The organism is Vreelandella sp. F11 (assembly GCF_042466685.1).
GTDB lineage: Bacteria > Pseudomonadota > Gammaproteobacteria > Pseudomonadales > Halomonadaceae > Vreelandella.
Genome location: NZ_CP170448.1, coordinates 114,073 through 171,250 on the forward strand (window position 1 = coordinate 114,073; position 57,178 = coordinate 171,250).

The 57,178-nt window shown below is 55.4% G+C and carries 52 protein-coding genes (1 of these 52 cut by a window edge); 35 read left to right on the forward strand and 17 right to left on the reverse strand.

Features of this window, described 5'->3' with window-relative positions:
- The 3 genes in view from ACFIOZ_RS00530 to fliF are tightly spaced (each overlapping or abutting the next) and all read right to left on the reverse strand, a layout consistent with a single transcriptional unit that may run on beyond the window.
- A protein-coding gene (locus ACFIOZ_RS00530) for a flagellar assembly protein FliH (RefSeq protein WP_386081526.1) crosses the window boundary here: on the reverse strand, nucleotides 1-270 show its beginning. The gene continues 501 nt to the left of window position 1, outside the view; only the first 270 of its 771 coding nucleotides appear in the window; the start codon lies at nucleotides 268-270; the stop codon falls past the left edge of the window.
- Entirely contained in the window at nucleotides 263-1,270 is a 1,008-nt protein-coding gene (fliG, locus tag ACFIOZ_RS00535; protein ID WP_386081528.1) for a flagellar motor switch protein FliG, read from the reverse strand. The genes ACFIOZ_RS00530 and fliG overlap by 8 nt, the downstream gene beginning before the upstream one ends.
- Complete coding sequence (gene fliF, locus ACFIOZ_RS00540) at nucleotides 1,263-3,035, reverse strand: flagellar basal-body MS-ring/collar protein FliF (RefSeq protein ID WP_386081529.1); 1,773 nt, start codon at nucleotides 3,033-3,035, stop codon at nucleotides 1,263-1,265. Before fliF ends, fliG begins: the two co-directional genes overlap by 8 nt.
- Before the next feature lie 255 nt (nucleotides 3,036-3,290).
- Here fliF and fliE point away from each other — a divergent pair, with 255 nt between their 5' ends.
- Nucleotides 3,291-3,623 carry a flagellar hook-basal body complex protein FliE gene (gene fliE, locus ACFIOZ_RS00545; RefSeq protein WP_386081531.1) on the forward strand — a complete coding sequence of 111 codons (333 nt, stop codon included), beginning with the start codon at nucleotides 3,291-3,293 and terminating at the stop codon, nucleotides 3,621-3,623.
- Nucleotides 3,624-3,634: 11 nt separating this feature from the next.
- Here the strand turns inward: fliE and ACFIOZ_RS00550 are convergent, their stop codons facing one another.
- On the reverse strand, nucleotides 3,635-4,000 hold the full coding sequence (locus ACFIOZ_RS00550) for a flagellar protein FlaG (protein ID WP_386081532.1): 366 nt from the start codon (nucleotides 3,998-4,000) through the stop codon (nucleotides 3,635-3,637).
- Nucleotides 4,001-4,331: 331 nt separating this feature from the next.
- On the opposite strand from ACFIOZ_RS00550, the gene ACFIOZ_RS00555 reads away from it, so the two are divergent.
- The 27 genes from ACFIOZ_RS00555 (at nucleotide 4,332) to ACFIOZ_RS00685 (ending at nucleotide 33,924) form a co-directional block, all read left to right on the forward strand.
- Nucleotides 4,332-6,020 (forward strand): HD domain-containing phosphohydrolase, encoded by a 1,689-nt coding sequence (locus tag ACFIOZ_RS00555; RefSeq protein WP_386081533.1) that lies wholly within the window; start codon nucleotides 4,332-4,334, stop codon nucleotides 6,018-6,020.
- Nucleotides 6,021-6,222: 202 nt separating this feature from the next.
- Nucleotides 6,223-6,639 carry a flagellar export chaperone FliS gene (gene fliS, locus ACFIOZ_RS00560; RefSeq protein ID WP_308336885.1) on the forward strand — a complete coding sequence of 139 codons (417 nt, stop codon included), beginning with the start codon at nucleotides 6,223-6,225 and terminating at the stop codon, nucleotides 6,637-6,639.
- A 7-nt stretch (nucleotides 6,640-6,646) separates the two neighbouring features.
- Complete coding sequence (gene fliT / locus ACFIOZ_RS00565) at nucleotides 6,647-7,060, forward strand: flagellar protein FliT (protein WP_386081535.1); 414 nt, start codon at nucleotides 6,647-6,649, stop codon at nucleotides 7,058-7,060.
- Nucleotides 7,057-8,412, forward strand: a complete 1,356-nt coding sequence (locus ACFIOZ_RS00570; RefSeq protein WP_386081538.1) for a flagellar hook-length control protein FliK — start codon at nucleotides 7,057-7,059, stop codon at nucleotides 8,410-8,412. The genes fliT and ACFIOZ_RS00570 overlap by 4 nt, the downstream gene beginning before the upstream one ends.
- Complete coding sequence (locus ACFIOZ_RS00575; RefSeq protein ID WP_386081540.1) at nucleotides 8,396-8,689, forward strand: EscU/YscU/HrcU family type III secretion system export apparatus switch protein; 294 nt, start codon at nucleotides 8,396-8,398, stop codon at nucleotides 8,687-8,689. The genes ACFIOZ_RS00570 and ACFIOZ_RS00575 overlap by 17 nt, the downstream gene beginning before the upstream one ends.
- A gap of 106 nt (nucleotides 8,690-8,795) precedes the next feature.
- Nucleotides 8,796-9,128, forward strand: a complete 333-nt coding sequence (gene flhD / locus ACFIOZ_RS00580) for a flagellar transcriptional regulator FlhD (protein WP_386081542.1) — start codon at nucleotides 8,796-8,798, stop codon at nucleotides 9,126-9,128.
- Nucleotides 9,125-9,667, forward strand: coding sequence for a flagellar transcriptional regulator FlhC (gene flhC / locus ACFIOZ_RS00585; RefSeq protein ID WP_386081544.1), 543 nt, complete (start codon nucleotides 9,125-9,127; stop codon nucleotides 9,665-9,667). Before flhD ends, flhC begins: the two co-directional genes overlap by 4 nt.
- Before the next feature lie 254 nt (nucleotides 9,668-9,921).
- Nucleotides 9,922-10,791: a flagellar motor stator protein MotA gene (motA, locus tag ACFIOZ_RS00590; RefSeq protein ID WP_088702013.1), complete on the forward strand. Its 870-nt coding sequence runs from the start codon at nucleotides 9,922-9,924 to the stop codon at nucleotides 10,789-10,791.
- Nucleotides 10,788-11,735: a flagellar motor protein MotB gene (motB, locus tag ACFIOZ_RS00595; protein WP_088702014.1), complete on the forward strand. Its 948-nt coding sequence runs from the start codon at nucleotides 10,788-10,790 to the stop codon at nucleotides 11,733-11,735. The genes motA and motB overlap by 4 nt, the downstream gene beginning before the upstream one ends.
- Nucleotides 11,736-11,788: 53 nt before the next feature.
- Nucleotides 11,789-13,885, forward strand: coding sequence for a chemotaxis protein CheA (gene cheA / locus ACFIOZ_RS00600; RefSeq protein ID WP_386081546.1), 2,097 nt, complete (start codon nucleotides 11,789-11,791; stop codon nucleotides 13,883-13,885).
- A complete protein-coding gene (gene cheW / locus ACFIOZ_RS00605; protein WP_088702016.1) occupies nucleotides 13,882-14,379 on the forward strand; it encodes a chemotaxis protein CheW in 498 nt (165 codons plus the stop codon). The genes cheA and cheW overlap by 4 nt, the downstream gene beginning before the upstream one ends.
- Before the next feature lie 121 nt (nucleotides 14,380-14,500).
- Complete coding sequence (locus tag ACFIOZ_RS00610; protein WP_088702224.1) at nucleotides 14,501-15,784, forward strand: methyl-accepting chemotaxis protein; 1,284 nt, start codon at nucleotides 14,501-14,503, stop codon at nucleotides 15,782-15,784.
- A 59-nt stretch (nucleotides 15,785-15,843) separates the two neighbouring features.
- Nucleotides 15,844-17,994, forward strand: coding sequence for a methyl-accepting chemotaxis protein (locus ACFIOZ_RS00615; protein ID WP_386081548.1), 2,151 nt, complete (start codon nucleotides 15,844-15,846; stop codon nucleotides 17,992-17,994).
- The gene (locus ACFIOZ_RS00620; RefSeq protein WP_386081549.1) at nucleotides 17,991-18,863 is read left to right on the forward strand and encodes a CheR family methyltransferase; all 873 of its coding nucleotides are present in this window, start codon (nucleotides 17,991-17,993) and stop codon (nucleotides 18,861-18,863) included. Before ACFIOZ_RS00615 ends, ACFIOZ_RS00620 begins: the two co-directional genes overlap by 4 nt.
- A 91-nt stretch (nucleotides 18,864-18,954) precedes the next feature.
- Nucleotides 18,955-20,016, forward strand: a complete 1,062-nt coding sequence (locus tag ACFIOZ_RS00625; RefSeq protein WP_088702019.1) for a protein-glutamate methylesterase/protein-glutamine glutaminase — start codon at nucleotides 18,955-18,957, stop codon at nucleotides 20,014-20,016.
- 68 nt (nucleotides 20,017-20,084) lie between these two features.
- Nucleotides 20,085-21,779, forward strand: a complete 1,695-nt coding sequence (locus tag ACFIOZ_RS00630) for a methyl-accepting chemotaxis protein (protein ID WP_386081552.1) — start codon at nucleotides 20,085-20,087, stop codon at nucleotides 21,777-21,779.
- Nucleotides 21,780-21,878: 99 nt separating this feature from the next.
- Complete coding sequence (cheY, locus tag ACFIOZ_RS00635) at nucleotides 21,879-22,268, forward strand: chemotaxis response regulator CheY (RefSeq protein WP_088702021.1); 390 nt, start codon at nucleotides 21,879-21,881, stop codon at nucleotides 22,266-22,268.
- Between the two features lie 41 nt (nucleotides 22,269-22,309).
- On the forward strand, nucleotides 22,310-23,005 hold the full coding sequence (gene cheZ / locus ACFIOZ_RS00640; protein ID WP_386081554.1) for a protein phosphatase CheZ: 696 nt from the start codon (nucleotides 22,310-22,312) through the stop codon (nucleotides 23,003-23,005).
- A gap of 104 nt (nucleotides 23,006-23,109) precedes the next feature.
- Complete coding sequence (gene flhB, locus ACFIOZ_RS00645; RefSeq protein WP_386081555.1) at nucleotides 23,110-24,276, forward strand: flagellar biosynthesis protein FlhB; 1,167 nt, start codon at nucleotides 23,110-23,112, stop codon at nucleotides 24,274-24,276.
- A complete protein-coding gene (gene flhA, locus ACFIOZ_RS00650; RefSeq protein WP_386081557.1) occupies nucleotides 24,273-26,360 on the forward strand; it encodes a flagellar biosynthesis protein FlhA in 2,088 nt (695 codons plus the stop codon). Before flhB ends, flhA begins: the two co-directional genes overlap by 4 nt.
- Before the next feature lie 59 nt (nucleotides 26,361-26,419).
- A complete protein-coding gene (gene flhF, locus ACFIOZ_RS00655) occupies nucleotides 26,420-28,603 on the forward strand; it encodes a flagellar biosynthesis protein FlhF (protein WP_386081559.1) in 2,184 nt (727 codons plus the stop codon).
- Nucleotides 28,600-29,166 carry a hypothetical protein gene (locus ACFIOZ_RS00660; protein ID WP_386081560.1) on the forward strand — a complete coding sequence of 189 codons (567 nt, stop codon included), beginning with the start codon at nucleotides 28,600-28,602 and terminating at the stop codon, nucleotides 29,164-29,166. Before flhF ends, ACFIOZ_RS00660 begins: the two co-directional genes overlap by 4 nt.
- A 25-nt stretch (nucleotides 29,167-29,191) precedes the next feature.
- Nucleotides 29,192-29,620 (forward strand): flagellar protein FlhE, encoded by a 429-nt coding sequence (locus tag ACFIOZ_RS00665; protein WP_386081563.1) that lies wholly within the window; start codon nucleotides 29,192-29,194, stop codon nucleotides 29,618-29,620.
- A 26-nt stretch (nucleotides 29,621-29,646) separates the two neighbouring features.
- Complete coding sequence (locus ACFIOZ_RS00670) at nucleotides 29,647-30,348, forward strand: RNA polymerase sigma factor FliA (protein ID WP_386081565.1); 702 nt, start codon at nucleotides 29,647-29,649, stop codon at nucleotides 30,346-30,348.
- A gap of 43 nt (nucleotides 30,349-30,391) precedes the next feature.
- A complete protein-coding gene (locus ACFIOZ_RS00675; protein WP_386081567.1) occupies nucleotides 30,392-31,213 on the forward strand; it encodes a motility protein A in 822 nt (273 codons plus the stop codon).
- A gap of 6 nt (nucleotides 31,214-31,219) precedes the next feature.
- On the forward strand, nucleotides 31,220-31,894 hold the full coding sequence (locus ACFIOZ_RS00680) for an OmpA/MotB family protein (RefSeq protein ID WP_386081569.1): 675 nt from the start codon (nucleotides 31,220-31,222) through the stop codon (nucleotides 31,892-31,894).
- A 23-nt stretch (nucleotides 31,895-31,917) separates the two neighbouring features.
- Nucleotides 31,918-33,924, forward strand: coding sequence for a diguanylate cyclase (locus ACFIOZ_RS00685; RefSeq protein WP_386081571.1), 2,007 nt, complete (start codon nucleotides 31,918-31,920; stop codon nucleotides 33,922-33,924).
- Between the two features lie 10 nt (nucleotides 33,925-33,934).
- On the opposite strand, the gene ACFIOZ_RS00690 is transcribed toward ACFIOZ_RS00685, so the two are convergent.
- Nucleotides 33,935-34,525 carry a hypothetical protein gene (locus ACFIOZ_RS00690; RefSeq protein WP_386081572.1) on the reverse strand — a complete coding sequence of 197 codons (591 nt, stop codon included), beginning with the start codon at nucleotides 34,523-34,525 and terminating at the stop codon, nucleotides 33,935-33,937.
- A gap of 217 nt (nucleotides 34,526-34,742) precedes the next feature.
- On the opposite strand from ACFIOZ_RS00690, the gene ACFIOZ_RS00695 reads away from it, so the two are divergent.
- Both ACFIOZ_RS00695 and ACFIOZ_RS00700 read left to right on the forward strand, forming a co-directional pair.
- Entirely contained in the window at nucleotides 34,743-36,854 is a 2,112-nt protein-coding gene (locus ACFIOZ_RS00695) for an adenosylcobalamin-dependent ribonucleoside-diphosphate reductase (protein ID WP_386081574.1), read from the forward strand.
- Nucleotides 36,855-36,915: 61 nt separating this feature from the next.
- Nucleotides 36,916-37,701: a ribonucleoside-diphosphate reductase gene (locus tag ACFIOZ_RS00700; RefSeq protein WP_386081576.1), complete on the forward strand. Its 786-nt coding sequence runs from the start codon at nucleotides 36,916-36,918 to the stop codon at nucleotides 37,699-37,701.
- A 33-nt stretch (nucleotides 37,702-37,734) separates the two neighbouring features.
- On the opposite strand, the gene ACFIOZ_RS00705 is transcribed toward ACFIOZ_RS00700, so the two are convergent.
- Together ACFIOZ_RS00705 and uvrA are read right to left on the reverse strand one after the other, a co-directional pair.
- On the reverse strand, nucleotides 37,735-38,493 hold the full coding sequence (locus tag ACFIOZ_RS00705) for a Crp/Fnr family transcriptional regulator (protein WP_386081578.1): 759 nt from the start codon (nucleotides 38,491-38,493) through the stop codon (nucleotides 37,735-37,737).
- Between the two features lie 132 nt (nucleotides 38,494-38,625).
- Nucleotides 38,626-41,472, reverse strand: coding sequence for an excinuclease ABC subunit UvrA (gene uvrA / locus ACFIOZ_RS00710; RefSeq protein ID WP_386081581.1), 2,847 nt, complete (start codon nucleotides 41,470-41,472; stop codon nucleotides 38,626-38,628).
- 193 nt (nucleotides 41,473-41,665) lie between these two features.
- Here uvrA and ACFIOZ_RS00715 point away from each other — a divergent pair, with 193 nt between their 5' ends.
- From ACFIOZ_RS00715 to ACFIOZ_RS00730, 4 genes are all read left to right on the forward strand, one after another.
- Nucleotides 41,666-43,045, forward strand: coding sequence for an MFS transporter (locus ACFIOZ_RS00715; protein WP_386081583.1), 1,380 nt, complete (start codon nucleotides 41,666-41,668; stop codon nucleotides 43,043-43,045).
- Between the two features lie 74 nt (nucleotides 43,046-43,119).
- The gene (gene ssb / locus ACFIOZ_RS00720) at nucleotides 43,120-43,764 is read left to right on the forward strand and encodes a single-stranded DNA-binding protein (RefSeq protein ID WP_386081586.1); all 645 of its coding nucleotides are present in this window, start codon (nucleotides 43,120-43,122) and stop codon (nucleotides 43,762-43,764) included.
- Between the two features lie 52 nt (nucleotides 43,765-43,816).
- A complete protein-coding gene (locus ACFIOZ_RS00725; RefSeq protein WP_386081588.1) occupies nucleotides 43,817-44,707 on the forward strand; it encodes a sugar nucleotide-binding protein in 891 nt (296 codons plus the stop codon).
- Complete coding sequence (locus ACFIOZ_RS00730) at nucleotides 44,704-45,438, forward strand: lysophospholipid acyltransferase family protein (protein WP_386081590.1); 735 nt, start codon at nucleotides 44,704-44,706, stop codon at nucleotides 45,436-45,438. Before ACFIOZ_RS00725 ends, ACFIOZ_RS00730 begins: the two co-directional genes overlap by 4 nt.
- 67 nt (nucleotides 45,439-45,505) lie before the next feature.
- On the opposite strand, the gene fabB is transcribed toward ACFIOZ_RS00730, so the two are convergent.
- Nucleotides 45,506-46,723, reverse strand: a complete 1,218-nt coding sequence (gene fabB, locus ACFIOZ_RS00735; protein WP_386081591.1) for a beta-ketoacyl-ACP synthase I — start codon at nucleotides 46,721-46,723, stop codon at nucleotides 45,506-45,508.
- Nucleotides 46,724-46,736: 13 nt separating this feature from the next.
- Complete coding sequence (gene fabA / locus ACFIOZ_RS00740) at nucleotides 46,737-47,252, reverse strand: 3-hydroxyacyl-[acyl-carrier-protein] dehydratase FabA (RefSeq protein WP_226250564.1); 516 nt, start codon at nucleotides 47,250-47,252, stop codon at nucleotides 46,737-46,739.
- Between the two features lie 281 nt (nucleotides 47,253-47,533).
- On the opposite strand from fabA, the gene ACFIOZ_RS00745 reads away from it, so the two are divergent.
- A complete protein-coding gene (locus ACFIOZ_RS00745) occupies nucleotides 47,534-49,375 on the forward strand; it encodes a putative bifunctional diguanylate cyclase/phosphodiesterase (protein ID WP_386081593.1) in 1,842 nt (613 codons plus the stop codon).
- A gap of 7 nt (nucleotides 49,376-49,382) precedes the next feature.
- On the opposite strand, the gene ACFIOZ_RS00750 is transcribed toward ACFIOZ_RS00745, so the two are convergent.
- The 8 genes from ACFIOZ_RS00750 to ACFIOZ_RS00785 all read right to left on the reverse strand — a co-directional run bounded on the left by ACFIOZ_RS00750 (nucleotide 49,383) and on the right by ACFIOZ_RS00785 (nucleotide 56,987).
- A complete protein-coding gene (locus ACFIOZ_RS00750) occupies nucleotides 49,383-49,877 on the reverse strand; it encodes a DUF2878 domain-containing protein (RefSeq protein ID WP_386081595.1) in 495 nt (164 codons plus the stop codon).
- Entirely contained in the window at nucleotides 49,878-51,146 is a 1,269-nt protein-coding gene (locus tag ACFIOZ_RS00755) for a class I SAM-dependent methyltransferase (RefSeq protein WP_386081596.1), read from the reverse strand.
- Nucleotides 51,143-51,940: a DUF1365 domain-containing protein gene (locus ACFIOZ_RS00760; protein WP_386081597.1), complete on the reverse strand. Its 798-nt coding sequence runs from the start codon at nucleotides 51,938-51,940 to the stop codon at nucleotides 51,143-51,145. The genes ACFIOZ_RS00755 and ACFIOZ_RS00760 overlap by 4 nt, the downstream gene beginning before the upstream one ends.
- On the reverse strand, nucleotides 51,940-53,307 hold the full coding sequence (locus ACFIOZ_RS00765; RefSeq protein WP_386081598.1) for an NAD(P)/FAD-dependent oxidoreductase: 1,368 nt from the start codon (nucleotides 53,305-53,307) through the stop codon (nucleotides 51,940-51,942). Before ACFIOZ_RS00765 ends, ACFIOZ_RS00760 begins: the two co-directional genes overlap by 1 nt.
- Nucleotides 53,304-54,089, reverse strand: coding sequence for an SDR family NAD(P)-dependent oxidoreductase (locus tag ACFIOZ_RS00770; protein ID WP_386081599.1), 786 nt, complete (start codon nucleotides 54,087-54,089; stop codon nucleotides 53,304-53,306). The genes ACFIOZ_RS00765 and ACFIOZ_RS00770 overlap by 4 nt, the downstream gene beginning before the upstream one ends.
- A 16-nt stretch (nucleotides 54,090-54,105) precedes the next feature.
- Complete coding sequence (locus ACFIOZ_RS00775) at nucleotides 54,106-54,537, reverse strand: nuclear transport factor 2 family protein (RefSeq protein WP_386081600.1); 432 nt, start codon at nucleotides 54,535-54,537, stop codon at nucleotides 54,106-54,108.
- 33 nt (nucleotides 54,538-54,570) lie between these two features.
- On the reverse strand, nucleotides 54,571-55,983 hold the full coding sequence (gene phrB, locus ACFIOZ_RS00780) for a deoxyribodipyrimidine photo-lyase (RefSeq protein WP_386081601.1): 1,413 nt from the start codon (nucleotides 55,981-55,983) through the stop codon (nucleotides 54,571-54,573).
- A gap of 83 nt (nucleotides 55,984-56,066) precedes the next feature.
- Nucleotides 56,067-56,987, reverse strand: a complete 921-nt coding sequence (locus ACFIOZ_RS00785) for a MerR family transcriptional regulator (RefSeq protein WP_386081603.1) — start codon at nucleotides 56,985-56,987, stop codon at nucleotides 56,067-56,069.
- Nucleotides 56,988-57,178 lie beyond the last annotated feature (191 nt).

The window sequence follows — 57,178 nt, forward strand, 5'->3', positions numbered from 1 at the left end:
TTCAAGCCCCTCCTTGTGGCCTTGTTCAAAGCCAGCGTCATACCCCTCTTTTTCGGCTTGCTGGCGAATACGCTCGTGAAGCGCCTGGCGTTCACTCTCTTCGCGCTGGCGTGCCTGCTCGGCAGCTTTCTGTGCCGCCTGTACTTTACGCTGGTGAGCTGTTGGAACCTCGCCAGGGGCATGGCTACTCTTTGTGGTCGCCAGCTCATCCATTTGCCAGCGGCGCCAGTCCCCATGGCGATCAAATTTAGGCGAGTGAGTATTAGACATACTCGTCGTCTCCGCCAGCCAGAACGATTTCCCCTGAATCGGCTAAACGCCGCACGACCTGCAAGATCGTTTTCTGCTCTGTTTCAACTTGAGAGACGCGAATGGGGCCGCGGGCTTCCATATCTTCGCGAACTAAATCGGCGGCGCGCTGTGACATGTTGCGCAGGAATTTGTCGACCAAGGCGTCCTGAGCCCCTTTGAGTGCCACGACCAGCGAGTTGGTATCGACCTCCTGCAGCACCATTTGAATAGCACGGTTGTCGAGATCCAGCAGGTTCTCGAACAGGAACATTTCGTCGATAATCTTCTGGGCGAGATCTTCGCTGTGCGCACGCACGGTTTCGATAGCGGTCTCCTCCTGAGAGGAGTTCATCAAGTTGAGGATCTCTGCAGCCGTTCTTACGCCGCCCATTTTGCTGCGCTTGAGGTTCTGACCATCCAGCATGCTGGTGAGTACTTCGGTCAGTTCTTGTAACGCTGCGGGCTGAACGCCGCTAAAGGTGGCGATACGTAGTACCACGTCATTACGCAGTTTTTCTTCAAACAGCTCCAGAATATCTGATGCTTGATGGCGATCCAGGTGAACCAGGATTGTCGCAATGATCTGCGGGTGCTCGTCGCGGATTAGCTCGGAGACCATGGACGCTTCCATGAGGTTGAGTGCGTCGATACCCGAGTTGCTGCCTGTGGTCTCCAGAATATCTTCAATTAAGCTGGTCGCGCGCTCGCTACCCAGTGCTTTGGTCAGCACCGAGCGGATGTGATCGCTGGAGTTGAGGTTCAGCGCGACAAACTCTTCGGTCTCTTTATGGAAAGCTTCCAGCACCGCTTTCATTTCTTCGTGTGAGACCTGATTGAGCTTGGCCATCTCCAAGCTAATTTCTTGTACCTCAGCAGCGCCGAGATACTTAAACACCTCGGCGGCGCTGTCTTCATCGAGCGCAAGCAATAGCACAGCGCTCTTGCGTGCACCGCTCATTCCAGCAATTGAACTACTCATTGGTATTCATCCAGCTACGAATGATCATCGCGACCATGCGGGGATCTTCCTGCGCCATCTCACGCAGGTCGTTGAGGTTATGCTCGTAGAGTGAGGTTTTACGTCGACGCTTGGGCTTGGCGTAGGTCTCGTCAGTCTCGTCTGACGACTCTAAGCCTTCGTCGTCGTCTTCCTCGCCTACGCTAGCAGACAGTGTGCCGCCAGGCGTTGCGGTTGCCATTACCGGTGACTGGGTATAACGCTTGATTAAAGGGCGTAAAATCAGTAGGTAAAGCAATAAAATCGCTAGCGCAACCAGTAGGTAGCGACCCACCTTGCCAGCAAGAGAAAGCACGCTGGGATCTTTCCACCAATCGACCTCTACGCTCTCGTCGACACTGCGCGCAAAGGGAGAGTTGACGACTTCAACTTCATCGCCGCGTACTGTCGAGAAGCCCATTGCTTGACGAACCAGGCGCTCAATTTGAGCCACTTCGTTCTCTGTTAGGGCAACTTGCATAGGTTCGCCCTCTTCGTTGATCTCTGTGCGATAGTTCACGACGACTGCCGCAGAGAGTCGCTCTATCTGGCCGAGACGGTGCTGGACATGTTCAATGCTGCGATCGACTTCGTAGTTGATAACATCGTCTTGGCGCAGATTGCGCAACGCTTCTGGGGGGGCATCCTCTTGTTGGTCGCCTTCTTCCTCCCCTTCCTGTTGGTTAATCGGGGAGGGCATGGCGCCCGGCGGTGTATTGCTAAGTGCGCCAGGGATGCCTGTAGCCAGAGGGTCTTCACCATCAAAAGCGAGACTTAGTTGACGACTGCGTACCGCTGCTTCATTGGGCGGTTGATTGGGGCCGTAACGCTCAGAGGTTTGCTCACGCCGCGAGAAATCGATTTGCGCTGCGACTTGGGCGCGCACGTTATCGCGACCCAGTATGGGCGTTAGAATGTGCTCAATGCGCTGCTGGTAAGAGCGCTCAACCTCGGCAATATACTCAAGCTGCGAGCCATCAAGATCGTTTCCATTACTTGTCTCGGCAGATAGCAGTCGGCCATCCTGATTCACCACGGTGACATCTTCAGCGGCAAGCTCAGGCACGCTACCCGAGACCATATGGACGATTGCGCTGACCTGGCCTTCACCCAAAACGCGGCCAGGTAAAAGGGTCAGAACAACGGAGGCTTTTGCTGGCTCACGATCACGAATAAACACCGATGGTTTGGCCATGGAGAGATGAACTCTCACGCGTTCTACCGGCCCTAGCGATTCAATTGAACGCGCCAGCTCGCCTTCCAGGCCCCGCTGATAGTTAATCTGCTCAGCAAACTGACTAATCCCAAACGCCTGACTATCCATTAACTCCAGACCAAGATTGCCGCCGCGCGGAAGGCCCTGCTCAGCAAGCTGTAGGCGTAGCGTATGGACTTGGTTGCTAGGCACCATTAACGCTTGGCCACCTTCACTGAACCGGTAAGGAATGCCACGGGTGTCGAGTTCATTGATGATGCTGCCACCATCAGCCTCGCTCAGGTTGCTGTAAAGCACCCGGTACTCAGGACTACTGGCCCACATAAAGAGAGCCGCCACAATAGCAATTGAGGCGGCACCAGCAATAAGCAGTGCAACGAGTGGATTGCCACGCAACTGACTCAGCGTTCGCTCAAAAGCCGAGCCGCTGGCGGTATCGCGTTCGCTATTTCCACTACCTGTGCTTCCACTGCGGGGAGCGGCTTGATTCGTACTGTTTTGACGGCCTGCCGTTGCACCAGTTTCGCTCATGCGTCCCTCCAAAGGGGCAGGCAAAACTGGCGTCGGCCCAGGCGCATCACCAAAGAAGGCATAGGCTATATCCGTCAATCGCGGTTATCCGCCTAAAAGATGAGGCGGAATTGTGATGACGGCCATTATCCGGTGGCTAGTCGAGCCTAAAGGAAAGATAAGATCCGCTTTTTATGCGCATTTGTCCGTATGAGGTGGGTTGCTTTGGTGTTAGGCTTTTTGTATTAGATCTTTTTTGCGAATTGAGGTGAGCGTATGAGTACTCCCGCAATACAGGCTGCGCTACAACAGATGCAAGGTATGGCGACCCAGGCGGCATCCACGCAGCCTCTTAGTGGTGCTCAGGCGTCAGCCGCTGTTGGTCAAGGAGGGTTTGGCGGCGAGCTGCAGGCCTCGATCCAGCGTATTAACCGGCTTCAGCAAGCGGCTAATAGTCAGGCGATGGCCTTTCAGGCAGGTGATCCCAATTTGCAGCTCAATGACGTGATGGTCGATATGCAGAAGGCTAGCGTTGCTTTTCAAATGGGACTTCAGGTTCGCAACCGCTTAGTTTCTGCATATCGTGATGTTATGAACATGCAGGTTTAGGCTTTTCGGTCTCAAGCCTCAATGGAAATGATTCGCCCGTTCATCTCTTCTAATCGCTCGGCAATGTCGAGTACTTCTTCTGCTGGTATCTGGCGTATGACCTCTCCAGACTCTCTGTCTATAACCCGTGTAATCACGCGTGAGGTTTCTTCGCTTAATTCGAACTCTAAGCCATGTGGACGCATTATCTCGTTAATGCGTTGAATGGGTTGAACGAGTTCGTCTGCAGAGGTTTCCCGCTCGGTGGTTTCTGTGTTTTTAAGCTGGGTGTTCGTTGGGGCTAGCTGAGCCAGTGTGTTTTCTAGCCGCTGGCGTGGGTTTAAATGGCTTAGGGTCGATGACAGCGCTGGTATTGCTTCGGTGGGTAGTGAGCTCATGGGGCACGTTCCTTTTTAAAGTCAGCTTTGGCAGCCAGTTAGTGGTGCAATAGCGTGAAACGGCAGCCATAGCCCGGTTTTTTTACTGATTAATAAGCGTTTCTATACTGGTATCGGCAGAGGGCAGAAAAACTTTACGCTTGCCAGAATGAAGTTGTGTTTGCTTGTTATTAATAGCAAGGACTATATAGCCTCCTGTGCCTGCTCGCTATAGCTTGCTTAATAAGTATGGGAGTGGTGTATTTTTGTGCATACGCCGCGCTGTTGGCATCTGATATGCTTCTCCGCTTTGCGGTGAATTGACTAACGCATAAGAGTAAGTGAGGCGAGAATGGTGGCGCAGCAGGATGAGTTTGAAACAATAGCAAGCACAACAGTGATCGAGTCTCTGCTGAATGCCTTGATAGAGACGGGCGGTGTGTCGCTCTGCCTTGCCGCGACGGGTGCTCGCCCGGAGCCTATTGTGTTGATGGAGCAGCACCTGGGCCAAGCCCTGGTGATGGATCTCTCGTCGATTGATTATTTGCTTCACCACCTTCAGGGCGGTGCTGCTTTTTATTTGCGCGGGCAGGCGCAGGGTAAAGTGATCCAGACGCCGCTACTGCATCTGACGGAAACGCGACAGTCTGGAGGGCGCTTTTTATGTTGCAGTGATTACCCTTCAACGTTGGAGGTGTTGCAGCGTCGTGAGTCCTTTCGCGCTGAGTTGCGCATGGGGATGGTGGTGTCGACAGGTTTATATGGTGGTGATGCTGAGATAGAGGGTGAGCTGCGGGATTTGTCCCAAGATGGCTGCCAGCTTGAGTTGCCATTGGCGGCCAGCGGCCTGTTGGCCGAGGCCGCTAACCCCCTGAAGGTGGCGTTTACCTTCCCCGATGGGACTTATTTTGAAGTGCTTGGAGAAGCTCGCCACCAAAAGACGGATGCTGAGCGGCACTTGCTTCGTGTCGGCTTCAGCTTCGTTGAGTGTAGCGCGGAGCAAGAGCGGCAAATTTGGTATTTCGTATGTGAAATAGAGCGCGAGGCGGCCCGTTATAAAAAAGAGGAGCAGAGCGAGCGTCAGCCCTCTCCACTGTTCGCCCTGCCTAGCAAGCGATCGGGTGCTGGAGAGCTGCTTGGGCGCCGTGACGTCAAGCGCTACGCTACCCCTATGGCGCGGCGGCTGGTAAAAGTCGCTGCCTACTTGGATGCGCAATTACTGGCATTGCAGCAAGGTAGTGATATTGATGGGCGCCAACTCTCCCGCTATGCGGATCGCATACTGGATCTTCACGAAGAGGATCGCGAAGCGCTGCTATTCGCATCACGCTGTTTATCTCCAGAGCCTTTAATAGTGCGCCACGGTATTGCCGTGGCCATTCATTTGCTCGATTTTGTGGGTGCCAGCATGCCCCGCGAGCTGCGCAAGGCGATAGTGGCTAGCGGTCTTATACATGATCTTGGCAAAGCGCTGGTTCCCCAGGTTTTGTTTAAAGCGCCGCACTTTGAAGCGAGTCATCGAAAAGCAATCAGTGAGCATGTTCAATTGCTACTTGATCGTTTACAGGGCTGTCAGTGGCTGTCGGCAGGTGTGGCTCAGGCGGTGATTGGCGGGATTAATGAGCGTATGGATGGTAGCGGATATCCAGGTGGGTTGAGTGGGGCTGACCTCAGTGAATTGGCTAAAGCGAGTGCTGTTGTCGACGTCGTAGAGGCAATGCGTCGCGACCGTACAGATCGATCCGCTAAAACAGCGCAGCAAATTTATCGCCATTTATTGCAGCATCCAAATCACTTTGATATGCGCTGGATCAAGCGCTACATCGATCATTTTAAGGGGCTGCCAGTGGGCTCGCTGGCGCGCTTCTCCAGTCAGCAGCAGGGTTGGATATTACGCATTGATGCTAAGGGCAACCCTACAGAGGTATTGCTTGCGCCACAGGCTGAGCCGCCCATGCGTGACAATGTGGGGGCGGTTGTACGGGATAATATTGCTGAGCGACTGGGTCGAACGGTAGGTGAGGTCGCTGTGTCTACCTGAGGGTGGCGGCGGGGCATTAGTGAGCGATAAGCGCTAGTTGTTGTCATAGTAATACTGAAAAAAGCGTTATGTGTCATTAAAGTCACCTGGGTTCGCGCCGATAGTTACCTATAGTGCAGTACGTAGTTTATTTTTGTCTTTTACTATCCGTGGTTTCTCACTATCTAAAGTGGGCATAAAACCACGCACAGGAGTTCCGCTTATGACTTACTCTCGCGGTGGCGCCGCCTATGGGCGGGGAGCTAACGCTTATGCGCGTGTCGGCGTAGAAAGCGGAGTGATGTCGGCAGACCCACATCAGCTTATCGTCATGTTGTTTGATGGTGCCCAGGCTGCTATTCGTGCTGCGCGTATTCATATTCAGGCAGGCAATACAGCCGAGAAAGGGAAGTCGATCTCGAAAGCGCTTGATATTGTTAATAACGGCCTTGCCGCCGCTCTTGATCAAGAGAAAGGTGGCGAAATTGCTGAGCGCTTGGCATCCCTATATGACTATATTGCTCGCCTGCTGTTGGCGGCGAATCTGCGTAATGATGAAGAGAGCTTAAACCAGGCCGAGCGCCTTCTCGAAGATATCGCCTCAGCCTGGCGTGATATCGGACAACAGCAGAGCGCGTGAGGCCATAATGTCAGCACCTACACCTGCTCATGATAAAAATGCTCAACAGATGCTGCTCGCTAGCTATGAAACGCTATTGAGCCGCGTTGAATATATGCATGAACTTGCGAACGCCGAGCAGTGGGCAGAGCTGATTGATCAGCGTACAAGCTATGTGGTGCTGGTGGAGCAACTGCGTGAGCTGGATTCTAACGTTGAGCTTGATGCGGCTGCCCAGCAGCGGAAAGTAGAGCTAATTGAGCGCATTCTTGAGCATGATGTGGAGATTCGGCGCCGCTTGGTGTCGCGTCGTGATGAGCTGGGTAAGCTAATTGAAGTTTCTCAGCGTCAGCGAGACTTGCATCGCGCTTATGCGCCCCAGCAAGGCACTGCGGTAGCGGCCTACGAAGCGGATGATCCTGACTCTACGAGGTCATCGTGAGCGGTATCACTCCCCTTATTGATACGCTCTTGCACCAGGTGCTGGGGCGGCAAGGGGAGCTGTCATTGCAGCGAGCGCTGGATCAGCCCGTAAAGCCTGTTCACCCAGGCCAGGGGCCGCGGGCAGTGATGGGCGATGCGAATTTGGATGGGCGAGCCTCACCGTTAAGCGATTTAAAACGTTTGCCACTTCCCGCCGATGGAGGGCGAGCGCAGCCCCGCGGTGAAGCGCCGAACTCTCCACCGGGGTCTACACAGACACATTTTAGTCCTGCTGCGAGAACCATCGCTGATGTTCTACTGCGCTTTCCCGCGCCCCCTTCAGTAATGCGACCAGAAGCACCTCTTATTAGCAGTCAGGAAACCCCAACGGCGAGTGCAGTAGCAACGCGCTTAGAGGCCAGTATTCGCGATAGTGGTCTGTTTTATGAGTCGCACTTAAAGCGCTGGTTTCAGGGTGAAGGAACCCGCCAGCAGCTACTGAACCAGCCGCAGATGCAGACAGGGCCTCGTTCACTTGCTTCGCTTTTACCAACAAGCTTGAGTGGGGCTCTCCCTGCGTCGGCGCCTCCATCTACAGCACCCGCGTCAGCGGTGTCTCCAACTGCTGGTTCTCCAGCAGCCCTGGTTTCTGCGCCCTTGGCAGCTCCGCCAGTGGTGCAGGGTGGGATGACTATTTTACCTAATGTGCCGCTAATACCTGTTTCCCATGAGCAAGGCTTAAATGCTCGCTTGGCGGGTGTGGCACCTCATTTATTAGCAACTGGCTCGATGGCTACTGCGGCCCAGGCTCCCGCGGTGGCTTCGCAGGCGCCGTCTAGTCCCGCCCAGGCTGGTTCTGTTTCAACGCCTGCCGAGGTGCGCGAGGGTCATCAGGCTAGGGCAGAGATAAGCCAGGCTCGGGAGGTCGCAGAGTTGATGGTCAATCGCCCAGCTCGCGAGGTCGTCCACGAAAGCTTGCAGAGTCTGGTGCGACAGCAGCTTGAAATGCTGGTGATGCCGACTATTCGCTGGGAAGGCGATGTCTGGGCAGGCATTTTTATGGCCTTGGTCATCAACCTGCCTGCCCGGGAGGAGGGGGCGGAGGGCAAGGAGAAAGAGGGCGAGCAGGATGGTGGGTGGCGCTCTGATATGCAGCTAGATGTTCCCAACTTGGGAGCCTTCAATGCATCCCTTTGGCTCTATCGAAATGTGCTGAGTATCGATTTCACTACCGACAGCACAGAGGTTTATCAGCGTATCGATGCCGGGTTGCCCGCACTAGAGAAGCGGCTAAGCGCTTTAGATTTGCAAAAAGTGCAGCTTCGCGCACGCCATATCGAAGCGGAGGCAGCCTATGGCAACGCCGGGTGAGCGTCGCCGCCAAGCCGTTGCCTTGGCTTATCAGGAGAATGATCGCGCGCCTCGTGTAGTGGCGAAAGGCTATGGGGATTTGGCCGAGCGTATTATGGCAGAAGCACATCGCCAGGGTATTTATGTGCATGATGCCCCCGAGCTGGTAGCACTTTTAATGCAACTGGACTTGGACGCAGAAATTCCCCCGGGCCTTTATCAAATTGTCGCAGAACTGCTGGTATGGGTGTTCGAGTTATCAGAAGAAGGGCTAAGTCATCGTGAAATGCCTGAGTAGCCAATTACAGACATTGTGTGTAACCATGAGGTTCGGTAATAAAAAGTCATTAACGGCGCCAGTATAATGGTCACAACATCGCGCCTGAGTCGTTCAATGGGACATCATGAGTCAAACCAACTTTCTCGATGAAATTCAGGAAATAAATTTAGCTTATTTGCTTCTGGCGCAGCGCTTGCTTGATGAAGATCGTGAGGCTGCTATGTTTCGGTTGAAAATAGATAGCGATGTCGCTGATCTGATTGTATCGCTGAGCGCGCGCCAACTCACCAAGCTGGCGCGAACCAGTCAGTTGTTGTGCCGGTTTAGTCAAATGAGTGCTGAGCGGCTTCGTCAGCTCACTGATAATCCTCGCGATCAGGGCCTGGCTGGCTTACATGCTTCGTTGTTATTGGCCGGAGAAACATTTGAGCCAATGCCTGCGGAGGACACAAAATGAGCCAGAAAAGCTTGATCGATGAAATGCACCAAGTGCAGTTGGCAATCGAATTGATTGAGCTGGGGGCACGGTTGCAGGTGCTGGAAACAGAAACAGAATTGAGCCGTACGCGTTTGATCAAGCTTTATAAGGAAGTGCGTGGTATGTCCCCCCCCAAGGGGATGCTGCCTTTTTCCACTGACTGGTTTATTACCTGGCTTCCCAATGTTCATTCGTCCTTGTTTTACAATATTTATTTAAGCCTCAAGGAAGCGGCAGGTTGCGACCGAATCGATGCCTTCGTCAAAGCGTATCGGCTCTATGACGAACAAATGTCGCTAGAAAAGGTAGAGCCGGTTCTTGGGCTTACCCGTGCTTGGACACTAATACGTTTTTTCGAGAGTGATTTACTCCAGCTTAATCAATGCACGCGCTGTGGCGGGCAGTTTGTGGCCCATGCCCACAGCCCTGCCCAGCATTACGTCTGCGGCATATGTCAGCCACCTTCACGGGCAGGGAAGACACGCAAAGCACAGCAAGAGAATAGTGAAAAAATGTAACAACCTCATCGACCTCGCCACCAATAGCAAAAATTAGGGTATAAGACGTAGTGATGAGTGCTTGGTCGTAAAGTATGAGCGTATCGGCGTAGATAGCTACAAAAGTTAGCGATACTTTTTAATTAGACAATAGCTTAGCCCTAGTATGATCGGGTGTAAGTGATGCTTGGGATGGAACAACGCTTAAACATCAGAACAGGTGGCTAAGTTTTGGTTCCCTTACATTAATACTGAATACCGCAAGGACTCTGCTTGTGCTGATACCTCTAGGCTATGTAATCGTATTGCTGTCCGTCTTTGGTGGCTATGTGCTGGCAGGTGGCAGCTTAGGCCCCCTGTACCAACCCCTTGAACTCCTTATCATTGGCGGGGCTGGTGTTGGTGCATTCATCGCAGCGAACAATGGCAAGGCGATTAAAGCCACATTTAAAATTCTGCCCCGGCTCAAGCGCGCAAAAAAATATAACAAAACACTTTATATGGAGCTAATGGCTCTGCAGTTCAAATTATTATCCAAGATTCGTCGTGAGGGGATGTTAGGCATTGAGCGGGATATTGATAATCCGCAAGAGAGCCCTCTATTTCAGGAGCACCCTACAGTACTGGCTGATCCTCATATCATGAATTTCCTAACGGATTACCTGCGCTTAATGGTTAGTGGTGGTATGGAGCCCATGGAAATCGATGAGCTGATGCTGCATGAGATTGAAGTCTTTGAGCAGGAGGCCCATGTGCCCATTGACGCGATTGCCAAAGTGGGCGATGCAATGCCGGCTTTCGGCATTGTGGCGGCGGTGATGGGGGTTGTTAAAACACTTACCTATGCCGACGCCTCACCGAGCCAGATGGGCGAGATGATTGCTCATGCGCTGGTAGGCACCTTCCTGGGTATTTTGTTGGGCTATGGTTTTGTCAGCCCCCTTGCAAGCTACATTGACCGGCAGGCTAAAGAAGCTGAAAAAATGCTCCAGTGTATTCGTATCACGCTGCTGGCCAGTTTGCATGGTTACGCGCCGCAGTTGGCGGTTGAGTTTGGCCGCAAGGCACTATTTACTGCCGAGCGCCCAAGCTTTATCGAGCTTGAAGAGTACGTGAGGGATGCAAAAAAGGCCGGTAGCGCATGAGTAAGGGTGGTGACAAGCGTCCGATCGTCATTCGGCGCAAAAAAGTCGTTCATGCCCACCACGGTGGCGCTTGGAAAATAGCCCTAGCGGATTTTATGACCGCTCTCATGGCTTTCTTTTTAGTGTTGTGGATTTTAAGTATCGCCAGTGAAGAAGAGCGGCGGGGTGTAGCGGAGTACTTTAGCACCCCCCTCGTCAATGCCGTCACCGGTGGGGATCGCTCTGGTAGTACCAGTGCAATTCCTGGCGGCGGGCCGGATCCGACCCATAGCGATGGGGAGCGGGCACGCATTGATAGCGCTCAGCGCACTCGCCCAAGCATGCAGGAGCGCAACTTCTTCAGGAATTTGCAACAGCGTATCGAGCGAGCTATTGAGCGAGATCCAGAGCTGCGCCAGTTGCGCAATCAAATGCGTTTTGATTTAACCCGCGAAGGGCTACGTATACAGCTGCTGGATACTGATCAGCGCCCCATGTTTGAGTTAGGTAGCGATCAGGTCGCCCCTTATATGCGCAGCCTGTTACGCACTATTGCGCCGCTGTTAAACGAGCTTCCCAATGAGCTAAGTATCAGTGGCCATACCGATAGCGTTCCCTATGCGGGTGGCTATCGCGGCTACAGTAACTGGGAGCTTTCCAATGACCGCGCTAACGCATCGCGCCGTGAGCTTATTGCGGGTGGCTTTGATCCAGATCAATTACTGCGTGTATCGGGCTTTGCGGATCGCGCGTTGTTGCCCGAGACTGAGCCAACCGACCCGATTAACCGACGCATAGAGCTGGTGGTGCTCTTCCCTGAGATTGCTGAGGCGATTCGCAATCCCTCGGTAATGGAACCCGGAACTGCATCGCCGGAGGCTTCAATCGAAGCGTTAGAAGCTGCAACCGAAGTGCCAATTGAATCAACACAACAAGACGAGCCTCAGGCGCAAGCGCAAGAGTAACCTGAGCCTGTCATAGCCTTTCACATAAAAGCGACGTTAAGGTGGAGCGGTGCATGGATATAGCGGATTTTTTTGACACCTTTTTTGAAGAGGCTGAAGAGCTGCTGTCGGATATGGAACAGCACTTACTGGAGCTGGATGTTGACGATCCAGACAGTGAGCAGCTCAATGCTATTTTCCGTGCCGCCCACTCGATCAAGGGGGGAGCGGGAACCTTTGGTTTTACCGTGCTACAGAAAACCACGCATATTTTGGAAAATCTCCTCGATTACGCACGTAAGGGCGAACTGACGCTGCGAGCCGATCTCGTGGATACCTTTTTAGAGGCTAAAGACATCATGCATGAGCAACTCGATGCCTATCGCAGCGAAGAGGAGCCAAATCAAGAAGCATTTGAGCGCATTTGCCAAACGCTGCAACAAATTGCCCTGGATGAAATCGGTCAGCAGTTAGATGGGCCGGCTCCCCCAACTGTTGAACCCAAGGCGTCACCAGCGCCTGACGCCAGTGCGGAAAATAGCGCTGAAGCAAAAACTAACGCAAAGAGTGCCGCAGCCGGACATCTGTTAGTAGCGCTACTTAACGTTGCAGATAAAGACCGTGCCCTGTTGGTTGAAGAGTTAGAGCAGCTCGGCGAAGTGCAGTCTCAATCCGGCGACGAAAAGCGCTATGAGGTTATCCTCAAAAGCAGCGACAGTGCTGACGATATTGAAGCCGTCATGTGCTTTATTATCGAGCCGGATCAAATTGAAATTTCGGCGGTCGAGGGTGCTGTTGATCCCAAGGTGACGACTGAGTCGCCAGAGCCAGAGCCATCTGGACCAGCACCAGAAACAAAATCGGAAGAACCCGCTGCGAAGAAAGCTCCGGCGAAAGAAGCGGCTAAAGAGAAACCCAAAAAAGCCGCCGCTGAGTCGTCGTCAATTCGCGTATCGGTAGATAAAGTCGACCAAATCATTAACTTGGTGGGTGAACTGATCATCACTCAGTCGATGCTTGATCAGACGGTTAGCGATTTAGAAGATCAGTCAGTTGGCAATGCCTCATTGCAAAATGGCATGAGCTTGCTGCAGCGTAACGCGCGCGATCTCCAGGAAGCGGTCATGTCGATCCGAATGATTCCCATGGAGTTTGTCTTCAGCCGCTTCCCGCGCGTGGTGCGTGACACCGCGGGTAAGTTGGGTAAAGAGATTGAGTTAATTACCGAAGGCAAGTCGACCGAGCTGGATAAGAGCTTGGTGGAACGAATCACTGATCCGTTAACGCATTTGGTGCGTAACAGCCTTGATCACGGCGTGGAAATGCCTGATGTGCGCGAAGCTATTGGTAAGCCGCGGATCGGTAAACTGACCCTCTCAGCACGGCATCAGGGCGGCAATATCCTGATTGAGGTGCGCGATGATGGGGCCGGTATGGATCGTGATCGGTTGCTTGCCAAAGCCCGTGAGAACGGCATTAGCGTATCGGACACCATGACCGATGAAGAGGTGTTCCAGCTCATTTTTGCGCCTGGTTTCTCAACCGCGAAAGAAGTGACCGACGTATCTGGACGTGGCGTGGGCATGGATGTGGTGAAGCGAAATATCCAGAGCATGGGCGGTCGCGTTGAAATTCAGTCGAAGCTGGGTGAGGGCACCAATACCCGTATCGTCTTGCCGCTGACGCTGGCGATTTTGGACGGTATGTCAATTAAGGTCGGCGGCGAGACGTTTATCCTCCCGCTTTCCACTGTGCTTGAGTCGCTTCAGCCCTCTAAAGACGATATGTATGCCATGGCCGGTGACGACGTGGTGATCAAAGTACGCGACGAATATCTGCCCGTGATCGCCATTCACGAAGTGCTGAATGTCGAGAATGCGATTACCGATCCCACCAAAAGCATCGCTGTTATCGTACAGGGCGAGGGGCGCCGTTACGCCATGCTGGTTGATGAGCTGATTGGACAGCAGCAGGTTGTAGTCAAAAACCTGGAAGACAATTACCGCAAAGTACCCGGAATCTCGGCCGCGACCATTTTAGGCGACGGCAGTGTTGCGTTGATTCTGGATATTACAGGTTTACACCGCCTGAGCCGATATAAAAAAGAGGCAGGCAAAAAAGTAGTAAACAATCAAAACCTTTCATCTTTTAAGGAGGCTGAGCCGTCATGAGTCAAGCCAAAAATGGTGCGGTGCTAGCCGCAGAAGCCGAAAATCGTGAATTCCTGGTGTTCTCACTGGGTGATGAAGAGTACGCCATTGATATTTTGAAAGTGCAGGAGATCCGTGGCTACGAAAACGTAACGCGAATTGCCAATGCGCCAGATTTTATCAAAGGCGTTACCAATCTACGTGGCGTTATCGTACCGATCGTGGATCTGCGCATTAAGTTTCACTTCGATAAGGTCGAATATGGCGGCCAGACGGTGGTCATCGTGGTCAATGTTGCAGACCGGGTGGTCGGTATCGTCGTAGATGGCGTTTCCGACGTGATGACACTGACCCCCGATCAGATTAAGCCAGCACCGGAATTTGGCGTTACCCTCTCGTCTGATTTTCTCAGCGGGCTGGGCAGTCTGGATGACCGCATGCTGGTACTTGTGGATATCGATAAACTGCTCACCAGCGACGAGATGGCGCTGGTGGAAAGCACCAGCAACCAGTAAGACTGCCCAAGCATGGCACAGGGAGTGTGCCTGATCCGTTTTACCTAATGATGCATTCTCGCGCTACGGAAGGTGCTTGCGAGTGCCATTTGTGCGTGGAGAAAAGGGCGTGACACAGCAAATGCGGCAGTTAATGAACAATATGACGGTACGTTTAAGTTGGGGCTTAGTATTAGCGACCCTTTCGGTACTTGTCTTAATTGCCAGTGGTATCGGCCTTTATGCCCTGCACCATGGTGCATCAATCGTGCAAGCATCTAACGATATTCAGGCGCAACAGGCTGCTTTTGGCGCTTTTGCCGCATCGGTTCGCTGGGCGCTACTCGGCGTTGTGGTAATGACTATTGCCACGGTTATCGTGGTCATCTGGGGAGTAACGGCCAATGTGCTGCGCCCGTTAGACCGTTTGGTGGGCCATTTTGAGCGCATGGCGCAAGGGGATTTAAGCCAGGCTATCACCTCACCGGGTAATAATGAGATAGGGCGGCTTTATAGCGCCATGGCCCATATGCAGGGCTCGTTGTCGCAAACGGTAGGCACCGTGCGTACCAGCGGTACCTCAATCTATGAGCGGTCACAGCAAATTGCCAGTGGTAATAACGACCTCTCTTCGCGCACGGAACAGCAGGCGACCTCGTTAGAAGAGACGGCTTCCAGTATGGAGCAGCTCGCCTCCACGGTGGGCCATAACGCTGAAAATGCGCGCCAGGCCAGCCAACTGGCTGGAAGCGCCACTCTGACGGCCCGCCGCAGTGGGGAAGAAGTCGGTGAAATCGTCAGTACCATGCAGGATATCAGCGCGAGTTCGCATCAAGTCGCTGACATTATTACCGTTATCGATAACATTGCGTTTCAGACCAATATCCTGGCGTTAAATGCCTCGGTGGAAGCGGCGCGTGCTGGCGAGCATGGCAGGGGATTCGCCGTGGTGGCACAGGAAGTACGCAGCTTAGCCAGTCGCAGTGCCGCTGCCGCCAAAGAGATTCGCACACTGATTGATGCCTCGCTCAGCAAGGTGGATGCCGGCACCCAGCGTGTCAATCAAGCCGGTCAAACCATGCAAGATCTGGTGGGCGCTGTGCAGCGCGTCAGCGATATTATGGATGAAATCGCCGCCGCTTCTGAGCAGCAAAGCAGTGGTATAGGGCAAGTGAATCAGGCCGTGGCACAAATGGATCAGGTCGTGCAACAGAATGCCCAGTTGGTTCAACAGGCTGCGCGAAGCGCCAATGAGCTCGAAAGTGAAGCGGCACGGTTACGCGAGGCTGTGGAGCGCTTTCGGGTCACTGAGGCGTCCGTCCAGCGCGCTCCAGCAACCCCGGTTCTTATGCCTTCGGCAGCGCCAAGCCTTCCCACGCGACACAAACAGCCAGCAGAAGCGGCCGAGGAGTGGGCATCATTTTGAGTTGTTTGGTAGGGCAAACAAACTCTTTGTTAACAATAAAACACTAATAAGGGAACACCATGCGTAATAACCAGCCAGTCTCTCAGCGTGAAATTGAGCTAAAAGAGGATGACTTCTTAGTCTCTCGTACCGATACAAAGGGGCGCATCACCTATGCCAACCCTGCGTTTATCGACATTAGCGGCTTTGAACATGAAGAGCTGATAGGTGCGCCGCATAACCTAATACGCCATCCGGATATGCCTCCAGCGGCTTTTGAAAATCTGTGGGAAACGGTCAAAACGGGTGAAACGTGGCGCGGGCTGGTTAAAAATCGCTGTAAAAATGGTGACCATTACTGGGTAAATGCCAGTGTGACGCCGATTGTTGAAGATGGCCAAGTAGTGGGCTACACCTCGGTGCGTGTACAGGCAAGTCGTGAAGCGATTGCCCAGGCGGAGCAGGCGTACGCTGGCATACGCGAAGGCCGTAACAAGCGGTTCTACTTAGATAAAGGTCGCTTGCGCCAGAAAGGGGTGATTAAGCGTTTGGCGCGCGTACGCCTTGATACCATTCGTGCCAAGTTGGTCGGCATGATTGTCGTGGCTGGACTTCTGCTGTTAATTAGCGGGGGACTTGGCCTGTATGGTTTGAATGTATCGGGCGAGCGCTTGGGGCAGCTGAATAATGACGGTCTACGGGATGTTATTCGCCTTCAACAAATCGACCAAACCATTGCTCAGACCCGCCAGGCGATGATTGAGCCAGAGCGTATGGAACTGATCAATCAACGCTTCGAGATGGGCGAAAGTGTTCAGGAGAACGCTGCGACGGTTGCTGCGGCTTGGCAGGAGTACTACTCACGGGAGGTCAATGCGACAGAGTTGGCTGCCGAGTTCGATCAACAGCTACAGGCATTTTTGCAAAACGGCATGGGGCAAGCTGCTAGCGTCCTGCAGGCGGAAGAGACCTATCAAGCCTTTACTGGTCTGGATGGGGTGATCGCTGTGATGACCAACGAGGGCCGCATCCTGTCGGGCATGGTGAATCAACTGATTGCCCAGAAACAGCAGGCAGCTGAAGTCATGGCCGATGAAGCACAGCAAGAACAAGCTACGATGCTGGGCGCCCAGGCAATCGTCCTTGGAATTGGCTTGCTGCTACTTATTCTGATCGGCGTGGTTACCTTGCGGGCGATTACCCGACCACTAAAAAGCGCTGCAGGTTTTACGCTGCAAATTGCAGGCGGTAATTTAGCCGCTAAAGTGCCTGCTATGCGCCGCGATGAGGTGGGCCAGTTAATGGACTCACTGAACACCATGCGTAAAAGTTTAAGCAGCATCATCGCTGACGTTAAAAACGGTATTGATGTGGTGACCCCAGCTGCCCAGGACATCGCTAGTGGTAACGAAGAACTCTCGTCGCGCACCGAGCAGCAGGCGGCCTCTTTGCAGCAAACGGCTTCCAGTATGGAAGAAATGACCACTACCGTGCGGCAGAACAGCGAAAACGCTCAAGAAGCCCGTCGTCTAGCCGATAATAATGCTATCCAGGTGACGAATACTGGCGAGTTGATGACGCAGTTGGTCGACAATATGCAGCGGATTACGCAAAGCTCCCAGCAGATGGCCGATATTATCAATGTAATCGATTCAATTGCATTTCAGACCAATATTCTGGCGCTGAATGCCTCAGTTGAAGCGGCTCGTGCTGGCGAGCATGGGCGGGGTTTCGCCGTGGTAGCTGAAGAAGTGCGTAATTTGGCGGGTCGTAGCGCCGGCGCTGCTCAAGAAATCCGTGGTCTGATCGATGGTTCTAACCATGAAGTGAGCGCGGGGGCTAGTTTAGTGACCAAGGCTGAAGCCGCAATTAGCGAAGTCGCAGAAGCTGCACGCAGCGTGACCCAAATTATGCACGAGATATCGGCTGCCTCTGAAGAGCAGAGCCATGGCATTGCCCAGGTTAACCAGGCAGTAGCAGAGATGGATCAAGGCACCCAGCGTAATGCTGTACGGGTACAGGAAACAGCACGTGCGGCCGTTTCCCTAGAGAAGCAGGCAGGGCTATTAGCGCTGTCAGTAGAAGCATTTCGATTAAACAGTAAAGGGGCGCTACGTCCGCCAGCAGGTACAGCAACCAAGCACGCTGCTCAACTGCCTAGCACCGCGCCGTCGAATACGTCGCCCGTTAAACGGCAAACAGCCTCAGTAGAGGAGTGGGAAGAGTTTTGACCGAACAACGTGAACGGGTTGTAGAGGCAGGTCAGTGGACATCAAGCAGCCAGATTGAGCGCGATTTGGTGCTGACTGATGCAGATTTTACGCGTATTCGCGAACTGATCTATCAGCGCGCGGGTATTGTGCTGGCTGAGCATAAGCGTGAAATGGTTTATAGCCGCTTGGCAAAGCGGTTGCGCCATCATGGCATGACGCGCTTTACCGATTATTTGGTGCGCCTGGAGCGCCAGCCAGAAGCCAAAGAGTGGGAAGCGTTTACCAATGCACTGACCACTAACCTCACGGCCTTTTTTCGTGAAGCGCACCATTTTCCACTGCTGGCTGAGCATGTAAAGAACAAGCAAGACCCGGTGGCTATTTGGTGTTCGGCCGCCTCTACCGGGGAGGAGCCCTACTCGCTGGCAATGACGTTGTTAGAAACGCTGGGCCCGAAAGCGTCACAAGCCAAAGTGATTGCTACTGATATTGATACTGATGCATTGGCCAGGGCGCGTGCCGGCGTGTACCCCTTGGAGCAAGTACGTAAACTCGATGAGGCGCGAGTCAAGCGGTTCTTTCAGAAAGGCACGGGCAATCATGCGGGCTTCGCCCGGATTCGCCCAGAAGTCTCCGCCTTAGTCGAGTTTCTGCCACTTAATTTGCTAGCACCGCAATGGCCGATTAAAGGCCCTTTTGATGCGGTGTTCTGCCGAAACATCATGATTTATTTTGATAAAGATACTCAATCAAAAATTCTTAAACGGTTTGCGCCGCTGATGAAGCCCGATGGCTTGCTGTTTGCTGGACACTCGGAAAACTTCTCGTATATCAGCGATGCGTTCAAACTGCGGGGCCAGACGGTTTATACCGTGGCCAAAAAATGAACAAATATCGTGTCTTTATGATCGCTTTAGGCGCTGTGGCTCCGGCGGTTGCAATCACACATCAGGCGTCTACAGCAAGAGGAGGCGTGCTTTGAGCGCAGCCAAGATCAAAGTATTGTGTGTCGATGATTCGGCGCTAATCCGCGATTTGTTAACAGAAATTATTAATTCCCAGCCCGACATGGAAGTCGTTGCGGTAGCGCCTGACCCCATAGCCGCCCGGGATTTGATCAAGCAGCACAACCCTGATGTGTTAACCCTTGACGTGGAAATGCCGCGTATGGACGGCTTGGATTTTCTTGAGCGTTTAATGCGCCTGCGGCCCATGCCGGTGCTAATGGTGTCGTCACTCACCCAAAGCGGCTCAGAAATCACCCTACGTGCACTTGAGCTGGGGGCGCTGGATTTTGTCGCCAAGCCAAGCTTGGGAATCCGCAATGGGATGATGGAGTACGCCGACGAAATTGCCGAAAAGCTGCGTGCTGCAGCGCGCTCACGCCCCCGCCAGGCGCGGCATAAAAATACACCGCCCCCAGCCGCCTTGAAGGCACCGCTGGTATCGAGTGAAAAGCTGATTATTATCGGCGCCTCCACTGGCGGCACTGAAGCCATTCGAGCGGTGCTAGAACCATTACCGGCAAATGCCCCGGCGATTTTGATTACCCAGCATATGCCCGGCGGCTTCACCCGTTCGTTTGCTGAGCGACTAGATCGGCTGTGCCGGATTACGGTTAAAGAAGCTACCGATGGTGAGCGGATTCTACCTGGACATGCCTATATCGCTCCTGGTGATCAGCACCTCAAGCTGGCGCGCAGTGGTGCTAACTACGTGGCACGCTTAGACGACGGCCCACCGGTTAATCGCCACCGTCCATCCGTTGACGTGCTGTTCCACTCAGCGGCGCAGCATGCGGGTAAGAATTCTATCGGCGTGATTCTGACGGGGATGGGTAAAGATGGCGCGGCAGGGCTGCTTGAGATGCGCCAAGCGGGTGCACCCACTATCGCCCAGAATGAGCAGTCCTGCGTGGTTTTCGGTATGCCGCGAGAAGCCATTGCAATGGGGGGCGCGGTGGAAGTGGTGGCTTTGGATGAGATCCCCTCGCGGATGATGGCGCTGATCGCCGCCTCTGGCCGCGCCCAGCGTGTGTAGTGTGGTTCATAACCAGCACGTATAAAAACTAATCACAAAAACTTAATAAGCTCGCAAGGGAACTCACAATGAATCGTTTACTGCGCAACTTGAGTATTCACGTAGCTGTGGTCATAGCGCTTAGCTGTTTTGTCGTGCTGTTTTTGGTGATCGCGGGTTTGGGGGTTGTAGCAGATCGCGATGCACAAAATAATCTTGATACACTGAACACTATTAGTGTGGCACAGCTAAATGAGGTTAACCGCGCTGACTCGCTGCTCAATCAGGCCATGTTGGCGATGGAGACTGCATCAAACTTTCTCATGGTGGGCCAGACCCGGCAATCCAATGAGCAGGTAGACATTGCGGGCGATCGCATCAAGCGTTCTGAGGAGCGTTTTGCGCGCTTTGCGGCGAATTCATTCTCACCGCAGGACGCAGTATTAGCTAACGCCTTGATTGAAGATTTTAATCCTGTCATGGAGTTAGTTAAGCAGCAGCATGAAACCTTCGAGTATATGGATTTGACCAGCTACAACAAGCTACGCGATGAGCTGGTTGAACCATTGGACAGTTTAACGGTTAGCATGACGGCCTTTGTACGGCACGGTTTCGATCGTGTTGATAACATTCGAGCCGATGCGCAAGCCCAGAGTCATCTGTTTAATATCATCAAAGCGGTAGCGTTGCTATTTGCCCTGGTGATGACCCTGGTTATTTACTTCGGTTTACGCCGGACGGTGATTGCCCCGTTAGGGGGGGCGGTTCAACGCCTGGATGCGATTGCCGATGCCGATTTAACCAACCCATTGCCAGAGGCGGGTAAAAACGAAATTGGTCGTTTGTTTGGCGCCATGGGTACCATGCAGCAGAACCTCACTAATATCGTTAGCCGGGTGCGTGAAGGCAGCAACGAAATCCATCATGGCACCCGCGAGATTGCTAGCGGTAATGCTGATCTCTCTTCGCGTACGGAGCAGCAGGCCGCATCAATTCAGCAGACCGCGGCGAGTATGGAAGAGATGACGGCGACGGTTAAGCAGAACGCCGATAATGCTCGCCAGGCCAGCACCCTGGCAGCTGACGCCTCCACGACGGCTGAACGCGGTGGTGAAGTGGTGGAGCAGGTGGTGCAGACCATGCACGGTATCTCCACCAGCTCGAAAAAAGTCGCTGACATTACCAGCGTTATTGATTCGATTGCCTTTCAAACCAATATTTTGGCGCTCAACGCCTCAGTAGAGGCCGCCCGCGCTGGCGAACAGGGCAGAGGTTTTGCGGTGGTGGCGGGGGAGGTGCGCAATTTGGCCAGCCGTAGTGCGGATGCGGCCAAAGAGATTAAGACCTTGATCGATGCCTCGGTGACCCAGATCCAGCAAGGCTCCACGCTGGTCGAGCAGGCGGGCACCACGATGTCGGATGTGGTGACCGCGGTTCGCCGAGTAACCGATATCATGGATGAAATTTCGGCTGCCTCCCAGGAGCAGAGCGACGGTATCGAGCAGGTTAGTCAGGCCGTGGGTCAGATGGATCAAGTCACCCAGCAAAACGCTGCGCTGGTACAGCAAGCCTCGGCGGCGGCGGCCTCACTTGAGGAGCAGGCCAACCGGTTGGAACAAGCGGTAGCTGTCTTTAAGCTATTAGGGGTGCAGGGTGCATCCCATCAGGCGCTACCCGCTTCGTCACCCACAACGAACGCAATGCCTGCTCCCAGGGTTGACCAGCAGCAGACGAGTCGGCCGACCGTCAAGCGTAACGACCACGAAGAGTGGGAAGAATTTTGAAGAACAGCTTTAGAAACAGTTCTAAGAGACCGTTTTAAACCCCTGACTGTACTTTTCAGTCGCCCCCGTGCCATATATTGATTGATTAGAGGATGACCCATGGCAGATAAGAATATGAGTTTCCTGGTTGTAGACGACTTTCCCACTATGCGTCGGATCGTGCGTAGTCTGCTTAAGGAGCTGGGCTTTACCAACGTGGATGAAGCCGAAGATGGCCAAGATGCGCTTAATAAACTGCGCTCCGGCAATTTTGAATTCGTCGTTTCCGATTGGAATATGCCGAATCTGGACGGTTTGGAAATGCTCAAGGAGATCCGCCAGGATGAGGCGTTGAAAGACCTGCCCGTGTTGATGGTGACCGCAGAAGCGAAGAAAGAGAACATCATAGCGGCTGCTCAGGCGGGCGCTAACGGCTATGTCGTCAAGCCGTTCACTGCCGCTACCCTTGAAGAGAAGCTCAACAAGATCTTCGATAAACTGGGTATGTGAGTGACTGGGCCAATATGCCTGGTTAACGAGGAGACAACAGTATGAGCCAGAATGAGCAGTCCGATTCTGCCCAATCATCCGAACAAGCCGCTGAAGATCTAATTCATCGCATCGGTAAGTTGACGCGTATGCTGCGCGAGAACATGCGTGAATTAGGGCTTGATAAAGAGATTGAGAAAGCGGCCGAAGCTATTCCCGATGCACGCGACCGCCTGCACTATGTCGCCACCATGACGGAGCAGGCAGCAGATCGAGCGCTCAATGCCGTTGATCGTGCGCAGCCGCTGCAGGATCAATTGTCAGACCGGGCGGAGGCGCTGGATAAGCGCTGGGCCGAGTGGTTTGAAGCGCCGAAAGAGCTGGATGAGGCCAAAGCACTCGTCGTTGAGACCCGCACTTATCTCAGCGATGTGCCCGATGTGGTGTCAGCTACTAATAAAGAACTGATGGAAATCATGATGGCCCAGGACTTTCAAGACCTGACCGGCCAAGTGATTAAGAAGATGATGGACGTGATCCATGAGATCGAGCATCAGCTGGTTCAGGTGCTCATCGACAACGCGCCGGGCGCCCATGCACGAGAAACGCTGCAGCGCAAGGCCGAGGATCAGTGGAAAAGCGACACTGCAAGGCGTAACGAAGACCTTTTGAATGGGCCGCAAGTGAAGGATAATGTTCCGGATACCGTCTCTGGGCAAGATCAAGTAGACGACTTGTTGGACGAATTAGGCTTTTAAAGCGCGTTATTAAACGCCCCTTGGGCGTGCAAGCACGCTATTCAGCCGTCCCTATGGACGGCTGAATACGTGATAAGCTTCGCTTCACCTGGCCGGATACCCGTATGGCAGATAACGATAGCGACCAGGAAAAGACTGAAGAGGCCACGCCCAGGCGAAAAGAGAAAGCCCGTGAAGAGGGCCAGGTTGCCCGTTCCCGCGAGTTAAATACGTTTCTGCTACTGCTGGGTGGTGTGGTTGGCCTCTACAGTATGGGCAAAATGCTCTACGACCAGTTAGGCGCGGTGATGGAGCAGGCTTTCTTGTTTGAGCGTCGCCAAGCCATGGAAAGTACCCCGATGCTGGTCAATGCCCTGGATCTTGGCCAGCGCACGCTATTTGCCATGATGCCGCTGTTTTTACTGTTAGCGGTGATTGCATTGGTAGCCCCAGGGCTGATGGGGGGGTGGCTGATATCGGGTAAATCGATGCAGCCCAAGTTTTCCAAGCTAAACCCTATCAAGGGCGTAAAGCGCATCCTCTCCACACAGGCATTGATCGAATTGGCCAAAGCGATCGCCAAGTCGGTTCTGGTAGGGGGCGTCGCTGCGACCTTTTTGTATTTCAACATTGGCAAATTTATGGCGCTAATGGATCAGCCTATCCAGCAAGCGCTTACCAACGCTTTAAGCATGGCCGCTCAGGCGGCTGGGCTAATGGTGCTGGTGTTGATCGTGGTCATTTTGATCGATGTACCTTTCCAGCTCTGGGATAATGCCAAGAAGCTGCGCATGAGTCAGGAAGAGATTAAGCGTGAGCACAAGGAGTCTGAAGGTGACCCGCATGTGAAAGCGCGTATTCGCCAGCAGCAGCAGGCCATGGCGCGAGGTAGGATGATGAGCAAGGTTCCCGAGGCGGACGTCATCATTACCAACCCCACGCACTATGCAATAGCGCTGACTTATCAGGAAGGCAGTATGGGCGCCCCGCGGCTGGTGGCAAAAGGCGCCGATGCGGTGGCCGCGCGTATTCGCGAAATTGGTGAAGAGGCCGGTGTACCGCGATTGGAGGCGGCGCCACTGGCACGTGCCCTGTATCATCACGTGGATCTAGAGGCGGAGGTGCCGGCTGAACTGTATACCGCAGTGGCGGAAGTAATGGCCTGGGCCTATCGCCTCAAGCAAGTCGCAAAACAAGGAGGCGAGGTGCCCCCAACCCCCGATAAACTGCCGGTACCACCGGAGATGGAAAGCCCCGGGCAAGGCGCCGGTGGTAATGAGGCGCAACCATGAAAGGCTTGAGTCAGCTAGTAGGTCGGCGCGACTGGATGAGCGATGTGCGCATGAAGCTGCTGGTCGGGCCGATGCTCATTCTAATGATTTTGGGCATGATGATTGTGCCCTTGCCCCCCTTCGCTCTGGATTTGCTCTTCACCTTCAATATCGCGCTGGCCATCATGGTGTTAATGGTCAGCATGTTTACCCAGAAGCCGCTGGACTTTGCGGCCTTTCCAGCAGTGTTGCTATTCACCACGCTGCTGCGCCTCTCCCTCAATGTGGCTTCTACCCGGGTGGTGCTTATGGAGGGCCACCAAGGTGGAGCGTCCGCGGGTAAGGTTATTGAAGCGTTCGGGGCATTTCTGGTCGGTGGTAATTTCGCGGTGGGCCTGGTGGTCTTCCTGATTCTCGTTATCATCAACTTTATGGTTATTACCAAAGGTGCTGGCCGTATTGCTGAAGTGGGTGCGCGCTTTACTCTGGATGCAATGCCGGGTAAGCAGATGGCCATCGATGCCGATCTGAATGCTGGCTTAATTGGCGAAGAAGATGCCAAAAAGCGCCGTGCAGAAGTCGCTCAAGAGGCGGATTTCTTTGGTTCGATGGACGGCGCGAGTAAATTTGTTCGTGGTGATGCCATTGCCGGTTTGGTAATTATGGTGGTCAACATCATCGGCGGGCTGATGATTGGCATGCTGCAGCACGATATGAGCTTTGGCGCTGCTGGTCAGACCTATATGTTACTGGCCATCGGCGACGGCCTGGTGGCGCAAATTCCTGCCCTGGTCATCTCGACCGCAGCGGGTGTCACGGTTTCCCGGGTAAGTACCGACACAAACGAAGATATTGGCCAGCAAATGCTCAGCCAACTGTTCGTTAATCCGCAGGTACTCATCTTGGCCGCTGTGGTGATGGGCCTGTTGGGCATGGTGCCCGGTATGCCCAATCTAGTATTTCTATTTTTTACTGCGCTCTTGGCGGGCTTGGCATGGTTTCTTATGCGTCACAAGGAAAAGGCGTTGGTCAAAGAGGAGATCGCCGCGGCTCCTGTGCCTCTGCAAGAGACCCCCGAAGCGAGTTGGGAAGACGTGCAGTTGGTCGATACTCTGGGCCTGGAAGTGGGGCACCGCTTAATCCCGCTGGTTGACTCGCGTCAAAAGGGCGAGCTGCTTGGACGGATTAAAAGTGTACGTAAAAAGTTTGCCCAGGAAGTAGGCTTCCTGCCGCCGGTGGTGCATATACGCGATAATTTGGAGCTGCCGCCCAACGCCTATGTACTCTCCATGAAAGGCGCCGAGATTGGCCGCGCCGAGGCGCAGCCGGGTAAATGGCTGGCGATCAACCCAGGGCAAGTCTCCGGCGAGCTGCAGGGCACCCATACCCAGGATCCCGCCTTTGGTTTGCCCGCTGTGTGGATTGATAGCAACCAGCGCGAACATGCCCAGGTGTATGGCTATACCGTGGTGGATGCCAGCACGGTGATTGCTACCCACCTGAACCACCTGTTGCACCGTCATTCGCCCGAGATGCTCGGCCGACAGGAAGTCCAAAAACTGCTGGATAAAATGGGTGATGATCAGAAAGCGTTGGTCGAAGAGGTGATCCCGAAAGCTATTTCGCTGACGGTGTTGCAGCGCATCCTGCAAAATCTGCTCGATGAAGATGTCTCTATCCGCGATATGCGCACTATTCTGGATACCCTGGCGGAGTACGCCACCCAGCAAAAAGATCCTAACGAGCTGACGGCATTGGTGCGTGTTTCACTGGGGAGGGCGATTGTCCAGCAGTGGTTTGCAGGGCAGGAAACGCTTAATGTCATGGGATTGGATGCCCAGCTGGAGCAGGTGCTGGTACAGGCCATGAATGGCAACGGCGCCATGGAGCCCGGGTTGGCAGAAACGCTGATGACTCAGGCGCAGCAGGCGCTGGAGCGTCACGAAAGCTCAGGCGAACCGCCGGTGCTGGTTGTGCAGCACTCGCTGCGAGCGGTACTGTCGCGCTTCTTGCGTCGCCGTCTACGCCATATGTCGGTGTTGTCTCAGGCTGAAATCCCCGACGACCGCACATTAAGAGTGACGACAATAGTCGGCGGACGTTAATGATGACACGCCGTGGTAGGCTAGCGTTGACCATTTCCAGAATAGGCAAAAGGTAAATCATGAGCGTTAGACGTTTCGTGGGAGCCAACAGTCGCGATGTAATGCGCCAAGTGCGTGAAACGCTCGGTGAAGACGCCTTAATTGTTGCCAATCGGCGTACCGAAGGGGGCGTTGAAATTTTGGCCATGGCAGATGAAGCCATCGACCACTTTGAACCTTCGCCGGAACCTGCCCCCCCAGAGATGCCAACGGCGCCTCCACCGCAAGACCCCATGCAGGCGATGAGTGAACGCTTACTACGGGAAATGCAGGATATGCGAGCGCTGCTTGCAAACAGCCAGTCAAGCCACGCGGCTTCACCAACGTCAGCAGCGCCCACCGGAACGGCGGCGCGGCTGCGCCAACTGTTATGGAACGTCGGTTTTAGCAGTGAGCTCGCCGATGAGCTGCTGGCGGGGATGCCCGAACCGCTCGCCAGGTTAGACGGCAACAGTGAAGCGCCACTACAGTGGCTGCGCCAGCAGTTAATGGATCGTCTCTGCGTGTTGAGTGATGAACCAAGCTTTTTTGATCAAACCGGTATTGTTGCCCTGGTGGGGCCCACAGGGGTGGGTAAAACCACCACCACCGCCAAGCTTGCCGCCCGTTTTGTGATGCGTCACGGAACCCGCCCGGTAGCGCTGGTCACCACCGACAGCTTCCGGATTGGTGCCCATGAGCAGCTACGCATCTACGCGCGCCTGTTGGACACCCCGATGTACGCACTCGATGCGGAGCAACCCATCGACGATTTGCTGGGCCGCCTGCAGGGTAAGCAGTGGGTGATTATCGATACCGTGGGTATGAGTCAGCGTGACCAGCGAGTGATCGAACAGATTGCCCACCTTCAGGGCGGACGCTCTCGAGTGCGTTTGGTATTGCTGCTGAATGCCGCCAGCCAACCGGAAACCCTCGAAGAAGTTGTGCTGCGCTACCGCCAGGCCGCACGCGCCGCGGGCGCAGAGCTAGATGACTGTATTATTACCAAGCAGGATGAGGCAGGGCGGCTGGCGCCGGTGTTAGACATTATTATGCGTCACGGCATGCGTGTGCTGTTTGGTTCCAATGGTCAGCAGGTGCCCGAAGATATGGCCATCGCCGCTCCCGGTGCTTTAGTCGACCAAGCGCTTAGCACGGCAACGCCGCAGCGTGAACGGGCACAAAGTGCTGATGCCTCGATGGGGATGCCGCGCTGGTCGCGGGATGTGCTGGGCCAAGGGCGCCGTTTGTCATCGCTACTGGCGAGGCTGCGCCAACGGGTCACTGGGTTTGCGGCATTAGAGGAGGTTTGGGACTTAGCCTCGCTACCTAGCCGAGTGCAGGAGACGCGCTTGGACGCGCTGCTCGCCGGTTACCCAGAGACGGATACCACGTTAGGCATGGCATGGTCTCCGCGGCGTAATGAGCGCGGCTGTGATTGGGCAATGCCTGACATTGGGCTGGACACAGAGGGTACCTGGTTAGCGCTACCCTGGCTGCAGCATCGCCACGCTGCGGGGTGGCAGCCGCGCTTGGCTGCGCTCTCTTCATCAAGCGGTGTCGCGGTGCACTTGCTACCGCGTTTTCCCGAGCCGGATGCGCTCGCGTGGCTAGAAGCCGAGCATTTGACCTGGGTCAGCCAAGTAGCCCCCAGTCATCGGGTACTCTTTCACCACGAGCGCCAGACGATTCGTCAGCTGTTTAATGACAGTGTACTCACCCACCATGTGGGCGTACGGTTTCGCGGCCAATCGGTGCAACTGTGGACTGCTTACGCCGAAGTTGAGGACGCCAGCGGCACTGCGCTGCTCGCCTGGTACGGGGAGGTTCGCGATCCGGAAAGCGCCAAAGTGGTGGTGCGCCGCTACTGGCTTACACCGGCTCGGTTAGGAGCCGAGGTGCTCTCACTGCTGTTAACCCAGCTGCAAAGCGAAGGCTTGGCCGCCTTGACCCGACGCGCGTGGCAGCAGCTAAAAGAGGCTGATAGCGGTGACCTAAATGCGGAAGTTCGCCTGTTAATGGCCAGCGGTGCAGCGTCCGTCGCCGGACATCTCGATATTGCCGATGATGAGGAGGCGCAGACGCTGCGTGGGGATCTACTCAACCTATTAGGCAGTAGTCGCCGTCGCCGCGATACCGGCATGCTCGATGCCCTGATCTATGCCTTTATGGCGCGAGATGCGATTCGTCAAATGGGCAGTGTGAGTCGAGAGGGTGTGGCGTGAGCGAACAAGATCAAGCCTCGGGACTGCGCAAGTGGGCAAACTTGCAGCGCCAACAGCAGCAGGCGGAGGGTGCTGTTGATGTGGCGGCAGCCGAGCCTGTACCCGAAGATACTTCGCCCCTATTAACACCTACGCTAGCGGCGGTGGAAGAGCCGCAGACAGTGGTGCCGCCCAGACCCAAAATTCCGCTTATAGTGGTTGGGCTACCCGGTAGCGGCGCCGCTCAGGTGAGTAAGGTCAAAGCACGTCTGGAGCAGTGGTCTGCGCTAGGTCGCAGCTGGGCCGGGAGCCCTGATGATTGGGACATCCGTATCGTCGTGGCGGAAACGACCGACCTTGCTCAGCTTCGTGAGCAATACAGCCGTTGGGCGCTATGGATCAGTAGTGATGCCGATACCTTCGCAGTCATGTTCCGTACCTTGCGACAGCTCCATGAGCGTGGCGGGCCGCGTCGTTTACTGGCGCTCCATGAGCCGCACCTGCCGCGTCAAGGACTGCTCAATAACTTGCGTGAAGCCGCTGACTACTACTTAAATATGGAGTTACTGGTACTTGCACGATGAGCACACTCTGCCAAGGAGACTAAGCATGCTAAGCTGGCTATTAAGAGTGAGACTGCCACTGATCTTAATACTGGTGGTGGGGTGTCTACTCGCAGGATTAACAGGGAGTGCCCAAGCGGCACCCGGTAGCTGGAGCAGCCAGATACCAGGGTTGATGGTGGCAATGAGTGATCGGGCAAGCAGCAGTAAAACCGCTTCTCCGCCCGCCGTCGGAAACCTTCGGCCAGGCCAGCTTGGGCGCATACAGTGGCAGTTTCAGCATCCTCCCGGTGCGCTATTAAGTGCTTGGCTGTGCCATCCGGATCAGTGCGTTGCATTAACCGGTATGCGGGGTTCTACCACTGCCCTTGAGGGGCGGGCCGCCGATGGGCCACTGCATTTTCGCTTCGCCTTGCACCCAGGCCAGCGGCCTGTTCGGGTGCAAGGGTTGCAATTGATTGTGAACTATCAGTGAAGGCTGATTAGCCGCGAGGCGAGAATATGTACACAGCACAGGGCAGGATTAAACAAAATGAGCTGTTAACGCAATACATGCCACTGGTGCGACGTCAGGCCTTAACACTACAGGTTCGATTGCCGGCGAGTATTGAGCTCGATGACCTTATTCAGGCCGGAATGGTGGGGCTGCTTGAGGCGCTGGGCCGTTTCGATGCTACCCAGGGCGCGACGTTCGCGACCTTTGCAAGTCAGCGTATTCGCGGCGCCATGATGGATGAGTTACGTACACGCGACTGGCTGCCCCGCAGCGTACGCCGTTCAGCGCGTGCGGTGGACAGCGCCGTTCGCCAATTAGAGCAGCTGTTAGGGCGAGCCCCGGAAGAGAACGAAATTGCTCAGCACCTTGATATGCCGCTGAGTGAGTACCAGCAGCTTCTCAATGACACTAACAGCGGACAACTGCTGCCGTTTGAAGAGCTAGTGGCCGACGGCGGAGAGCCTGTCAGTAATGAACTGGGCAATTCACCGTTCGAGCAACTGCTTGACGGTCAGCAGCGGCAAACGCTGATTGACGCGATTGAAGCGCTTCCCGAGCGTGAAAAGCTGCTCATGGCGCTGTACTACCAAGAAGAACTCAACCTCAAGGAGGTAGGCGCTGTGCTGGGGGTGACGGAGTCACGTGTTTCACAACTGCACAGCCAAGCCGTGAGTCGTTTACGCGCGCGTTTACACGACTCGGTATAACGCCAACGTTTTTTACTCACTTGTGACCGGCAAGGAGCCGTGGATGAACCCTTCGACGTTGATAGGCATATTTGCCAGCATACTGCTGTTGGTGAGCGTGCTGTTTTTCACTGCAGAGTCCCCTGAAAGCTTTATTAATTTTCCGGGGCTTGCCATCGTGGTGACCGGTACCCTAGCGGCGACCTTTATTAGCTACCCATTAAAAGAGGTGCTCCGCGTCGTACGGCTAGTGGGCTTGGTATTCCGGCGTGAAAACACCTACATGCGAGACGATATCCGCGAGTTGGTCGATATGTCCCGGTTGTGGTTTAAAGGCGATGTACGTGCGGTCGAGCGCGAGCTGGAGCATACCCGCAATCCGTTTTTACGTACCGGGATCCAACTGGTGATTGCCAACACCAAAGAGGATGAAATTTTTGACATGCTGCGCTGGCGGATTGCCCGCCTTAAAGCGCGTGAGCATGCTGAAGCACAAATATTCCGTACCATGGCAACCTATGCACCTGCCTTTGGCATGATCGGCACCCTGGTGGGGCTGGTCAACATGCTGGAGGTCATGGACGCTGGCGACTTACAGGTCATTGGCCCGCGCATGGCAGTGGCGCTGCTCACCACCTTCTACGGCATTTTACTTGCCAACTTGGTGTTTAAGCCGATAGCGGTGAAGCTAGAGCGCCGCACCGAAGAGCGGCTGATTACCATGAACATGGTACTGGAGGGTATTTCGCTGATTACCAAGCGCCGCCTACCGTCATTTATTGAAGAGACTCTCAACTCCTTTGTGGCTAATTACCACGATGAGATTCGTGATAACAGCGTCAAACCAAGGCCTGATTCGTCGGTTAGTTCGGCGGCGAAGGGGTAAGGCCAGATGCTTGACCGTGATACACGCCATGCACTGGAAATGACGCCATCGCCAGGCGATGGCGATGATGGTTGGCTAACCAGCTATTTAGATGTGCTGACGCTGCTAATCACGCTTTTTGTGCTACTGCTTTCCCTGACGCCGCCGGGCGGCGGTGAAGCGGCTGATACTGCTTTCATGCGTTCAGCCAGCGCTGTATCATCACTGCCTCTGGCGTCTCTGGCCACCGGTATTCAGCCCCACCATTCAGGGGTTCAACCCCAGTTTGACGGGCTCGATATCCCTGGTGTCAGCGTCTCCCAAGGACGCGAAGGGGTCACGCTTCGCATTGATACCAGCCTTTTATTTCCCAGCGGCCAAGCGGTACTGACGTCCCGTGGGCAAGATGTGATAGAAAGCCTTATCGATGTGCTGACCCGTTTTGACGGCCAAATTTCGGTGGAAGGCCACACCGACAGCGTGCCTATTTCAACGGCCCGCTTCCCCTCTAATTGGGAGCTCTCATCAGCGCGTGCTATTGCTGTGGTGAGGCATTTAGAGCGCCAAGGGTTCAATATCTCTCGTATGCGGGCCGTCGGTTATGCCGACACCCAACCCATGGAACCAAACGCAACGGCGGAGGGCCGAGCTGCCAACCGTCGCGTAGAGCTGTTGCTAAGGCAGCAGGTCGAGGGTGAATAGATTTAGAGGCCACGTTTGTGTCCATGCACCACCCGCGATTGCAGTCGTTTGGAGCCCTACTGGTCGTCGATGCCGATTGTCGCCGCATCCAAGCGACTAGTACTAACTTAACCCGCTTAATTGGTTTTGAGCGCCCTGAACATGGGCAGCTTACGCTTGCCTGCGTATTGGGGAAACGGCTAAGTCAGCGGGTGCGTCGTGAACTGCAGGGGCAGCAGCGGCTCCCTGGCCCTTTAATGTTTATTCGTTCCAAGCACCAACACGCACGTTTTCAAATCCACGCTTATCGAGCGGGTGAGCAGGTCATCGTCGAGATTGAGCCACTCAACCCCAGTAGAAAGCGTCGTCTGCTGGGTACGGTGACTGAGCGGCTGAGGCATTTGGTTGAAGCGACGCATCAGCAAGAACTCCTCGACTGCCTGGTTAACGCTGTTCAACAGCTCACCGGTCATGATCGTGTCACCGTGTGCCATTTCGATAGCGATTGGAATGGTTTGATGGTCGCAGAAGCGTTGGGAAAACGGCTGCCCTCGCTGTTAGGTCAGCGCTTTCCTGCCAGCGACTTCCCTGTCGCCTTGCGCAAAAGTTACCAACACTACCCTGTACGGTTAATTGAAGACGTTAAAGCTCCTCCTGAAACGTTGATTCCCGCCGTTCCGGGAGCGAGCCTTGACGGTAGTCTTTTACGCGCACCTGCACCAGAGCGGCAGCGCTATTTAAGCTGTCTGGGCGTGCGAGGCTCATTCAGTTTAGCCATTCAGGGGGATACCGGCTTATGGGGGCTGGTGTTTTGCCACTCGCCTGCGCCGCATTCGGTTGAGCCCCCCGTGCGTGATGCTGTTCGCACGCTTGTGCAAATGGCCACCCAGCGCATGCTGTTGCTACGGGCGCGTCAAGAAGCCCGCTACCTTCAGCGTGTGCAGGATAGTCTGGTGCTCAGCGCACGGGCGCGCAGCGAGCCACAAAGTCCCCAGCAGTTACTCCATGCGCAGGCGGCTATCTGGATGAAGCTGTTTCGCGCCCATGGCGTAGTGCTATGGGTGAATGGTGGCGCTTATCAAGCGGGTGTGACGCCGCCCCCAGAAGCGATGAGTCAGTTTGTACTGCGCCTGGAAAGAGCTCACGTGCATAGCGGCCCTTGGTGTACACGCGAAATCGCCAAAGAGCCGTTAACTGCTTCGCTAGCCATGCCCGAACAGTGCGGAGCCCTAGCGGTGCCGCTACCGATGAGTTCAACCCAGCGTGCCTGGCTGATTTTTTTCCGCCCTGAGCAGGTGGAAACACTCTATTGGGCGATGCAGCCGACTATCAGCCCTAAACCAGCTGTGATATTAGCCCCGTCGACCGCTTGGTCGGAAGAGGTCGTCGGCAAAAGTGAAGCGTGGTTGAGGGTAGAGCGCTTAGCGGCGGTAGACTTGGGTGAAGACCTGACGCTGGCAATTTCGGCCTATGAAATTAGCTCATTGAATATGCACCTAGAACGCGAGCGCAAAGCCCTTGCCGAGGCCAACCAGCGTCTTGAGCAATTAGCCCACTTTGATCCGCTCACCAAGGTGTGGAACCGTTACCGCATTGAAGAGGCGATCAATGCAGAGCTGGTCGCTGCCAAGCGTTACGCCGCTGCCTTTGCCCTGCTGTTGTTCGATGTGGATAACTTTAAGCAGATCAACGATGTCCATGGCCATAGCGTGGGGGACGATGTGCTGGTGGCTCTGGCGCGCTTAGTGGAAAGCTCGCTGCGTGGCTGCGACCATCTTGGCCGCTGGGGAGGTGAAGAGTTTATTGTGCTGGCAACCCATTCCGAGGTTGGCGCCGCCATTGGCCTGGCCGAGCGGCTGCGCTCGCTAGTAGCAGAGCTACGTATAGCGGGGCTTGAGCAAGCGATTACAGTGAGCATCGGTGTCGCCGTTTGGGAGCCGGGTGACAGCTGTAAAACGATTATCGCCCGGGCCGACGATGCCATGTATCGCGCTAAGCATGGTGGGCGCAATCGCGTTGAGGTGGCGCTAGAGCCTGCTACGGCGCTCTAAGGCTCGCACCCTAGTGAGCCCCGCTACCTCCACACTGGCTGAGCATCCGGTTGATCGCCGCGTCGGCGCCCTGGAGACTAAACGTCATATACCAGGGGTCACGCTCTTCCTGGTCAAAGCCAAGAAACAGTTGCTCACCTTGGCGCATATCCGCTATCAGGGATTGCATATCGCTGAGGTAAAAGTGGGCATAAAAACCATCATCTCCCCGCTCAGTAATAAACTCCGCCATGGTATCAATCACAGGCTGCTCATCAATGCGCAGCCTGGCGGGGACTAAGTTGACCGCTCGGCTCTCCCCTTGCTGCTGCTCAAGGGTGACGCGCATCTCCAGCCAGGGTAAATCGCAAACGCCTGAGGTGGCATTCAGGCTTAGCGTCGCATCCGAGTAGCTGTGGGTTTCCACTGCGCGGTAGTGGCGCTCCCCCCCTAGTGACAGCGTCATTGACTGCCAATGGTCATGGATGACCAGATCGTCGGTATTAAACGTGGCCGCGTTCGCCATGGATGCTGCGACCATCATTGAGGCGGCCATTGCCATAGCGACTAACCAAGGCGAGTGGAAATGCAGAGCGCGAGTCGTCGTTATGATCTGAGCCATCTAACCAAAATCCTTAGGCGAATAGTCGAAAAAAACAGTCTATAGCGAGTTACTCAATGACAAAAGTGTAAGGCGCTGATTTTTCTATATATGGTAGGAGGTCTTAAAAAAAGTGCCTTATGTGGTTAAACGATGGGTCTATACTTCACTCCGATGCCACGTATAGTGGTTCTGATTTGAGCCCGATATTCACCCCGCTGTGAAGGAGTTGCGCGATATGAGCACCGCTGCTAAAGCTGTGAAGACCTCTAACGATGTTCCCATGCAGGCACCCTCGCGTGAGATTTGGGATGCCAAGTACCGTCTTAAGGATCGTCACAGCCAACCTGTCGACCAGGACGTCGGGGCTACATTTGAACGGGTTGCGCGTGCCCTGGCAGCGGTTGAAGGCGACAAAGCGGAAGAGTGGCTGCCCAAATTCCGCTGGGCGCTGGAAAATGGTGCCATTCCTGCCGGTCGTATTCTTTCCAACGCGGGGGCTGAGTCCTATAAGCCTGCGGTGAGCCTGATTAACTGCACCGTCTCCCGCACCATTCGCGACTCCATGCGCGATATTCTCGACTCGGTGGTTGATGCGGGGATGACGCTGAAATCCGGCGCAGGTATCGGCTACGACTTCTCGACGCTGCGCCACAAAGGCGCCTTTGTGTTTGGCGCTGGCGCAGGCACCAACGGCCCGCTGGCGTTTATGGATATCTACGACAAGATGTGTTTCACCGTGGCCTCGGCCGGTGGCCGCCGTGGCGCCCAGATGGGCACCTTTGATGTGGGCCACCCGGATGTGCGCGAATTTATACAGGCTAAGCGCGAGGCGGGGCGCCTACGCCAGTTCAACCTTAGCCTGCTGATCACCGATGAGTTTATGGAAGCGGTCAAGAACAATACCGACTGGCCGCTGGCTTTTCCGCTGCACCCCGGTGAGAAAGAGGACGTTAAAGCGGAAGACCTGATCTACCGCGACTGGCCGGTGGTTGAAGAGGGCTATACGGTGGATGCCGAAGGCCGCGTCGCCTGTCGCATTGTCGAAGTGATCAAGGCGCGTGAGTTGTGGGACACCATTATGTCCTCCACCTACGACTACGCCGAACCGGGCTTTATCCTGATTGACCAGGTTAACCGCATGAACAATAACTGGTTCTGCGAAGATATTCGTGCCACCAACCCCTGCGGCGAACAACCCCTACCGCCGGAAGGCGCCTGCCTGCTGGGCTCGGTCAATCTGACCAAGTTCGTAATTGATCCTTTTGGCAACGAGCCGCGCTTCGACTGGGAGCGCTACCGCAAAGTGGTGGCGATTTTCACGCGTATGCTCGACAACGTGGTCGAGATTGCTGGCCTGCCGCTACCCCAGCAGCAACGTGAAATCGAAGCCAAGCGCCGCCACGGTATGGGCTTTTTAGGCTTAGGTTCAACGCTCACCATGCTCAAAATCCCTTACGGCTCCAAGCAGTCGCTGGTGTTCACCGATGAGGTGAGCCGCCATTTAGCCATTGAGGGCTGGAAGCAGGCGCTGGAACTGTCGTTAGAGAAAGGCATGGCGCCAGTGCTTGAGCAGGAGCACACCATTACTCCCAAAATGCTACGTGAGCGGCCACAGCTGGCCAAAGATGGCTACGAAGTGGGCGATCGAGTGCCGGGGCGTATCCTGCACGCTCGCTATAGTCAGTATATGGCCCAAGTGGCCGAGCTGGAGCCGGAGCTGGTGGCCCAGTTGGCCGAGCACGGTGCGCGCTTTACTCACCATAGCTCGATTGCACCCACCGGTACTATTAGCCTCTCCATGGGTAATAATGCTTCCAACGGTATCGAACCCTCGTTCTCACACCGTTATTTCCGCAACATTATTCAGTCGGGCAAGAAGACCAAAGAGCAGGTCGAAGTGGTCTCCTTTGAGTTGGCTGCTTATCGTCACTTTATTGCATCTGACGCAGTGGACAGTGACCTGCCGGACTACTTTGTCACCGCCGATGCCATCTCCCCTGAACAGCATGTCGCCGTGCAGGCTGCCGCCCAGCACTGGGTTGATTCGGCGATCTCGAAAACGGTTAACGTGCCTACTGAGTTCCCCTTTGAACAGTTCCAGGATCTCTACTTGCAGGCCTATGAAAGTCGCTTGAAGGGCTGCACGACCTTCCGCTTTAACCCGGAAGCCTTCCAGGGCGTTCTGGTGCGTGAAGATGATCTTAAAAACACCACCTATGTATTTGAGCTGGAAAATGGTGAAACCCTGGAGCTGGCTGGGGATGAGAAGGTGGTTTACGACGGCGAAGAGCATAACGCTGCCAATCTGTTCGATGGTTTGAAAGAAGGCACCTACGGCAAATGGTGATGCCGCGCATAGCGCCACCTATTCACTAACGCACACCTTTGCTAAACGGAGAGATATCCCCATGGCTGTTGAAATTACCTCCAAAATTGTCGGTTACCGAATTAAGCAGCAGGAGCCCGCCGTACCGGTTCCTGAGCTTCAGGACGAGAACCCGCTGACGGTACGAATCCCCTCCCGCCCAGAAGGCACCCTGGAGGCCGTATCCGAGAAGATCTCGTATGTAGGGGCGGAAGGGCGCAAGAAAGTTTATCTGCTGGTGTCGTTTATGCCGGTGGAGGGCGTGATTGGCGGTAAGCGTGTGGTGATTGAGCGTCCGGTGGAGTTCTTTTTCCCATCCGGGCAACTCTCCAGCGAGCACCAGTGGATCACCGCCACCATGCGAAGTCTGTCACTGGCGGCCCGTGGTGGTTACGTCACCCAGGCGGTGGCAGACCTGCGCAAAGTAGCCTGGGACAAAGGTCTGGTGCGCTGCGGTATGAACCGCTGGAGCAAGCCAATGTTCCACGACTCGGAAGTCGCGGCCATTGCCTGGTCGATTCAGCAGATTCTCTACCGTCGCGGCTTTCTGGATCGGGAGGGCAACCAGGTGCCGGTTGAACAGCTGGTTGAGCGCTATGCTCATCGTATGACCCATGGTCATGCTTGGCAGCCAGAAGAGGAGGCTACCGATGCTCCCGTTGAGGCGGCGGCGGCGGAGCCTATCGGTGAGAAGGCACAAACGGGGAAAAAGTCTGAAGGCAGTGCCCCGGCCACCGTGGGTAACTGCCCCGAGTGCCGCGGCGAGCTCATCATGATGGACGGTTGCCCCACCTGCTACGCCGGCTGCGGCTGGTCGAAGTGTGGCTAGTCATCGTTTATGCCAACTTCACCGCGTGCCTTGTCAGCACGCGGCTTTTTGCTCACTGTCGCCTAATAGGGGGCGAACGTTATCGGTGAGATAGCAGTCGTCAAACTGCCCTTCGGCACTTAGCGCTGATAAGTCAGGAATCGTTAAGTGGTGGCGGTCACGAAACACCAATCCATCCTCGCTGAGTGCGGTAAAGGTGCGGCTAACGTGAACCGGGCTAAGCCCCAGTACATCGGCCAACTGCTCCTGAGAGAGCGGCAAGCGGAACTGGTTACTAATATCCGGGTTGGTTTGTCGCAGCCTTAAATACATTTCATACAGAAAATGCGCCATTTTTTGCCGAGCGCTGCGCCTGGCCAAGGTGACCAGCCGTTCGGTCATTAATGCCTGTTGGCGGCTGCCAATCGCAAACATGACCGAGGTGAGCGGGAGTGATTGGCGGAATATTTCCAGCATACGTTTGTGCGGGAAGTGGCAAATCACGCCGTCATCAATCATGCGCACGTTCTCAAGCCGTTGCGAAAAGGCAAACTCGCGCAGGCCGATAATATCTCCTGGCAGAAACACCTCCAGAATCTGACGATCACCGTTTTCCAGATGGCGGTAGGAGTAGGCCCAGCCACTTTTTAGCGTGCAGAATTCATTAGCTGGCGCACCCATTTCCCATAGAATGGTGCCCGACTTAATATCGGTTGGGCTGTCCTCTAGTGTTATGAGCAGTTTTTTCTCATCTTCGCTTAGCGAACAGTAGTGACTAAAGTGCTTAATAATGCAGCTGTTTTCCTGACCCACGACAATTCCTCCAGCAGAAGGTTGCATAATACTGCTAACGATTCTCTGCTCGCCACTATAAACAATGTGGCCATCTACTGCGTTGCCCAATGTTACTAAATAGCTATGCTAGTTAGTCTGAGGGTGGGCAGGTTAGCGCTTCGTCGCGCGATTACCTCGCGCCAGCAGTGGCGCCAAGAAGCGGCCAGTATGCGAGACGTCCTGTTTGGCGATCTGCTCCGGCGTGCCCTCGGCGATGATCTGTCCGCCACCTGACCCCCCTTCGGGGCCAAGATCGACAATCCAGTCGGCGGTTTTGATCACATCCAAATTGTGTTCGATGACCACAATGGTGTTGCCATGATCACGCAGACGATGGAGTACCGTCAGCAGTTGGCGAATATCTTCAAAGTGTAAACCGGTGGTCGGCTCATCCAGAATATATAGCGTCTTACCGGTATCTCGCTTGGCCAGCTCACGGGCGAGTTTAACCCGCTGTGCTTCACCGCCGGAAAGGGTCGTTGCGCTCTGCCCCAAGCGGATATATGAGAGCCCCACATCCAGCAAGGTTTGCAGACGACGGGCAATGGCCGGTACCGGGCTGAAAAATTCCAGCGCGTCTTCAACGGTCATGGCCAGCACTTCGTGAATGGTTTTCCCCTTGTAGTGGATATCCAGGGTTTCACGATTATAGCGCTTGCCTTTACACACGTCGCAGGGCACATAGATATCCGGTAGAAAGTGCATCTCTACCTTGATCATTCCTTCGCCCTGGCACGCTTCACAGCGCCCCCCCTTAACGTTAAAGCTAAAACGGCCGGGCTTATAGCCCCGGGATCGCGCTTCCTGGGTGCCCGCAAACAGCTCGCGAATCGGGGTGAATATACCCGTGTAGGTGGCCGGGTTGGAGCGCGGCGTGCGGCCAATCGGACTCTGATCAATATCGATCACTTTATCGAGCTGGTCGAGCCCTTCGATCTTCTCATAAGGCGCGGCGGTCAGGGTGGTCGCGCGGTTCAATTCGCGAGCCGCAATCGGCATCAAGGTGCCGTTGATCAAGGTCGATTTACCCGAGCCGGAAACCCCGGTGATGGCGATAAACAGCCCCAGGGGCAGGCTCAGCGTGACGTTCTGTAGGTTGTTGCCGGTGGCACCTCGCACGATCAACTGCTTTTCCGGGTTGCCGGGAATGCGGTAGGGCGGTACGGCGATTTCCCGGGTACCGGATAAATATTGCCCGGTCAGCGAGTTGGGATTGTCCATCACGTCTTGCGGAGTGCCCTGGGCGACAATTTCGCCGCCGTGGACGCCTGCGCCTGGGCCGATATCCAGCACATGATCAGCGGCGCGAATGGCGTCCTCATCGTGCTCTACCACAATCACGGTATTGCCTAAATCCCGCAGTCGCTCAAGGGTTTTCAGCAGCCGGTCGTTGTCGCGCTGGTGCAAGCCAATGGAGGGCTCATCGAGAATATACATGACCCCGACCAGGCCTGCGCCAATCTGGCTGGCTAAACGAATACGCTGGGCTTCACCGCCGGAAAGGGTGTCGGCGCTGCGCTCCAGATTGAGGTAGTCCAGCCCCACGTTAACCAAAAACTCCAATCGAGCATGGATCTCATGGACGATTTTGTCGGCGATCTCGCCTTTGCGGCCCGGCAGGCTTAGATCGGCAAAGTAGCGCCACGCTTCACCAATCGGGAAACGCACAATTTCGGCGATATTATGATCGTCCACATAGACATGGCGCGACTCTTTACGCAGCCGCGAGCCACTACAGGTCGCGCAGGGCTGTACGGCGATGTATTTGACCAGGTCATCGCGCACCATGTTGGATTCAGTTTCACGATAGCGGCGCTGCATATTGGGCAGCACGCCTTCGAAAGCGTGTTCGCGGGTGACTTTACGGCCCCGGTCACCCACATAGACAAACGGAATCTGCTCATTGCCACTGCCGTTTAGGATCACCTCCCGGTCACGGTGGGCGAGCTCCTGCCAGGGCGTTTCCAGCTCAAAGTCGTAGTGCTTGGCAAGCGCCTGGAGCTGGGTGAAGTAGTAAATATTGCGCCGATCCCAGCCTTTGATGACGCCTTCCGCCAGCGATAGCTCCGGGTGGCTGATGAGCTTATCGGGGTCGAAATACTGCTGTACGCCCAAGCCATCGCAGGTGGGACAGGCGCCTGCCGGGTTGTTGAACGAAAACATGCGCGGTTCGAGTTCCGCCAGCGAGTAGCCGCACACCGGGCAGGCAAAGCGTGACGAGAAAGCAATATCGTCGCGTTCACCGTCCATAAAGTGAATCATGGCGGTGCCGTCGGCGAGGTTCAGCGCAGTTTCAAAGGACTCCGCCAGGCGTTGGGCGAGATCATCACGCACCTTGAAACGGTCGACCACCACGCTGATATCGTGCTTTTTGCGCTTATCCAGCGGGGCGATGTCGTCCAGCTCCAGCACCTGGCCGTCGACCAGGGCGCGTACGAAGCCCTGGGCACGCAGCTCGGCCAGTAGCTGTAAATGTTCGCCTTTGCGACCTTTGACCACCGGCGCCAGCAGCATCAGCTTGGTGCCTTCGGCAAGGTTCATGACCTGGTCGACCATCTGCGAGATGGTTTGTGCTTCCAGGTCTTCGCCATGCTCTGGGCAGCGGGGTGTCCCGGCACGGGCAAACAGCAGGCGCAGGTAGTCATAAATTTCGGTGATGGTGCCCACGGTTGAGCGTGGGTTGTGGGAGGTAGACTTCTGCTCAATAGAGATCGCAGGTGATAGCCCTTCGATGTGATCCACATCGGGCTTTTCCATCATCGACAGAAACTGGCGCGCGTAGGTGGAGAGCGATTCCACATAGCGGCGTTGCCCCTCGGCATAAAGGGTGTCGAACGCTAACGACGATTTGCCCGAGCCGGAGAGGCCGGTAATCACAATCAGCTTGTTACGGGGCAGTTCCACATCGATCTGCTTGAGGTTGTGGGTGCGGGCACCCCTGACCAGAATGCTGTCCATCAACACCTCGAATCGCGCGGCAAAAGCGTGATTATACGTTTGTCTGCACCCTCCCGGCAAAACAGCTTTCATAACCCAAGATAACCTGCGGCAACTCGCGACGTTTCCAGCGCCAGCCCAAACCGCTAGAATAGGGGACTGTCTAAATCCAAGCTGACTCACCCCATGCTTAACCACCATAGAAAAGGGCATTATGCGCAAGGTTTCCGCACTATTGCTGGCCTCTGAACGTCGTGCGATCAGTGGTTTGGCCGGGCTTTATGCATCGCGCATGCTGGGTCTATTTATGGTGCTGCCGGTATTGGCGCTTTATGCCGATACGATTAAGGGCTCGACCCCGCTATTGGTGGGCGTGGCGCTGGGCATTTATGGCTTAACCCAGGCAACGCTGCAAATCCCGTTTGGCTTACTCTCTGACCGTATTGGTCGTAAGCGAGTAATTGCCATGGGGTTGGTGATATTTGCACTTGGCAGCGTGGTCGCCGCGCTATCCGATACCATTTTTGGCGTTATTGCCGGGCGAGCACTGCAGGGTGGGGGGGCTGTGGCCGCGGCGATTATGGCCCTGCTGGCAGATCAAACCCGCGAGGAGATTCGTACGGCCGCCATGGCCACGATAGGGCTCTCAATCGGCGTGTCGTTTGCCATTGCCATGGTGCTTGGCCCCTGGCTGGCCGCTTGGGCGGGGCTTGCGGGAGTCTTCTGGTTTACCGCGTTGCTGACGCTGGTGGGGCTGCTGGTGCTATGGCGTTGGGTGCCTGCTGCACCTCGGCGGCGACGCCACCGCGATGTGGGCATGGATCGCCAGCAGTTTAAAAGCGTGATCACCCGTCCCGATTTATGGCGGCTGGATATGTCGATTTTTGCCCTGCACTTAGTGCTGATGGCGATATTTGTCGCGGTTCCTTTTCGCTTGCTAAACACCGGTGTGGCAATGGAGTATCACGGACTGGCATATCTTGGCATTATGGCGCTATCGTTTGTAGCCATGGTGCCGCTGATCGTCGTCGCTGAAAAGCAGCAGCGCATGCGTTTGATGTGCCTGGTGGCGATCGGCGCTATTGTGATTAGTTTGGCCGGGCTAGGGCTGCCACTCTCGCCAAGCTACTGGCTGTTTGTATGGCTGTTTGTGTTCTTCACCGGCTTTAACTTGCTGGAAGCGACGCTACCTTCCATGCTCAGCAAGTTGGCCCCGGCAGGGGCCAAAGGTACCGCCATGGGGGTCTACTCCACCAGCCAGTTTTTAGGCGCTTTTTTAGGCGGTACGCTAGGTGGTTTGCTGGCGCATTACGGTGGCCTTAACGCAGTCTTTATTGGCTGTGCCGGGCTTGCGCTATGCTGGTGGGTTGCCATGTGGCGGATGCCCTCTCCGCCACCGCTCTCCAGCGAAGTGGTGGCGCTGCACGAGACTCAGGCAGATGCGCTCGACCTGTTGATGGAACATTTAGCCGATGTGGTCGGCGTCGAAGACGTCATGGTGGTGCCAGAAGAGCGTTTGGTCTATTTAAAGGTGAATCGCCAGCAGCTCGATCAGGCGGCATTGAACAAGCTTATGGCACCGCCTAAATCTTAATCCAGCCGTCACCGATGAGTGTGCAACGGCGGCTGGCAATAAACGCTATATGACAGCTATTAAAGGAGTGCCTTATGGCTCGCGGCATTAACAAGGTCATTTTAATTGGTAACCTCGGGCAGGATCCAGAGGTGCGCTTCACCCCCAGCGGCACCGCCGTGGCCAACCTGAACCTGGCGACTACCGATACCTGGATGGATCGTCAGAGCGGTCAGCGCCAAGAGCGTACCGAGTGGCACCGGGTGGTGATGTTCAATAAAACCGCCGAAATTGCCCAGCAGTACCTGAAAAAAGGCTCCAAGGTCTATATTGAAGGGCGTTTGCAAACCCGTAAGTGGCAAGACCAGAACGGCCAGGATCGCTACTCGACGGAAATCGTCGCCAACGACATGCAGATGCTCGATGGTCGCAGCGGTGACTTCCAGGGCGGCGGCGCTCCGCAGAATAACTATTCTCAGAACGCTCCTCAGAACGTCCCCCAGAATGCACCGGCTCAAAATAGTCCTGCCGCTCATCACCAAGGCGGCTATCCCCCGCAGGGTGGCGCACCCCAAGGCGGGAATAATTACCCCGGCGGGCAGAGTCCGCAACCGCCTCGTCCCGCTCAGCCAGCGCCGCAGCAGGGCAATCAACCGCCCCCGCCTAACCAGCAAAACAGCAGCTACGGCGCCCCGGATCCGGGTAATTTTGACGACTTCGACGATGAGATTCCGTTCTGAGCGTGCTAGTCGTCGCGCAGCGTGGAAGTGAGCGTGATAAGGGAGAGGGGTCTTGAAGCTGCTAATACTGGATGCCGGACACTGCTTAAGCTTGGCACTGGCCCGGGAAGCAAGCCGTCGCGCTGATACAGAGTTAGTCATAGAGCAAGGGACGACCATCACCGCGTCGCGCCTTGAGGCGATAGCTCCTGACGCCGTGATTATTCCACCGTTGGCCCACCCACTAAACATGGCGCCAGCGGATGTGACGGCCCATGCCGATGCGGTAGATAGCTGCTTGGATGCCTGCCAATCACAAGATGTGGCGTTGATATGGTGTGTCTCTGACCAACTTTACGAAGACGGTTTGGAAGTACCCATTGATGAGCATGTGGTACCTGCGCCGCGGGATGATAGCTTACGGCGTCTGGTTCAGACTGGTGATCGCATCCGCGCGGAGTTTCAGCGACATTTAATTGTGCGCTTGGGCCCGCTGTTTGCGTTGGAAGGCAGTCATGCGTGGCTTAATGACATTATTGGTAACTTGGTGGTCGGTAAGGCGGTACGCGCCGCGGAGGATGTGATATTTTGCCCGACCTCTGCGGATGCCGTCGCCATGGCGCTAATTGGCATGCTGCAGCAGCAGGTCAGCGGGGCCAACGCCTGGGGGGCTTACCATCTTGCTGGCACCGAACCGGTTAGTGCCTTTACCTTTACCTCCATGGTGCGTACCCAACTGTTAACACACCTGGAGGGGCGCGGCGAGCAGATTACTCTCGGCGAGGTGCAGCCGCTTAAACACCACCATGATGCTAAGCTGCGGCGCGTCTTAAACTGTCGCCGTGTGCTGGATGTGTTTGGCGTTCATCAGAAATCGTGGCGATTAGAGGCTGGACGTATGTTAGATGCGTGGTGTTTAACCCGTGAGAGTACTCGTCTCAGCGATACAGGAGCGTCGGCTTGATAAATGTGGTTCGCAGCTTGATTTTTTACGCTGGCTACTTTTTGGCCATGCTGATGATCGGCGTCCTGTTTCTACCCATTGCTCCGTTTCTGCCGCTGTCTGGTCGCTACCGATTACTCAATTTGTATAACTACTTTTTAATGGTGTGGTTTCGTATCGCCTGCGGGGTGCGTTACGACATCCAAGGGCGGGAAAACCTGCCTAGCGGCCCCTGTGTAATCCAAGCTAACCACCAGTGTGAGTGGGAAACCGTATTTCTGCAGGTAATGAAGCCACCGGTGTGCACTGTTCTGAAACGTGAATTGCTGCGCTTACCGATCTTTGGCTGGGGATTGCGCTTGCTACGCCCGATCAGTCTGGATCGCTCTAAGCCAGCACGGGCGATGAAGCAAGTACTTACTCAGGGTGTCGAGCGTTTGGGGGCGGGGCTATCGGTACTGATTTTTCCTGAAGGGACACGGGTAGATCCAGGCATCCGCAAGCGCTATAACAAAAGTGGCAGCGTCGTGGCGTGTCGGGCAGGGGTGCCGGTCTTGCCGGTGGCGCATAATGCTGGCGAACGCTGGCCAGGACGCTACTGGGTTAAGCAACCAGGCGTTCTGCGTGTGCGCATTGGTAAGCCGATTGAGACAGAGGGGCGTATGCCCGATGAAGTACTCGCAGATGTTGAGGCGTGGATTGAAGCCCAGCTACAAGAAATTTCAGAGGTGCCTCGGCCTACCTCTCGCTAGCCGCGTGATGTTGACTTCTTGCAATACGAAAATGGCGCCCTTGGGCGCCATTTTCATTGCAACAGCTTTAATTGTTAAAGCGCTGGAACACGAGACACGCATTGGTGCCGCCGAAGCCGAAGCTATTAGACAACGCTCGCTCTATCGTCACGTCATCACGACGCTCAGTGACAATATCGAAGCCGTCAGCCTGCTCATCCAAATCGGTGATATTCGCTGAAGCCGCAACAAAGCCGTGTTGCATCATTAGCAGCGAATAGATCGCTTCCTGCACCCCGGTAGCCCCCAGTGAGTGGCCGGTGAGGGATTTGGTCGAGCTCATGGCGGGCGTTGTATTGCCAAACACTTCGCGTATTGCTTTGAGCTCGGCAACATCGCCTACGGGCGTCGAGGTGCCATGCGTATTGATATAGTCAATGGCGCCATCGACGGTTGCCATTGCCTGACGCATGCAGCGCATAGCCCCTTCGCCTGAAGGAGCCACCATGTCATGGCCGTCAGAGGTGGCGCCGTAACCCACCAGTTCGCCGTAGATCTTGGCGCCGCGGGCCTTAGCATGCTCCAGCTCTTCCAGTACCAGCATGCCGCCACCGCCAGCGATAACAAAGCCGTCGCGGGCTTGGTCGTAAGGGCGTGAGGCCTTTTCGGGGGTGTCGTTATAGTGGGTAGAGAGCGCGCCCATGGCATCAAACAGGCAAGAGAGCGTCCAGTGCTCCTCTTCACCGCCACCGGCAAACACCACATCCTGCTTGTTAAGCTGAATTTGCTCCATCGCACTGCCAATACAGTGTGCAGAGGTGGCACAGGCAGAAGAGATAGAGTAGTTGATGCCTTTGATTTTAAACGGCGTCGCCAAGCACGCTGAAACGGTGCTGCCCATGGTGCGAGTAACGCGGTAAGGGCCAACGCGGCGTAGGCCTTTTTCACGCAGTACGTCGGCGGCTTCAACCTGATTTGCGCTTGAAGCACCGCCAGAGCCCGCAATAAGGCCAGTACGCTCGTTGGACACCTGTTCATCGCTCAGCCCAGCATCTTCGATGGCTTGGGCCATAGAGACATAGGCGTAGGCGGCCGCATCACCCATAAAGCGGCGCAGTTTGCGGTCAATGAGTGCGTCAAGATCGATATCGACGCTGCCCGCCACATGGCTACGGAAGCCGCGTTCAGCATACTCTTCCTTAAAACGAATACCGCTACGCCCCGCTTTGAGCGCATCGAGAACCTGTCGTTGGTCGTTGCCGAGGCACGATACGATGCCAAGGCCGGTGACTACCACTCGTCGCATGGAAGCCTCCTGATTAGAAATTCGCAGTGGAGGTAAATAGGCCAACGCGCAGATCATTAGCCTGATAAATGTCGCGTCCGTCAACGGATACTGTGCCGTCGGCGATACCCAAGATAAGGCGTCGGGTAATAATACGCTTAATATTAATGCTATAGGTCACTTTTTGTGCATCCGGCAGAATCTGTCCGCTGAATTTCACCTCGCCGCAACCCAGTGCTCGTCCGCGGCCAGGGTGGCCTAACCAGCCTAAATAGAACCCAACGAGTTGCCACATAGCGTCTAACCCTAAACAGCCAGGCATGACGGGGTCGCCAGGGAAGTGGCAATCAAAGAACCACAAGTCAGGCGTGATATCCAGCTCGGCGATCAGTTCGCCCTTGCCGTGCTCACCACCTTCTTCGTGGATGTGCTTGATGCGATCAAGCATCAGCATGTTAGGCGCCGGAAGCTGTGCATTGCCGGGGCCGAATAGCTCGCCGCGGGAGCAGGCCAGCAGTTCTTCGCGATCAAAGGAGTGTTGCTTGGTCACTGAATCGTTCCGAATATCAAATTGGTTGTGAGGCTAGTCTACTTCCCGAAACCGCTGAATGCACGTAACCGGCTATTTATCGTCGATAACTAGAGTTTTTAGCGGATCGGCCGATAGCACTATAATGGGCGGCTTGGCTCTGTACACAGCCGATTACGCACAATAAATTTTCCAGTGCCGTAATATAGAGTATCCAAGTTTCTGATTAGGCGGCATGATCAGCATGGCACCTAACGCTAATTTTTATCTAGGTTAATTTGTATAGGGTATAGCGAATCGCCATGTGGCTTCCAGTTTCTCTCAATCGTCCGTTAGTTTGGGTCGCACTGACGGCGCTTCCAGCTTGTGTCTGGATACCTGATGCGATGCTACGCATGGTGGCTGCCACGCTAGTTGCGCTAGGGCTTTGGGACGCCTGGAAACAAGTGCGTCAACAGCGGCTACGTTTGCGCCTGTCGCAAGATACGTTGAGGCTTGCCAGTGACGCCATGGTGATTACCGATGCGCAAAATCGCGTTATGGTGGTTAACCCAGCATTTACCGAAATTACCGGCTACAACAGCCAGGAAGTTCAGGGGCTGAAGCTGGAGACGCTGGCAGCCCCGCGCCACGACAAAGCCTTTTACCAATCGTTTTGGAACACGCTGAAAAGTACCGGCCGCTGGGAAGGGGAAATGTGGAGTCGCCGCAAACACGGCGATGAGTACCCCGAGTGGCTGAAAGTCCGTGCCGTGAACGATAAACGTGGCAACATTACCCATTTTATTAATCTGTTTACCGATATTTCGGCTCAAAAAGCCCGTGAGCGCGATCTGCGTCGTCTCGGCTATGAAGACCCTCTCACTGGATTGCCCAATCGTCGGCGCCTGCATGATCTGCTTGCCTCGAGGCTGCGCCATTTACGCGCTGGTGAGAGCCTGGATATGGCGCTGGTGGATATCGATGGCTTGAAGTCGGTGAACGATAGCCTGGGCGTTGAGCAGGGCGACCGCCTGTTAGCCCGCTTTGCCCAGCGGTTAACCAGTTATGTGGCCGGGAGCGTGGTAGGGCGCCTGGGCGGGGATGAGTTTATGGTCATCCGCACCACCACCTTTGATGATCATGACCAGTGGGTGGCATCCCTGCGTGAGCATATGAGCCGACCATTTGAAATTAACGACCACTCGCTGCGCTTAGGGTTGACGATTGGCAGTTGCCGCGTGCCCGAAGATGGTAACGACTCAGGCGTGCTGTTCCAGCGCTTGGAGTCGGCGCTTTACAGCGCCAAACGGCTGGGACGTAACTTAAGCCAGCGCTTTCGCCCGGCGCTGGATAAGCAGGATAACCCTCAATTGGCGCTGCTCAGTGACCTGCGCGCCGCGCTTATTTCCGGTGACCAGTTGGAACTGCATTATCAAACCCAGCATGAGCCTGGCAGCGGCGAGCTGGTCGGCATGGAAGCGCTGCTGCGTTGGCGCCACCCTAGGGATGGAATGATTTCCCCAGGCGATTTTATTCCGTTAGCCGAGCGGCATGGGCTTATGAGCCAACTGGGCGCCTGGGTGATCGAAAAAGCTTGTGCCCAGCAGGCGCACTGGCGTAATAGCGCTATGCCTAAGCTGATGATTTGGGTCAATATTTCGGCACTGCAGCTGTTTCAAGGCGATCTGGAGAGCCAACTGACCACTTGCCTAAAGCGCTACCAGTTGAAGCCTTCGCAAATTGGTTTAGAGCTGACGGAGTCGGTGCTGCTTGACGAGCGTGCGGGAGATATGGGGCCACGGCTGCAGGCGCTGCGTGAACAAGGCTTTGCGATTGCCATCGACGATTTTGGTACCGGCTATTCGTCCCTCGGCTACTTAAAACGCTTACCGGTGGATAAAATAAAACTCGACCGCGCGTTCATTAAAGAGCTGCCACACGATCAGGCGGACGCCTCCATCGTTAAGGCGGTATTGGCGATGGCGGAAGGCATGGGGCTAGGGGTAATTGCGGAAGGTGTGGAGACCAAAGAGCAGTGTCAGTTCTTGGTCAAGGCCGGGTGCACGTCCGTACAGGGGTTCTACTTTGCCCGGCCGCTTGCCGCTGCTGATTTGGAAAAACGCCTGGTGCCCGCGCCAGCCATTGTTCCCTCTGCTTCTTAGCAGAAAATCAGGCCTTATAAAAACGGCTAATTCCCACACAGAGCATGCCCCAAACGAGCGCCTGGACCGGGAGTAACCAGGCAGCAAGAGTCACCTCTGCCAGCAGCGCGCCACCGTAATAAGAGAGAGGCCCGCTAATGGCGCCACACAGAGCGGCGAGTAGCGGATAGCGCCATAGCCAGGCAAGCGAGTGATAGACCAGGGTGGCAAACAGCGGCCAAAGCATCCACAGCCAGAGCGGTAGTAGCCCCAATACCAACGTTTGATCGTTAAAATCGAAGCCTCCCAGCAGCTGCAAGCCACCGTCAATGGCCAGTCCCAGTAGCGCAAATCCAGCGATAAAACGCCACTCGCCGGGCTGTGCGCAGCGCCACAGGTGCCAAGCTAGCAGGCTGCTGCCAGCCACCGCAGCAATCCACGAACCGCCTAAGACACACAATAGCCACCCGGCTTCGAAACGTAGGGCATTTAACACCAGTGCCTGCCACTTGGGTGATGCCATTTAGAGTGCGCCGGTAAGCGGAGTGGGTTTTGCCGCGGGCTTGGCCAGCAGTAGGTGGCAGGTGCCAATGGAGCGCTCGATAAAGCCGCCCTCGCAGTAGCACAGGTAGTAGCGCCACATGCGGATAAAGCGCTCGTCGTAGCCCAGCGTTCGTACCTGCTCTAGGCTGGCTTCAAAGCGGTGGCGCCACTCGCGCAGCGTGCGCGCGTAATGGGGGCCAATTTCATCCAGCGCGACAATGTTCAACGATGTTTTACGCATAACGCTGGTTAACATGGCGTGGTGCGAGGGCAGAAAACCGCCAGGAAAAATGTAGCGTTTGATAAAATCCATATCGCGTTTCGCTTCTTCGAAGCGTTGATCGCGGATAGTGATGGCTTGCAGCATGGCCTGCCCATCCTCGGTCAGCAGGCTATCCAGTTTATTGAGGTAGGTGTCGAGATATTGATGCCCCACCGCCTCAATCATCTCAACTGAAATGAGTCGGTCATACTGGCCGGTCAATTCACGATAATCCTGCTTAAGCAGGGTGATTCTATCTTCTAACCCCTCTTCTTTAATACGCTGAGCGGTATGGGCGTGCTGCTCATCGGAAATCGTGGTGGTGGTGACGCGGCAGCCACGGGTTTTGGCAGCATGAATCGCCAGTCCTCCCCAACCGGTACCAATCTCTAGCAGGTGATGCTCGGGCTGCACATCGAGCTTTTCCAGCATCAAGTCGAGCTTATAGGTAGAGGCCTCTTCCAAGCTGGCTTCGGGATAGGGAAACACGGCGCTTGAGTACATCCAGTGGTGACGATCTAAAAACGTCGAAAACAGATCGTTGCCAATATCGTAGTGGGCGGCAATATTGCGTTTCGAGCCAGTTAGGCTGTTGCGCTGAAAGCGGTAGGCTGCACCCAGTAGCCAGCGAGCAAAACGTGCACTGCCGTTCTCCATTTTAGTGTTCACCTGCTCTAGGTTAGCGGCGAACAGACGCACCAGGGCGACCAGATCGTCAGCATCCCAATCGCCATCCATGTACGATTCGGCAGCCCCCACGGTGCCGCCAAAGGCGAGACGCTTCCAAGCCCGGGAGTGGCGTATCACCACGGTCACTTGCAGCGGCCCTTGCTGTCCTAAATGATGGCACTGATTGCCCTCAATTAGGGTGATACGTCCGCCGCGAAAGGTGTCCAGTTGGGCCATCAGGCGTGGTTTTAACCACTTGGTTAAGCGGCCTTCGGTAACCGGCTGAAGGTTAGGTGGCGTGGAACGCAGGGTCGTCACTTTGAAGTCTCCTTGCGCTTGGGGTGGTTATAAACGGGAACGCGCTTAAGCCACAAGCGAAGCGCTTCAAGATGAATACCCGCAATGGTTTTTAGACTCATCCATGGCTGGCGGGCCAAGGTTTTTAGCAATGCACCACGGGTAGCGGGAGAGGCATCCAGGGTTAACGTGGCATCAAAATGGCACTGCTGGTGCTGCCAGTTCTCCATATGCAGAAAGAGCTTTTCGCCGGGGGCATTGAACTTCCAGCGGTAGGTCATCTCCATGGGGTTAAACGGCGATACGTGGAGGTCTTTAGCAAAATGTGCCTGGTGGCTATGGCGTAAGGGATCCACCGCGCTGGCGTAGCGAGTGCGCTCGCGCCAGGGCATATTGGTGACTTCACTCAATACCGCTGTTAGGCGCCCAAGATGGTCGTAGGCGTAGTAAACGGAAATAGGGTTAAACATGCAGCCCAGTGTGCGTAGCTGGGTAAGCACGCAGATACGGCCATTGGGTGCACTGCCCAATTGTCGAATAAGCTCTTCCCGCACGGCGGTCTTCAACGGGCGGTCAACCGGGCCCAGATAGTCCTCGCGACGAAAACGTGCCAGTGCAGGGCGGCGGGCGCTAAAGCCGGGCACCTTATCAAACAGTTCTGGTAACTCATCCAGATCCAGCCACGCCATCCACAGCTGGTAACTGAAGGTGTGGGATTTGGGCGTAAAACGCCGGTGGCGTAGGGTGCCACGATAAATACGCGAGCGTGGCTGAGTTGTAATTCCAGCGGTTATCTCACTCATCATGCTCGTCATTACCCCAGCCCCTCAACGCCCTGGGGCGTTAGCAGTTCATGGGCAGGCAACGCCGATGGCTGGCTGGGCGGCGGGGCCGCCTCATCACAGCCCAATGCCTGCGCCACCCGCAGCGCGCTCCATACGCCATCTTCATGGAAACCGTTACGCCAATAGGCACCGCAAAAGTGGGTGCGATAAGCCGTTGAGGATATTTCTGCGTGTCGCCCCTGGGCCGCCTGGCCTGCCAAAGTGAATTGGGGGTGCGCGTAGGTATAGCGGCCAAGCACCTTGTTTGGATCAATACTGGCGCTGTCGTTCAGGGTCACGCAAAACGTCGTGTCGCTCTCTATCCGCTGGAGGATGTTCATGTCGTAAGTGACCGAGACCCGTGCTTCGCTATCGCGCTGATCCAGGCGGTAGTTCCAACTCGCCCAGGCGCGCTGACGGCGCGGTAGCAGGGAGGTATCGGTATGTAGCACCACCTCGTTATCCTGGTACGGCATGGCGCCGAGGATCGTTTGCTCGTCGCCGCTGGCGTCTCCCAGCATGGCGAGCGCTTGGTCGGCGTGACAGGCAAGCACCACTTGGTCAAATCGCTGGGCGCCGGAGGGCGTGGTGATAACAACGCCCGCGCTATCGCGGGTAATCCGAGTGACTGGCGAATTGAGGTGAATGCGCGACGCATAGGGCGCCGTTAGGCTGGGAATATAGCTTTTCGAGCCACCCACCAGGGTGTACCACTGGGGGCGGTGGTTGACCGATAGCAGGCCGTGATTGCGAAAAAAGCGCACAAAAAACGCCAGCGGGAAGGCGCGTAAATCGCTAATGCTGGCCGACCAGATGGCGGCCCCCATAGGCAGCAGGTAACGCTGCTGAAAATCGCGGTTGTAGTGGTTGCGATCCAGGTACTCTCCCAGAGTCATATGCTCGGGAAGCTGTTGGCTCTCCAGCGCTTTAGTGGCCTGCTTGTTAAAGCGCAAAATGTCGCCCAGTAGACGATAAAAAGAGGGATTAAAGAAATTGCGTCGTTGGGCAAACAGCGAGCCCAAGGTGTGCCCATTGTACTCAAAGTCCCGCGCTGTCTCGTGTACCGAGAAACTCATTTCGGTGGCTTGTGAGGCGACGCCCAGAGTGGCCATCAGGCGTTGAAAGTGCGGATAGGTCCAGTCGTTAAAGACAATAAAGCCGGTATCGATAGCATAGGGTTGTCCTGCAACGTTCACGTCCATGGTGGCGGTGTGTCCCCCCAGACGTGAATCCGCCTCAAACAGCGTGACCTCATGCTGGGCGGAGAGGTACCAGCCTGCTGCCATACCGCTAATGCCGCTGCCAACAATGGCAATACGTTGCGATGCTCCAGGACTTTGTGATGCCATGGCGCTCATGACGCCTCCTTTTGGCTGCGGGTCATGCGCAGGCCAATCTGACGGCGCATAGCAGGGGGCAAAATGCCCAACAATTTGACCAGATAGGTAAAACGGCGTGGGAAGTGGATATCCAGCCGGCCCTTCACCAGCCCTGCGATAATGGCATCGGCTGCTTGCTCTGCCGTCACCTGCATTGGCATGGGAAAGTCGTTGCGCTCGGTGAGCGGTGTCTTAACAAAGCCGGGATGAATCAGGCTTACGTCTATCCCTTCCTGATTAAGGTCTAAGCGCAGTGACTCCAAAAAGTAACTGACCGCGGCTTTAGACGCCCCATAGGCTTCCGCGCGGGGTAGCGGTAAATAAGCCGAAGCGCTGGAGGTGGCGGCTAACCGAGCCGGAAGGCCCTCTTTGCGCGCCGCACGCAGCAGCGGCAGTGCGGCTTCAACGCCGTACAGGGTGCCGAATAGATTGGGCCTAAACACCCGCTCGACTAAATCCATGTCGAACCGCTGAGCGTTCAGGTACTCGCAGGTGCCAGCGTTAAAGAGCGCCAAATTTAACGCGCCGAGCTGCTCGCGGATGGCGTTACCCGCTTGGAGCACTGCTTGGCGGTCGCTGATGTCCAGCGGCAGAGGGTGGGCATTGGGGTGGCTCTGGCACAGGGTTTCGAGTGCTTCAGCATTGCGTGCGCTAAGCACCACCTGATGGCCGTGGGCGATGAGCTTACGCGCCAGGGCCTCGCCAATGCCCGAGGTGGCACCGGTTAACCAGATACGTTGGGGCGTTTTCCAGGTGCTCATCAAACCTCTCCTCATCCTAAGCCAAGCGTTTTTTTAACCAGCGAATGACGCTGCCCATCAGTGGTAACTGTTCGTAGAGCATGGCGCCCGCATCGAAGTAATCGCGATGGCGCTGAACCCGCCCGTCTTCAGCAAACGTCAACGCACTACAGCCCTCAACCTCGACCGGTTTACCACCTGCCAAGCGCGGATGGATAAACGTCATGGTCCAGGTAACGAACGCTTGCTGACCCTGTAACTGCCGAACGTGGTAACGGAATTGGCACTGCTCAACATTTTCATACATGGTTGAAAAATAGCGCTCTAACGCTTCGCGGCCTGCGATCTTATGCAACGGGTCGCTAAAAACAATATCTTCAGTATATACCTCGTATAGTTTTTCTGTACAGGTATTGTCTAGTTTATTAAAAAAGGCGCAGAACGCCTCTAACGCCGCAGGCTCAGCCATCACGGTCTCCTCTAGCAGTTGTTAACAACAGGTTTATTTAGAGAGCGACTTAAACGCCTCTAAGGCGCGCTGACGTGCCGCTTTGTGGTCGACAATAGGCGCTGGGTAGTCGACATCGGTGAGCAGGTCTTGCTGCGGCGCGTGGCGCGCTTTGGCGGGTAATTTGGCCAGCTCAGGCAGCCAGTGAGCAATAAACTCGCCTTCAGCGTCAAAGCGGGTGGATTGGGTGGTGGGATTAAAAATGCGGAAGTAAGGGGCGGCATCGGTGCCCGTTGAGGCTGCCCACTGCCAGCCGCCGTTGTTGGCGCAGAATTCACCGTCAACCAAGTGGCGCATAAAAAAGGCTTCTCCGAGCCGCCAGTCAATCAGCAGGTGCTTACTTAAAAACATTGCCGTGATCATGCGCAGCCGGTTGTGCATCCAGCCGGTCGTCACTAACTGGCGCATGGCAGCATCCACGATAGGGTAGCCCGTTCGCCCCTCGCACCAAGCTTGAAAGCCTTCCTCATCGTCGCGCCAGGCTAACTGCTTGGTGTGTTCCTGAAAGGGTTGGTAGCGGCACACCTGGGGAAAGCCCACCGCTACGTGCTGATAAAACTCCCGCCACACCAGTTCGTTGACCCAGGTGGTAAGGCCGATATCGCCGTCGGCCAGGTGACCGCCATTTTCGCTCATCACCGCTTGCAGACATTGGCGATGGGAGATCATGCCTAGCGCCAGGTAGGGCGAGAGTTCACTGGTGCCGCGTACCTTGGGTAGGTCGCGCTGGGCGTTATAGTGACGGCCACGAAAGCGTAAAAAGCGCGCCAGGTTATCTGCTGCGGCGTTCTCACCGGCAGGCCATAGCCGCCCATCGACAGGGGAGCTTTCAAGTTCGGGCAGGGCAGGCAGTGGATCGTTTTTAATATCCAGCGTTGCTTGTACCTGTGGCGTCGCGCGCAGCGCCAACTGGTCGGCGCTGACTTGCTTGTGCCACGCCTTGGAGAACGGCGTAAATACCCCGTAGTAGTCGCCTTTGCCGGTTAGCAGGCTACCGGGGGCAAAGGCTACGCCATCATGGTAGCCGTGAGCGGCAATCCCGGCTTGTTTGAAGGCGTCTTGCACAGCCTGGTCGCGGTGGCGCTCATTGAGCGCGTATTCATAATTGAAGTGCAACTGCTCAACGCTATATTCGCGAGCGATCTCAAGCAGTGTCTCGGGCGCCTGGTCATAGCGTTCAATATCACGATGCAGCAGCGGGATATTCAAACCGTTGAGGGCTGTTTGGACGGCGGCAACACCCCGCGCCCAAAAATCCAGCTTATTGGCGCCATGCCCGTGATCCTGCCACTGGGGAATGCTGCGCAAAAATACCGCTATCACAGGCCCTTTTGCGGCGGCGGCAGCGAGGGCGCTGTTGTCGTCAATACGCAGATCGCTGCGCAGCCAAACCAACTGACGTTTCATAGGCTTCCTCTCCTAGGGGCTCCTGCGGCACAAAAAAATGGCCGGTCACCGGAGGGCGAACGGCCAGGATAAAAGCGCGCTGGTTAGAGTACGCCAGACTCGCGCAATAGCGGGCGCAAGCGGGCAATCGCCTGGGGCAGGTCATCGCCCAGCATGTGAACCGGCCCATCGCGCAAATCGTTTTCACGCAGACGGGCCACTTCGCCGCATACGCCGATAGGTACGTTCAGCGCTTCAGCCGCTTTAGGCAGCGCCTGATTTATGTAGCTATCGCTCTCCCGCTGGCCACTAGAGAGCAGCACCATGGACGAATGCAGCCGCGCCACTGCCTGGGGGAGATCCTCCAGCGGCAGTGAGTGGTCAAGCATCTGCACCCGGTAGCCCTGTTCGCTGGCCATTAGCGCCGACATTAGCACCCACAGCGGGCCGGGGTCGTCGGGCATGGCGTTGAGCAGAATCAGCGGCCCACGGGTGGCCTGATTGGCATAGTGCAAGCGTATGCCTACTTGGCTGCGCAAAAACGCTTCCAAGGTGCGGCGAACTAACTGATCCGCTTGGACGGCCCACTTGGCCTCTAAGGTCAAGATGACCGGTTGCCAGAGTTCATTAATGGTCACGCTTAACGGATAGAGCGCCAAGCTCTGATGGTAAAACGCTTCCAGCTTGGCAAGATCCAACGCTTCGATGATCGCTTGCAGCTGCTGGCGCTGGCTTGCCCAGTCACCGGCATCCGGCGTCGGCGTCTCAATTGTCTCTGGCTGGTCAAGCAAGTCGGCGACTTGACTGACCGGCACACCACGATTGAGCCACTGCAGAATGCGTTCGATGCGGGTGATGTCGTCCTGGGCGTAAAGGCGATGGCCTTTCGGCGTGCGCTGAGGTCGAATGAGTCCGTAGCGTCGCTCCCAGGCGCGTAGCGTGACCGAATTCACCCCTGTTAAGCGAGAAACCTCGCGTATTGGATAGAGTGGCGTATCGGGTGGGTGGGTCGCCTTAAGACTCATGGGCGCCAGTACCTCTTCGTTATCTGCAGCAAGGTGCTGCAGGGGTATGTCATTGCTCGCCGCGGCGAAGGTGATTCATGTTCCATTTAAAGATTGCCTGATTTAAGAACTAAACATTAGCACGATACTGTATGCCCATTTGTACAACTTGTCGCTACCCGGTACAACCTTTATAAGAATCCTTCTTAATC

What these genes read in the sequence shown, in the direction of transcription:
- fliF (WP_386081529.1), bottom strand. Translation starts at nt 3,035, where the DNA reads ATGAGCGAAACTGGTGCAACGGCAGGCCGTCAAAACAGTACGAATCAA.
- cheA (WP_386081546.1), top strand. Translation starts at nt 11,789, where the DNA reads ATGGATATAGCGGATTTTTTTGACACCTTTTTTGAAGAGGCTGAAGAG.
- ACFIOZ_RS00630 (WP_386081552.1), top strand. Translation starts at nt 20,085, where the DNA reads ATGAATCGTTTACTGCGCAACTTGAGTATTCACGTAGCTGTGGTCATA.
- ACFIOZ_RS00675 (WP_386081567.1), top strand. Translation starts at nt 30,392, where the DNA reads ATGAACCCTTCGACGTTGATAGGCATATTTGCCAGCATACTGCTGTTG.
- fliT (WP_386081535.1), top strand. Translation starts at nt 6,647, where the DNA reads ATGTCAGCACCTACACCTGCTCATGATAAAAATGCTCAACAGATGCTG.
- fliG (WP_386081528.1), bottom strand. Translation starts at nt 1,270, where the DNA reads ATGAGTAGTTCAATTGCTGGAATGAGCGGTGCACGCAAGAGCGCTGTG.
- ACFIOZ_RS00700 (WP_386081576.1), top strand. Translation starts at nt 36,916, where the DNA reads ATGGCTGTTGAAATTACCTCCAAAATTGTCGGTTACCGAATTAAGCAG.
- ACFIOZ_RS00575 (WP_386081540.1), top strand. Translation starts at nt 8,396, where the DNA reads ATGGCAACGCCGGGTGAGCGTCGCCGCCAAGCCGTTGCCTTGGCTTAT.
- fabB (WP_386081591.1), bottom strand. Translation starts at nt 46,723, where the DNA reads ATGCGACGAGTGGTAGTCACCGGCCTTGGCATCGTATCGTGCCTCGGC.
- ACFIOZ_RS00765 (WP_386081598.1), bottom strand. Translation starts at nt 53,307, where the DNA reads ATGAGCGCCATGGCATCACAAAGTCCTGGAGCATCGCAACGTATTGCC.
- ACFIOZ_RS00745 (WP_386081593.1), top strand. Translation starts at nt 47,534, where the DNA reads ATGTGGCTTCCAGTTTCTCTCAATCGTCCGTTAGTTTGGGTCGCACTG.
- ACFIOZ_RS00715 (WP_386081583.1), top strand. Translation starts at nt 41,666, where the DNA reads ATGCGCAAGGTTTCCGCACTATTGCTGGCCTCTGAACGTCGTGCGATC.
- motB (WP_088702014.1), top strand. Translation starts at nt 10,788, where the DNA reads ATGAGTAAGGGTGGTGACAAGCGTCCGATCGTCATTCGGCGCAAAAAA.
- flhA (WP_386081557.1), top strand. Translation starts at nt 24,273, where the DNA reads ATGAAAGGCTTGAGTCAGCTAGTAGGTCGGCGCGACTGGATGAGCGAT.
- ACFIOZ_RS00685 (WP_386081571.1), top strand. Translation starts at nt 31,918, where the DNA reads ATGCACCACCCGCGATTGCAGTCGTTTGGAGCCCTACTGGTCGTCGAT.
- ACFIOZ_RS00555 (WP_386081533.1), top strand. Translation starts at nt 4,332, where the DNA reads ATGGTGGCGCAGCAGGATGAGTTTGAAACAATAGCAAGCACAACAGTG.
- ACFIOZ_RS00690 (WP_386081572.1), bottom strand. Translation starts at nt 34,525, where the DNA reads ATGGCTCAGATCATAACGACGACTCGCGCTCTGCATTTCCACTCGCCT.
- ACFIOZ_RS00750 (WP_386081595.1), bottom strand. Translation starts at nt 49,877, where the DNA reads ATGGCATCACCCAAGTGGCAGGCACTGGTGTTAAATGCCCTACGTTTC.
- phrB (WP_386081601.1), bottom strand. Translation starts at nt 55,983, where the DNA reads ATGAAACGTCAGTTGGTTTGGCTGCGCAGCGATCTGCGTATTGACGAC.
- ACFIOZ_RS00695 (WP_386081574.1), top strand. Translation starts at nt 34,743, where the DNA reads ATGAGCACCGCTGCTAAAGCTGTGAAGACCTCTAACGATGTTCCCATG.
- ACFIOZ_RS00770 (WP_386081599.1), bottom strand. Translation starts at nt 54,089, where the DNA reads ATGAGCACCTGGAAAACGCCCCAACGTATCTGGTTAACCGGTGCCACC.
- cheZ (WP_386081554.1), top strand. Translation starts at nt 22,310, where the DNA reads ATGAGCCAGAATGAGCAGTCCGATTCTGCCCAATCATCCGAACAAGCC.
- flhC (WP_386081544.1), top strand. Translation starts at nt 9,125, where the DNA reads ATGAGCCAGAAAAGCTTGATCGATGAAATGCACCAAGTGCAGTTGGCA.
- ACFIOZ_RS00680 (WP_386081569.1), top strand. Translation starts at nt 31,220, where the DNA reads ATGCTTGACCGTGATACACGCCATGCACTGGAAATGACGCCATCGCCA.
- cheW (WP_088702016.1), top strand. Translation starts at nt 13,882, where the DNA reads ATGAGTCAAGCCAAAAATGGTGCGGTGCTAGCCGCAGAAGCCGAAAAT.
- ACFIOZ_RS00785 (WP_386081603.1), bottom strand. Translation starts at nt 56,987, where the DNA reads ATGAGTCTTAAGGCGACCCACCCACCCGATACGCCACTCTATCCAATA.
- ACFIOZ_RS00615 (WP_386081548.1), top strand. Translation starts at nt 15,844, where the DNA reads ATGCGTAATAACCAGCCAGTCTCTCAGCGTGAAATTGAGCTAAAAGAG.
- cheY (WP_088702021.1), top strand. Translation starts at nt 21,879, where the DNA reads ATGGCAGATAAGAATATGAGTTTCCTGGTTGTAGACGACTTTCCCACT.
- fliS (WP_308336885.1), top strand. Translation starts at nt 6,223, where the DNA reads ATGACTTACTCTCGCGGTGGCGCCGCCTATGGGCGGGGAGCTAACGCT.
- flhF (WP_386081559.1), top strand. Translation starts at nt 26,420, where the DNA reads ATGAGCGTTAGACGTTTCGTGGGAGCCAACAGTCGCGATGTAATGCGC.
- ACFIOZ_RS00665 (WP_386081563.1), top strand. Translation starts at nt 29,192, where the DNA reads ATGCTAAGCTGGCTATTAAGAGTGAGACTGCCACTGATCTTAATACTG.
- ssb (WP_386081586.1), top strand. Translation starts at nt 43,120, where the DNA reads ATGGCTCGCGGCATTAACAAGGTCATTTTAATTGGTAACCTCGGGCAG.
- flhB (WP_386081555.1), top strand. Translation starts at nt 23,110, where the DNA reads ATGGCAGATAACGATAGCGACCAGGAAAAGACTGAAGAGGCCACGCCC.
- ACFIOZ_RS00550 (WP_386081532.1), bottom strand. Translation starts at nt 4,000, where the DNA reads ATGAGCTCACTACCCACCGAAGCAATACCAGCGCTGTCATCGACCCTA.
- fliE (WP_386081531.1), top strand. Translation starts at nt 3,291, where the DNA reads ATGAGTACTCCCGCAATACAGGCTGCGCTACAACAGATGCAAGGTATG.
- flhD (WP_386081542.1), top strand. Translation starts at nt 8,796, where the DNA reads ATGAGTCAAACCAACTTTCTCGATGAAATTCAGGAAATAAATTTAGCT.
- ACFIOZ_RS00670 (WP_386081565.1), top strand. Translation starts at nt 29,647, where the DNA reads ATGTACACAGCACAGGGCAGGATTAAACAAAATGAGCTGTTAACGCAA.
- ACFIOZ_RS00760 (WP_386081597.1), bottom strand. Translation starts at nt 51,940, where the DNA reads ATGACGAGCATGATGAGTGAGATAACCGCTGGAATTACAACTCAGCCA.
- ACFIOZ_RS00610 (WP_088702224.1), top strand. Translation starts at nt 14,501, where the DNA reads ATGCGGCAGTTAATGAACAATATGACGGTACGTTTAAGTTGGGGCTTA.
- ACFIOZ_RS00775 (WP_386081600.1), bottom strand. Translation starts at nt 54,537, where the DNA reads ATGGCTGAGCCTGCGGCGTTAGAGGCGTTCTGCGCCTTTTTTAATAAA.
- uvrA (WP_386081581.1), bottom strand. Translation starts at nt 41,472, where the DNA reads ATGGACAGCATTCTGGTCAGGGGTGCCCGCACCCACAACCTCAAGCAG.